59 protein-coding genes and 4 tRNA genes (2 of these 63 only partly in view) are annotated in these 52,462 nt (G+C 65.5%); 32 read left to right on the top strand and 31 right to left on the bottom strand.

From position 1 onward, the window contains the following. The 5 genes in view from KQ693_RS02440 to KQ693_RS02420 are tightly spaced (at most 11 nt apart) and all read right to left on the bottom strand, a layout consistent with a single transcriptional unit that may run on beyond the window. On the bottom strand, positions 1-339 hold the 5' portion of the coding sequence (locus KQ693_RS02440) for a hypothetical protein (RefSeq protein WP_267261816.1). Its footprint begins 174 nt before the window's first position; only the first 339 of its 513 coding nucleotides appear in the window; the start codon lies at positions 337-339; the stop codon falls past the left edge of the window. Then, on the bottom strand, positions 305-493 hold the full coding sequence (locus KQ693_RS02435) for a type II toxin-antitoxin system antitoxin (RefSeq protein WP_267261815.1): 189 nt from the start codon (positions 491-493) through the stop codon (positions 305-307). Before KQ693_RS02435 ends, KQ693_RS02440 begins: the two co-directional genes overlap by 35 nt. Before the next feature lie 9 nt (positions 494-502). Continuing rightward, positions 503-1,366, bottom strand: coding sequence for an SPFH domain-containing protein (locus KQ693_RS02430; protein ID WP_267261814.1), 864 nt, complete (start codon positions 1,364-1,366; stop codon positions 503-505). An 11-nt stretch (positions 1,367-1,377) separates the two neighbouring features. Next, positions 1,378-2,556 carry an ABC transporter permease gene (locus tag KQ693_RS02425; RefSeq protein WP_267261813.1) on the bottom strand — a complete coding sequence of 393 codons (1,179 nt, stop codon included), beginning with the start codon at positions 2,554-2,556 and terminating at the stop codon, positions 1,378-1,380. Then, positions 2,553-3,272: an ATP-binding cassette domain-containing protein gene (locus KQ693_RS02420; RefSeq protein ID WP_267261812.1), complete on the bottom strand. Its 720-nt coding sequence runs from the start codon at positions 3,270-3,272 to the stop codon at positions 2,553-2,555. Before KQ693_RS02420 ends, KQ693_RS02425 begins: the two co-directional genes overlap by 4 nt. Before the next feature lie 55 nt (positions 3,273-3,327). Between KQ693_RS02420 and KQ693_RS02415 the strand changes: the two genes are divergently transcribed. Continuing rightward, on the top strand, positions 3,328-3,612 hold the full coding sequence (locus KQ693_RS02415; protein ID WP_028493682.1) for a hypothetical protein: 285 nt from the start codon (positions 3,328-3,330) through the stop codon (positions 3,610-3,612). On the opposite strand, the gene KQ693_RS02410 is transcribed toward KQ693_RS02415, so the two are convergent. Both KQ693_RS02410 and KQ693_RS02405 read right to left on the bottom strand, forming a co-directional pair. Beyond that, on the bottom strand, positions 3,609-4,172 hold the full coding sequence (locus KQ693_RS02410; RefSeq protein WP_038031627.1) for a cob(I)yrinic acid a,c-diamide adenosyltransferase: 564 nt from the start codon (positions 4,170-4,172) through the stop codon (positions 3,609-3,611). The genes KQ693_RS02415 and KQ693_RS02410 overlap by 4 nt on opposite strands. 55 nt (positions 4,173-4,227) lie before the next feature. Next, positions 4,228-4,304 (bottom strand) — tRNA-Arg (locus KQ693_RS02405). 53 nt (positions 4,305-4,357) lie between these two features. On the opposite strand from KQ693_RS02405, the gene KQ693_RS02400 reads away from it, so the two are divergent. The 5 genes from KQ693_RS02400 (at position 4,358) to leuS (ending at position 10,695) form a co-directional block, all read left to right on the top strand. After that, positions 4,358-4,567 (top strand): hypothetical protein, encoded by a 210-nt coding sequence (locus KQ693_RS02400; protein WP_148228674.1) that lies wholly within the window; start codon positions 4,358-4,360, stop codon positions 4,565-4,567. Between the two features lie 142 nt (positions 4,568-4,709). Further along, entirely contained in the window at positions 4,710-5,822 is a 1,113-nt protein-coding gene (proB, locus tag KQ693_RS02395; RefSeq protein ID WP_267261811.1) for a glutamate 5-kinase, read from the top strand. Further along, a complete protein-coding gene (locus KQ693_RS02390) occupies positions 5,810-7,081 on the top strand; it encodes a glutamate-5-semialdehyde dehydrogenase (protein WP_267261810.1) in 1,272 nt (423 codons plus the stop codon). Before proB ends, KQ693_RS02390 begins: the two co-directional genes overlap by 13 nt. A 63-nt stretch (positions 7,082-7,144) precedes the next feature. Further along, positions 7,145-7,927 (top strand): YhjD/YihY/BrkB family envelope integrity protein, encoded by a 783-nt coding sequence (locus tag KQ693_RS02385; protein WP_267261809.1) that lies wholly within the window; start codon positions 7,145-7,147, stop codon positions 7,925-7,927. A 131-nt stretch (positions 7,928-8,058) separates the two neighbouring features. Continuing rightward, positions 8,059-10,695: a leucine--tRNA ligase gene (gene leuS / locus KQ693_RS02380; RefSeq protein ID WP_267261808.1), complete on the top strand. Its 2,637-nt coding sequence runs from the start codon at positions 8,059-8,061 to the stop codon at positions 10,693-10,695. Here leuS and KQ693_RS02375 read toward each other — a convergent pair. Further along, complete coding sequence (locus KQ693_RS02375; RefSeq protein WP_267261807.1) at positions 10,673-11,395, bottom strand: Clp1/GlmU family protein; 723 nt, start codon at positions 11,393-11,395, stop codon at positions 10,673-10,675. The genes leuS and KQ693_RS02375 overlap by 23 nt on opposite strands. 94 nt (positions 11,396-11,489) lie before the next feature. Here KQ693_RS02375 and KQ693_RS02370 point away from each other — a divergent pair, with 94 nt between their 5' ends. Then, positions 11,490-12,653 carry an acyl-CoA dehydrogenase family protein gene (locus KQ693_RS02370; RefSeq protein WP_267261806.1) on the top strand — a complete coding sequence of 388 codons (1,164 nt, stop codon included), beginning with the start codon at positions 11,490-11,492 and terminating at the stop codon, positions 12,651-12,653. Here KQ693_RS02370 and rlmN read toward each other — a convergent pair. Genes rlmN through KQ693_RS02335 form a run of 7 tightly spaced genes read right to left on the bottom strand, consistent with a single transcriptional unit; the run spans position 12,622 to position 17,739 of the window. Beyond that, entirely contained in the window at positions 12,622-13,671 is a 1,050-nt protein-coding gene (gene rlmN, locus KQ693_RS02365) for a dual-specificity RNA methyltransferase RlmN (RefSeq protein ID WP_267261805.1), read from the bottom strand. The two genes, KQ693_RS02370 and rlmN, sit on opposite strands and share 32 nt — an antisense overlap. Further along, the gene (locus tag KQ693_RS02360) at positions 13,668-14,225 is read right to left on the bottom strand and encodes a Uma2 family endonuclease (RefSeq protein ID WP_267261804.1); all 558 of its coding nucleotides are present in this window, start codon (positions 14,223-14,225) and stop codon (positions 13,668-13,670) included. Before KQ693_RS02360 ends, rlmN begins: the two co-directional genes overlap by 4 nt. 31 nt (positions 14,226-14,256) lie before the next feature. Then, on the bottom strand, positions 14,257-14,481 hold the full coding sequence (locus tag KQ693_RS02355; protein WP_219758886.1) for a hypothetical protein: 225 nt from the start codon (positions 14,479-14,481) through the stop codon (positions 14,257-14,259). An 11-nt stretch (positions 14,482-14,492) separates the two neighbouring features. Then, a complete protein-coding gene (locus KQ693_RS02350; protein ID WP_267261803.1) occupies positions 14,493-15,164 on the bottom strand; it encodes a molybdenum cofactor biosynthesis protein in 672 nt (223 codons plus the stop codon). After that, a complete protein-coding gene (locus tag KQ693_RS02345) occupies positions 15,154-16,059 on the bottom strand; it encodes an HrcA family transcriptional regulator (protein WP_267261802.1) in 906 nt (301 codons plus the stop codon). The genes KQ693_RS02350 and KQ693_RS02345 overlap by 11 nt, the downstream gene beginning before the upstream one ends. A 4-nt stretch (positions 16,060-16,063) precedes the next feature. Beyond that, complete coding sequence (locus tag KQ693_RS02340) at positions 16,064-16,414, bottom strand: P-II family nitrogen regulator (protein ID WP_038029963.1); 351 nt, start codon at positions 16,412-16,414, stop codon at positions 16,064-16,066. Next, positions 16,411-17,739, bottom strand: a complete 1,329-nt coding sequence (locus tag KQ693_RS02335) for an ammonium transporter (protein ID WP_219758883.1) — start codon at positions 17,737-17,739, stop codon at positions 16,411-16,413. Before KQ693_RS02335 ends, KQ693_RS02340 begins: the two co-directional genes overlap by 4 nt. A gap of 221 nt (positions 17,740-17,960) precedes the next feature. Between KQ693_RS02335 and KQ693_RS02330 the strand changes: the two genes are divergently transcribed. From KQ693_RS02330 to KQ693_RS02320, 3 genes are read left to right on the top strand one after another with little or no spacing between them, the layout of a single operon-like run. Beyond that, positions 17,961-19,508: an ATP-binding protein gene (locus tag KQ693_RS02330; RefSeq protein ID WP_267261801.1), complete on the top strand. Its 1,548-nt coding sequence runs from the start codon at positions 17,961-17,963 to the stop codon at positions 19,506-19,508. A 3-nt stretch (positions 19,509-19,511) separates the two neighbouring features. Next, positions 19,512-19,961 (top strand): tRNA (cytidine(34)-2'-O)-methyltransferase, encoded by a 450-nt coding sequence (locus tag KQ693_RS02325; protein WP_267261800.1) that lies wholly within the window; start codon positions 19,512-19,514, stop codon positions 19,959-19,961. Between the two features lie 7 nt (positions 19,962-19,968). Continuing rightward, a complete protein-coding gene (locus tag KQ693_RS02320) occupies positions 19,969-20,850 on the top strand; it encodes a histone deacetylase family protein (protein WP_267261799.1) in 882 nt (293 codons plus the stop codon). On the opposite strand, the gene KQ693_RS02315 is transcribed toward KQ693_RS02320, so the two are convergent. Both KQ693_RS02315 and KQ693_RS02310 read right to left on the bottom strand, forming a co-directional pair. Beyond that, positions 20,820-21,674 carry a GNAT family N-acetyltransferase gene (locus KQ693_RS02315; protein ID WP_219758880.1) on the bottom strand — a complete coding sequence of 285 codons (855 nt, stop codon included), beginning with the start codon at positions 21,672-21,674 and terminating at the stop codon, positions 20,820-20,822. The two genes, KQ693_RS02320 and KQ693_RS02315, sit on opposite strands and share 31 nt — an antisense overlap. A 47-nt stretch (positions 21,675-21,721) precedes the next feature. Beyond that, positions 21,722-22,369, bottom strand: coding sequence for a histidine phosphatase family protein (locus KQ693_RS02310; RefSeq protein ID WP_267261798.1), 648 nt, complete (start codon positions 22,367-22,369; stop codon positions 21,722-21,724). Between the two features lie 17 nt (positions 22,370-22,386). On the opposite strand from KQ693_RS02310, the gene KQ693_RS02305 reads away from it, so the two are divergent. Further along, positions 22,387-23,307 carry a diacylglycerol/lipid kinase family protein gene (locus KQ693_RS02305; RefSeq protein ID WP_267261797.1) on the top strand — a complete coding sequence of 307 codons (921 nt, stop codon included), beginning with the start codon at positions 22,387-22,389 and terminating at the stop codon, positions 23,305-23,307. Positions 23,308-23,581: 274 nt separating this feature from the next. Here KQ693_RS02305 and KQ693_RS02300 read toward each other — a convergent pair whose 3' ends face one another. Next, on the bottom strand, positions 23,582-23,893 hold the full coding sequence (locus KQ693_RS02300) for a nucleotidyltransferase family protein (protein ID WP_028493707.1): 312 nt from the start codon (positions 23,891-23,893) through the stop codon (positions 23,582-23,584). A 29-nt stretch (positions 23,894-23,922) separates the two neighbouring features. On the opposite strand from KQ693_RS02300, the gene aspC reads away from it, so the two are divergent. After that, on the top strand, positions 23,923-25,080 hold the full coding sequence (aspC, locus tag KQ693_RS02295) for an aspartate/prephenate aminotransferase (protein WP_267261796.1): 1,158 nt from the start codon (positions 23,923-23,925) through the stop codon (positions 25,078-25,080). Positions 25,081-25,084: 4 nt separating this feature from the next. On the opposite strand, the gene KQ693_RS02290 is transcribed toward aspC, so the two are convergent. Together KQ693_RS02290 and lspA are read right to left on the bottom strand one after the other, a co-directional pair. Next, a complete protein-coding gene (locus KQ693_RS02290) occupies positions 25,085-25,303 on the bottom strand; it encodes a DUF2283 domain-containing protein (RefSeq protein WP_038029948.1) in 219 nt (72 codons plus the stop codon). A 72-nt stretch (positions 25,304-25,375) separates the two neighbouring features. Continuing rightward, positions 25,376-25,825 carry a signal peptidase II gene (gene lspA, locus KQ693_RS02285; RefSeq protein WP_267261795.1) on the bottom strand — a complete coding sequence of 150 codons (450 nt, stop codon included), beginning with the start codon at positions 25,823-25,825 and terminating at the stop codon, positions 25,376-25,378. Positions 25,826-25,898: 73 nt separating this feature from the next. Here lspA and rpmB point away from each other — a divergent pair, with 73 nt between their 5' ends. Then, positions 25,899-26,195: a 50S ribosomal protein L28 gene (rpmB, locus tag KQ693_RS02280; protein ID WP_015718306.1), complete on the top strand. Its 297-nt coding sequence runs from the start codon at positions 25,899-25,901 to the stop codon at positions 26,193-26,195. 36 nt (positions 26,196-26,231) lie between these two features. Here rpmB and KQ693_RS02275 read toward each other — a convergent pair whose 3' ends face one another. Further along, on the bottom strand, positions 26,232-27,434 hold the full coding sequence (locus KQ693_RS02275) for an RNA-guided endonuclease InsQ/TnpB family protein (protein WP_267261794.1): 1,203 nt from the start codon (positions 27,432-27,434) through the stop codon (positions 26,232-26,234). Continuing rightward, the gene (gene tnpA / locus KQ693_RS02270; protein WP_267261793.1) at positions 27,358-27,774 is read right to left on the bottom strand and encodes an IS200/IS605 family transposase; all 417 of its coding nucleotides are present in this window, start codon (positions 27,772-27,774) and stop codon (positions 27,358-27,360) included. Before tnpA ends, KQ693_RS02275 begins: the two co-directional genes overlap by 77 nt. Positions 27,775-27,957: 183 nt before the next feature. On the opposite strand from tnpA, the gene KQ693_RS02265 reads away from it, so the two are divergent. Next, complete coding sequence (locus KQ693_RS02265) at positions 27,958-28,653, top strand: M23 family metallopeptidase (RefSeq protein WP_267261792.1); 696 nt, start codon at positions 27,958-27,960, stop codon at positions 28,651-28,653. A 4-nt stretch (positions 28,654-28,657) separates the two neighbouring features. Beyond that, positions 28,658-29,755: an AI-2E family transporter gene (locus KQ693_RS02260; protein ID WP_267261791.1), complete on the top strand. Its 1,098-nt coding sequence runs from the start codon at positions 28,658-28,660 to the stop codon at positions 29,753-29,755. 89 nt (positions 29,756-29,844) lie between these two features. On the opposite strand, the gene tgt is transcribed toward KQ693_RS02260, so the two are convergent. The 6 genes from tgt to KQ693_RS02230 all read right to left on the bottom strand — a co-directional run bounded on the left by tgt (position 29,845) and on the right by KQ693_RS02230 (position 34,138). Beyond that, positions 29,845-31,002 (bottom strand): tRNA guanosine(34) transglycosylase Tgt, encoded by a 1,158-nt coding sequence (tgt, locus tag KQ693_RS02255; RefSeq protein WP_038029944.1) that lies wholly within the window; start codon positions 31,000-31,002, stop codon positions 29,845-29,847. After that, entirely contained in the window at positions 31,002-32,210 is a 1,209-nt protein-coding gene (ispG, locus tag KQ693_RS02250) for a flavodoxin-dependent (E)-4-hydroxy-3-methylbut-2-enyl-diphosphate synthase (protein ID WP_015718302.1), read from the bottom strand. The genes tgt and ispG overlap by 1 nt, the downstream gene beginning before the upstream one ends. A 55-nt stretch (positions 32,211-32,265) precedes the next feature. Beyond that, on the bottom strand, positions 32,266-33,045 hold the full coding sequence (locus KQ693_RS02245) for an enoyl-ACP reductase FabI (protein WP_015718301.1): 780 nt from the start codon (positions 33,043-33,045) through the stop codon (positions 32,266-32,268). A 34-nt stretch (positions 33,046-33,079) separates the two neighbouring features. Next, on the bottom strand, positions 33,080-33,523 hold the full coding sequence (locus tag KQ693_RS02240; protein WP_015718300.1) for a PIN domain-containing protein: 444 nt from the start codon (positions 33,521-33,523) through the stop codon (positions 33,080-33,082). Next, a complete protein-coding gene (locus tag KQ693_RS02235; RefSeq protein WP_015718299.1) occupies positions 33,523-33,771 on the bottom strand; it encodes an AbrB/MazE/SpoVT family DNA-binding domain-containing protein in 249 nt (82 codons plus the stop codon). The genes KQ693_RS02240 and KQ693_RS02235 overlap by 1 nt, the downstream gene beginning before the upstream one ends. Before the next feature lie 100 nt (positions 33,772-33,871). Beyond that, positions 33,872-34,138 carry a glutaredoxin family protein gene (locus KQ693_RS02230; RefSeq protein ID WP_219758865.1) on the bottom strand — a complete coding sequence of 89 codons (267 nt, stop codon included), beginning with the start codon at positions 34,136-34,138 and terminating at the stop codon, positions 33,872-33,874. A 50-nt stretch (positions 34,139-34,188) separates the two neighbouring features. On the opposite strand from KQ693_RS02230, the gene KQ693_RS02225 reads away from it, so the two are divergent. From KQ693_RS02225 to fmt, 9 genes are read left to right on the top strand one after another with little or no spacing between them, the layout of a single operon-like run. After that, positions 34,189-34,464 carry an AbrB/MazE/SpoVT family DNA-binding domain-containing protein gene (locus tag KQ693_RS02225; protein WP_015718297.1) on the top strand — a complete coding sequence of 92 codons (276 nt, stop codon included), beginning with the start codon at positions 34,189-34,191 and terminating at the stop codon, positions 34,462-34,464. Continuing rightward, positions 34,461-34,859 (top strand): type II toxin-antitoxin system VapC family toxin, encoded by a 399-nt coding sequence (locus KQ693_RS02220; protein WP_019550407.1) that lies wholly within the window; start codon positions 34,461-34,463, stop codon positions 34,857-34,859. The genes KQ693_RS02225 and KQ693_RS02220 overlap by 4 nt, the downstream gene beginning before the upstream one ends. Before the next feature lie 18 nt (positions 34,860-34,877). After that, entirely contained in the window at positions 34,878-35,849 is a 972-nt protein-coding gene (gene zapE / locus KQ693_RS02215) for a cell division protein ZapE (protein WP_019550406.1), read from the top strand. A 9-nt stretch (positions 35,850-35,858) separates the two neighbouring features. Beyond that, positions 35,859-36,116: a hypothetical protein gene (locus KQ693_RS02210; protein ID WP_019550405.1), complete on the top strand. Its 258-nt coding sequence runs from the start codon at positions 35,859-35,861 to the stop codon at positions 36,114-36,116. Further along, positions 36,116-37,258: a phosphopentomutase gene (locus tag KQ693_RS02205; RefSeq protein ID WP_267261790.1), complete on the top strand. Its 1,143-nt coding sequence runs from the start codon at positions 36,116-36,118 to the stop codon at positions 37,256-37,258. The genes KQ693_RS02210 and KQ693_RS02205 overlap by 1 nt, the downstream gene beginning before the upstream one ends. A 3-nt stretch (positions 37,259-37,261) precedes the next feature. After that, positions 37,262-37,975: a diadenylate cyclase CdaA gene (cdaA, locus tag KQ693_RS02200; RefSeq protein ID WP_028493723.1), complete on the top strand. Its 714-nt coding sequence runs from the start codon at positions 37,262-37,264 to the stop codon at positions 37,973-37,975. Continuing rightward, positions 37,968-38,786, top strand: a complete 819-nt coding sequence (locus KQ693_RS02195) for a CdaR family protein (protein ID WP_038029931.1) — start codon at positions 37,968-37,970, stop codon at positions 38,784-38,786. The genes cdaA and KQ693_RS02195 overlap by 8 nt, the downstream gene beginning before the upstream one ends. Positions 38,787-38,791: 5 nt before the next feature. Beyond that, positions 38,792-39,367 carry a peptide deformylase gene (def, locus tag KQ693_RS02190; protein WP_015718290.1) on the top strand — a complete coding sequence of 192 codons (576 nt, stop codon included), beginning with the start codon at positions 38,792-38,794 and terminating at the stop codon, positions 39,365-39,367. Continuing rightward, positions 39,364-40,278 (top strand): methionyl-tRNA formyltransferase, encoded by a 915-nt coding sequence (fmt, locus tag KQ693_RS02185; protein WP_038029929.1) that lies wholly within the window; start codon positions 39,364-39,366, stop codon positions 40,276-40,278. Before def ends, fmt begins: the two co-directional genes overlap by 4 nt. 36 nt (positions 40,279-40,314) lie before the next feature. On the opposite strand, the gene KQ693_RS02180 is transcribed toward fmt, so the two are convergent. After that, complete coding sequence (locus KQ693_RS02180; protein WP_267261789.1) at positions 40,315-42,051, bottom strand: hypothetical protein; 1,737 nt, start codon at positions 42,049-42,051, stop codon at positions 40,315-40,317. Then, complete coding sequence (locus KQ693_RS02175; protein WP_267261788.1) at positions 42,048-42,659, bottom strand: hypothetical protein; 612 nt, start codon at positions 42,657-42,659, stop codon at positions 42,048-42,050. The genes KQ693_RS02180 and KQ693_RS02175 overlap by 4 nt, the downstream gene beginning before the upstream one ends. A gap of 78 nt (positions 42,660-42,737) precedes the next feature. Between KQ693_RS02175 and KQ693_RS02170 the strand changes: the two genes are divergently transcribed. The 6 genes from KQ693_RS02170 (at position 42,738) to KQ693_RS02145 (ending at position 46,960) form a co-directional block, all read left to right on the top strand. Beyond that, a tRNA-Gln gene (locus KQ693_RS02170) sits at positions 42,738-42,811 on the top strand. A 6-nt stretch (positions 42,812-42,817) separates the two neighbouring features. After that, positions 42,818-42,892 (top strand) — tRNA-Glu (locus tag KQ693_RS02165). Between the two features lie 21 nt (positions 42,893-42,913). After that, positions 42,914-42,989, top strand: a tRNA-Glu gene (locus KQ693_RS02160). 133 nt (positions 42,990-43,122) lie between these two features. Then, positions 43,123-44,097, top strand: a complete 975-nt coding sequence (gene trxB / locus KQ693_RS02155; RefSeq protein WP_267261787.1) for a thioredoxin-disulfide reductase — start codon at positions 43,123-43,125, stop codon at positions 44,095-44,097. A gap of 8 nt (positions 44,098-44,105) precedes the next feature. Further along, positions 44,106-45,341 carry a DUF4127 family protein gene (locus tag KQ693_RS02150; RefSeq protein ID WP_267261786.1) on the top strand — a complete coding sequence of 412 codons (1,236 nt, stop codon included), beginning with the start codon at positions 44,106-44,108 and terminating at the stop codon, positions 45,339-45,341. A gap of 14 nt (positions 45,342-45,355) precedes the next feature. After that, a complete protein-coding gene (locus tag KQ693_RS02145) occupies positions 45,356-46,960 on the top strand; it encodes an HD domain-containing phosphohydrolase (protein ID WP_267261785.1) in 1,605 nt (534 codons plus the stop codon). A 1-nt stretch (position 46,961) separates the two neighbouring features. Here the strand turns inward: KQ693_RS02145 and glmS are convergent, their stop codons facing one another. After that, positions 46,962-48,776, bottom strand: coding sequence for a glutamine--fructose-6-phosphate transaminase (isomerizing) (gene glmS / locus KQ693_RS02140; protein WP_219758852.1), 1,815 nt, complete (start codon positions 48,774-48,776; stop codon positions 46,962-46,964). A gap of 485 nt (positions 48,777-49,261) precedes the next feature. Between glmS and KQ693_RS02135 the strand changes: the two genes are divergently transcribed. Continuing rightward, positions 49,262-51,967: an S-layer homology domain-containing protein gene (locus tag KQ693_RS02135; protein WP_267261784.1), complete on the top strand. Its 2,706-nt coding sequence runs from the start codon at positions 49,262-49,264 to the stop codon at positions 51,965-51,967. Positions 51,968-52,026: 59 nt separating this feature from the next. After that, positions 52,027-52,462 carry the start of an excinuclease ABC subunit UvrB gene (gene uvrB, locus KQ693_RS02130; protein ID WP_267261783.1) on the top strand. The gene runs 1,565 nt beyond the window's last position, so 436 of the gene's 2,001 nt are visible here — the first part of the coding sequence; the start codon lies at positions 52,027-52,029; its stop codon lies off the right edge, out of view.

Genomic DNA, 52,462 nt, shown 5'->3' with positions numbered 1-52,462 from the left:
CTCCCCCTGAAGGGTCCACCAGGGAAGGGCGAAGGTGAGGAGCCTCACCTCCGCCATCTCCGAGCGGTGGATCGTGCGGCGGCCTAGGGGGTGGTGGATGACGAGCACCGGGCCATTTAGCTCGTAGAAAAGCCTCTGGGGAAACCCCATGAGCCAGTAGAGGAGGGCTCCCATCAGAAAAAGGTCCACCAGGAGGATGCCGAGGAGGAGGAGGGGAAGGCTTTCGGGATCCTCCCGGGCGGCCAGGAGGACCACCCCACCCAGGGCCAGGAGGGAAAAGAGGAGCAAGACCAGGAAAAACCGCCTAGGGTTCCCGTCCCTCTTCGGCTGAAGCCTCATCCTTCCACCTCCCCGCCTTCTTGGCGGCTTCCTTGAGGAGGAACTCGATCTGGGCGTTCACGCTCCTCAGCTCGTCCTGGGCCCATTTCTCCAGCACCCGATAGAGCCTTGGGTCAAGCCTTAAAAGGAAGCGCCTCTTCTCCTTTTCTCTCACCCCACCCCCTTAGGTGTACAGGGTACCCACGTTCATCACCGGCTGGGCCTGGGCCTCAGCCACCAGGGCCACCATGAGGTTGTTCACCATGGCTGCCCGGCGCTCCTCGTCCAGGGCGATCCCCTGGGCCTCGAGGCCCAGGAGGGCTTCCTTCACCATGCCCACCGCTGCCTCCACGATGAGCCTCCTGGCCGCCACCACCGCCAGGGCCTGCTGCCGGCGGAGCATGGCCTGGGCGATCTCCGGAGCGTAGGCCAGGTGGGTGAGGCGGGCCTCCAACACCTCCACCCCGGCCACCTTCAGGCGCTCCTGCACCTCGGCCTTGAGCTCCTCGGCGATTTCCTCGGGGTTTCCCCTTAAGGACCTGCCCTCGGCATCGTAGGGGTAGCGGCTCGCCAGCGCCCTAATGGCCGCCTCCGACTGGATGGCCACGAAGCTCTGGTAGTTCTCCACCTGGAAAAGAGCCTTGGCCGTGTCCACCACCCGCCACACCACCACGGCGGCGATCTCTATGGGGTTTCCCTGGGCGTCGTTCACCTTGAGCTTATCGGAGGTGAAGTTGTGGACCCTCAGGGAAACCCGTTTTCGCTGGGCCAGGGGGTTGGTGAAGTGGAAGCCTTCCTCCCGGACGCTACCCACGTACCGCCCCAGGAAGACTATGGCCACCGCCTCGTTGGGTTGCACGGTGAAAAGCCCCGCCGCTAAAAGCCCCGAGGCCAGAAGAGCGGGGATGAGGTGCCAGAGGTAGAAAAGCTCCTTCTCGCTCAGCAACCGATACCCTGCCCAGCCCAGCCAGAGGAGGGCCAGGAGGAGAGCCAAAAGGGCAAGAAAGCCGTTTTGTCGCCACGCCGCAGTTTCCTTTACCTCGCGCATACCGCCTCCTTTTAGTTCCTGAAGACCACCTCTTCCCGGGAGAAGACCCTAACCGCCACCAGGAGGGCAAGCCCGGCGTAGACCAGGGTGGAACCCCAGGTGAGGCCTGCCTGCAGGGGGCTTGCGCTTCCCTTCAGGAGGGCGTCCATGAGGAGGGCCACGTTGAAGAGGGGCACCAGGTGGTGCCAGGTTTGCAGTTCAAAGAAGCCCCGAAACTGGAGGAAGATGAGGGGGAGCAAGACGAGAAGCTGGAGGGGGGCCATGTAGCTCTGGGCTTCCTTGAAGCTTCGGGCGAAAAGCCCCAGGCTCACCATCACCGCCCCCATGAAGAGGGCCAGCAGGAAGGCGGAGAGGAAGAGGGCAAGAAAGCTGGTTCCGTCCAGGGTCAGCTGGCCGCCCAGTTCCAGGGTCTGGCCGGTTTCCCTGAAAAGACGGCCGCCAAACTCCGCCGCTAGGGCCCTGCCCGAGGCCAGGCCCACAAGCCCCGATATCCCGGAAAGAAGGGCCATGGCCACCGTGGCCAGGGTTTTGCCCAAGGTCAGGTGCCAGAGGGGCACCGGGGCCATGAGGAGGGCCTCGAGGGTCCCCTTCTCCTTCTCCCCGGCGGTGGCGTCCACCGCCACCACCTGCCCCCCTGTGAGGACGAAGACCACCAGGAAGAAAGGAAGGAGGAAGCCCAGAAGCCCCCCGGCCTTCTCCCGCTCGGGGGAGGTGTCCACCACCTCCACCTGGAAGGGAGTGAGGACCTGGTGGGGGATTCCCCTCTGGGCCAGGGCCTCGGCCACCTTGGCCTCCTTAAGGGCTTGCAGGGCCCCTTGCACCTTGTTCACCGCCACCTGCCCCTCCGTGAGCCCCCCTGCCAGGCGGCCGTAGACCCGGTACACCCCCTGCTCGTAGCGGACGCCCACGGGATACTTCCCCTCCCGCACGGCTCCCTCGGGGTCGGGGTGGGCTTTGGGGGAGAGTCCGGCCTGCTCCAGGGCGCGGAGGGCTTCTTCGGGCAGGTTCAGGACCGCCACCTCCTGCTTCCTCTCCTGGGCGCCCTGCAGGAGCCTTTGGAGGACCAGGCTGGGCCCGAACATGAAAATGGGCATGAGCAGCACAGGAAGGATCAGGGTGGAGAAGACCAGCTTGCGGTCGCGAAAGACCTGCACAAGTTCCTTCCAGAAGATGCGGTAGATGTCCCTCATGCGGCCTCCTTCACCCTGCGCACGAACGCTTCCTCCAGGCTTCCCTCCCCCAGGGCCAGGGCTTCTTCCTTGCTTCCCTCATAGACCAGCCGGCCCTGGTGCAAAAAGCCCACCCGGTCTGCCACCTCCTCCGCCTCGCTCATCACGTGGGTGGAGTAGATGATGGCGTTGCCCAGCTGGCGGTAGGCCTTGACGAAGTCCAGAAGAGCCCTGCGGGCGAACACGTCCAGCCCGGCCGTGGCCTCGTCCAGAAGGAGGACGGGAGGGCGGTGGAGGATGGCCCGGGCGATGACCACCTTCTGACGCATGCCGGTGGACATCTCCATGACCCTTCGCTCCAGGGTTTCCTCCATCTCCAAAAGGTCCGCTACCCAGTCCAGGGCCTCCTGGAAGGCCTGGCCCTCGAGGCCGTAAAACCCGGCGAAGAACCGGAGTACCTCCCGCCCCGTGAGGCGGTCGTACACCCGCATGCCTCCGTTAACCAGGCCCAGGCGCCGGCGCACCTCGAGGGGGTCTTGGACCACATCGAACCCCGCCACCCTGATCCTGCCCTGGGTGGGGCGGATCAGGGTGGAGAGAACCCGCAAGGTGGTGGTCTTCCCAGCCCCGTTGGGGCCCAGGAGGGCGTAGACCTCCCCGGGGGCTACCTGGAAGGTGAGGTCCCGCACGGCCAGGCGCTGGCCGTAGGCCTTGGTGAGACCGGCGACTTCAATCATATATCTAAGTGATATCATACCACCCTATCCGGGTCAAGGGCCATAATGGATTTGCATGAAGGCCATGACCTTCTGGGTCAAGCCGCAAAGTTCCATTGAGGCCCTGCCCGAGGCCAGGGACCTGGTGCGGGACCTCTTGGAGCTTTTCTACGAGTACTTCCCCGAGTACGAGGGATGCCTGGGGTTTTCCCAGTCCCCGAGAAGGCCCCGCTACCTTTTCCTTTACATGGAGGGTCCTTGCGGAGGGCTTCTGCCCTCTGCCGCCCTTTTCCTAAAGGATCTTCTGGAGACCGCCTTTCCCGGGGCCGAGGTGAGGGTTTACGGTAAGCCCTGGCCCTAACGCCTTTTCTTCACCAGCCACGCCTCTTCCCGCACCCCTTCCCGGGCGTTCACCACCCGGGCCAGGACGAAGAGGAGGTCGGAAAGGCGGTTGAGGTAGCGGATGGCCTCGGGGTTCACGGGTTCCTCCCGGCTTAAGGCCACCACCTTGCGCTCCGCCCGGCGCACCACGGTGCGGGCCAGGTGCAGGGCTGCCGCCGCCGGATGCCCTCCCGGGAGGATAAAGCCCTGGAAGGGAGGGCTTTCCTCCATGTAGCGGTCGATGGCCTGCTCCAGCCCCTCCACGTCCTGGGCGTCCATGCGGGCGATGTTCTTCTCGTAGGGGCTCCCCATGCGGGTGGCCAGGTCGGCCCCCAGGTCAAAGAGGGCGTTTTGGATGCGCTCCAGGAGGTCGTGCAGGTCCAGGTGCTCCTGGGGAAGGAGGCTTCGCGCTAGGCCCAAGGCGGAGTTGGCCTCGTCCACGGTGCCGTAGGCCTCCACCCGGGGATGGGCCTTTGCCACCCGCTCGGCCCCGTAAAGGCCGGTTTCCCCTGCGTCCCCGGTCTTGGTGTAGATCTTCATGGCCCCATTGTAGGGCCTGACCGAAAAAACATTCCCCGGGTTTCCCCGGGGGTTTTGGCGGGCCCGAGAGGATTCGAACCCCTGACCTGCTGATCCGTAGTCAGCCGCTCTATCCAACTGAGCTACGGGCCCAAGCCGACCCTCAAGGTAGCATGGGAAAGCCCCCCTTGTCAATAATGGGGTTGGTGCGGGATAAGCGTCTGGAAGCCTATCTTCTCCATCTTCTTCGGGAGCCCAGGACCCTCGAGGACCTCCACACCCAGCTTCAATCCCTCCGCCCCGGGCTCAGGAAGGCCACCCTTTTCGCCCTCCTGGTGCGGCTCAGGCGGGAGGGAAAGGTGGCCTTTCGCCAGGGACGCTTCGTAGCAGGGAAAGCGGAGGATTCAAACGTTTAGTCCGTTGGAAGGCTGGATTCCAAAGGTACCTCCAGGAACCGGATCCTCCGGGGCAAACCGCGCTTCCCCTGCTCAGCGTCAGAGGCTCAGGGTGGTGCGGGTGCCATCCGCGGCTGCGTGGGGGATGCTATCCTGGGCCTTAATGCGGCCGGGACTCGAGGCCAAGCGGCTGGTCCTCAAGGTGGGAAGCGCCGTGTTGGCGGGGCCCCAAGGGTTAGAGCAGGCGGTGATGCAGGAGATTGCCCGCCAGGTTCTGGCCCTGCGCCAGGAGGGGCGGGAGGTGGTTCTGGTTTCCTCGGGGGCGGTGGCGGCGGGGATGGCGGCCTTGGGCCTGCCCCGCCCCCAGGACATGCCCACCAAGCAGGCCCTGGCCGCCATCGGCCAGCCTCTTCTCATGGCCTATTGGCGGGAAGCCTTCACCCCTACCCCGGTGGCCCAGGTGCTCCTCACCGCCGAGGATCTGGCGAGCCGCGGGCGCTACCTGAACGCCAAGGCCACCCTGCAGGCCCTTTTGCGCCTGAAGGCGGTTCCCATCATCAACGAGAACGATACGGTGGCCTTCCAGGAGATCCGCTTTGGGGACAACGACCAGCTTTCCGCCCGGGTGGCGGCCCTGGTGGAGGCAGGGCTTTTGCTCCTCCTTTCCGACGTGGACGCCCTCTATGAGGATGACCCCAAGAAGAACCCCAGCGCCCGCCCCATCCCGGAGGTGGAGCGGGTGGAGGCCGTGTTGGCCCATGCCGGGGAGGGAAATCCCTTGGGAAGCGGAGGGATGCGTTCCAAGCTCCTTGCCGCCCGCATTGCCGGAAGGGTGGGGATACCCACCCTCCTTCTCCCGGGAAGAAGGCCCGGGGTGATCCTCGAGGCTCTGGCGGGAGCTCCCTTGGGTACGTACTTCCATGCCCGAAGGCGGTACCGGGGGCAGAGGGCCTGGCTCTATGGTCTTCTGAAGCCCAAGGGGGAGCTGGTGCTGGACGCCGGGGCGGTGAGGGCTCTAAGGGAGAGGGGGGCAAGCCTCCTGCCTGCCGGCATCAAGGCGGTGCGGGGGCGGTTCGGTCGGGGAGAGGCGGTGCGCCTCCTCACCGAGGCAGGGGAAGAGGTGGGGGTGGGCCTGGCCAACTACGCCGCCGAGGAGATCGAGCGCATCAAGGGGCACAAAAGCGCCGAGATCGAGGCTTTACTGGGCTATCGCTACACGGAGGAGGTGGTCCACCGGGACCACCTGGCCTTGAAGGAGGAGGCATGGGGGAGTTAGCTGCTTCCCAAAGGGAACATCTAGAGAAAACGCTGAGGGAACTGGCGGAGGGGGCTCGGGCCCGGCTTCCCGAGATCGCCAAGGGGAACCGGGACGGGGCTCTTCTGGCCATGGCCCGCCTTTTGGAGGAAGCCTGGCCGGAGGTGCTAAAGGCCAACCAAGAGGATCTCAAGGAGGCGGAGGAGGCGGGGCTATCCCGGGCCAAGCTGGACCGCCTGGCCCTCAAGGACAAGGACCTTAGGAGCCTCACCGAGGGTCTTCGTCAGATTGCCGCCCTCCCGGATCCCTTGGGGAGGATCGAGGGGCTTAGCAAGAGGCCAAACGGCCTTAGGGTGGGAAGGATGCGGATCCCCTTGGGCCTCATCGGCTTCATCTACGAAGCCCGGCCCGGGGCCACGGTGGAGGCGGTTTCCGTGGCCTTGAAGGCGGGAAACGCCATGCTCCTCAGGGGAGGGAAGGAGGCTTTCCGCTCCAACCAGGCCCTGGTTTCCCTGTGGCATCGGGCCTTGAGGGAGGCCGGGCTTCCTGTGGAGGCGGTGAGCCTGGTGCCCACCACCGACCGGGAGGCCATCCTGGCCATGTGCCGCCTGGAGCTATTGGACCTCCTCATCCCCCGGGGTGGGGAGGAGCTCATCCGTCTGGTGCAACGGGAGGCCCGGGTGCCGGTCCTGGCCCACGCCAAGGGGGTGAATCACCTCTACGTGGACGAGAGGGCGGACCCGGATATGGCCCTCCGCCTGGCCATTAACGGCAAGACCCAGCGGCCTGCCGTGTGCAATGCCCTCGAGGCCGTCCTGGTGCACGAGAGGGTGGCCGAGGTCTTCCTCCCCATGCTGGAAAAAGGCATGCAGGAAAGGGGAGTGGAGCTCAGGGCCTGCCCCAAAGCCCTTCCCCTCCTGAAGGGGGCGGTGCCCGCTCAGGAGGAGGAGTGGGACCGGGAGTATCTGGACTTGATCCTGAGGGTGAAGGTGGTTTCCGGCCTGGAAGAAGCCCTGGAACACATCGCCCGCTACGGCTCCCGCCACACCGAGGCCATCTGCACGGAGGATCCCAAGGCCGCCTGGCGGTTTCTGGAGGAGGTGGACGCCAGCCTGGTCCTGTGGAATGCCTCCACCCGCTTCAACGATGGCTTCCAGCTGGGCCTGGGGGCGGAGATCGGCATCAGCACCTCCAAGCTCCACGCCTACGGCCCCATGGGGCCCATGGAGCTCACCACCACCAAGTGGGTGGCCCTGGGGGAGGGGCAGGAGCGGGAATAGGTGCCCCCTAGGGGAGGTAGGGGAGGATGCCCGCCGGGGGGAGCGGGTAGGGAAGGGGAGCCCGTGCTGCAGAAGGTGTTACGCCTCTACACCCAGGCCCACGTGCCCTTCTTCGCCGCCGCCCTAGCCTACTACGCCCTTCTTTCCCTCATGCCCCTTCTCTTTCTCCTGGTGGGGGTCTTTGGCCTTTTCCTCTCGGGAAGCGAGGCCCTGAGGGAGGGTTTTTTGAGGGGAGTGGAGGCCTTGGCCGAGGGTCTTTTCCCGGCCCGGCCTGAGCTGGCCCAGGACCTTCTCCGCTTCCTCACCCGGGGGGCCTTTCCCCTCACCCTGGTAAGCGCCCTCTTCCTCCTTTGGTCGGGAAGCAATTTCTTCGCCGCCTTGAGCTACGCCCTGGGGCTCATCTTTGGCCGCCCCCCGGGTTTTCGCCACCGCCTTTTGGGCCTCCTCATGCCGGTGGTCTTGGGTCTTGCCCTCATCCTCCTGGCCCTTTTGGGCCTGGCCCTAGGGTTTCTCCTCCGCTTCCTCCCCCCGGAGTGGCGGGGGGCCTTGGGGCCCCTGGAGGCTTTTTTACCCCTCTTCCTGGCCTTTTTGCTCTTTCTCCTCACCTACGCCTTTTTCCGCGGCCTCAAAGGGTTTCGCCACCTGGTGCCCTTGAGCGTGGGGGCAGGGGTGGCGGCCCTTCTCTTCGAGGGGGTGCGGCTTGGGCTTCCCAAGCTCCTCCCCCGTTCCCAGTACGAGCTCCTCTACGGACCCCTGGCGGGGTTTGTCCTGGCGCTACTCGGCCTATATCTCGTGCTTTGGGTCTTCCTCCTGGGGGCGGTGGTGGCGAGGGCGGTGGAGGACTAGGGCGCCCCACGTTTTTTTGCCGGGTTGCAGTATCATGTTCCCATGAGCCCGGCCAGGCTAATCCCCTAAGGCGGGAAGGGGCCTGGCCGTCCCTTCCCCTTGGGGGAAGGGTTTTTTTGAGGGAGGAGCGCATGGAGAAGTACAACCCGCACGCCATAGAGCCCAAGTGGCAACGCTTCTGGAAGGAAAAGGGCTTCATGAAGGCCAAGGAGGTCCCGGGAAGGAAGGGGAAGCAGTACGTGCTGGTCATGTTCCCCTACCCCTCCGGGGACCTGCACATGGGCCACCTGAAGAACTACACCATGGGGGATGTCCTGGCCCGCTTCCGCAAGGTGCAGGGGTATGAGGTTCTCCATCCCATGGGCTGGGATGCCTTCGGCCTGCCCGCGGAAAACGCCGCTTTGAAGTTCGGCCTCCACCCCCGGGACTGGACCTACGAGAACATCCGCCAGGCCAAGGAGAGCCTCGAGCTCATGGGCATCCTCTACGACTGGGACCGGGAGGTGACCACCTGCGAGCCCGACTACTACCGCTTTAACCAGTGGATCTTCCTGAAGATGTGGGAAAAGGGCCTGGCCTACCGGGCCAAGGGCCTGGTGAACTGGTGCCCCAAGTGCCAGACGGTCTTGGCCAACGAGCAGGTGGTGGAGGGCCGCTGCTGGCGGCACGAGGACACCCCGGTGGAGAAGCGGGAGCTGGAGCAGTGGTACCTGCGCATCACCGCCTATGCGGAAAGGCTTCTTGAGGACCTCGAGGGCCTGGACTGGCCGGAAAAGGTGAAGGCCATGCAGCGGGCCTGGATCGGCCGGTCGGAGGGGGCGGAGATCGAGTTCCCCGTGGAGGGCCTGAAAGAGGCCATCACCGTCTTCACCACCCGGCCCGACACCCTTTTTGGAGCCACCTTCATGGTCCTGGCCCCGGAGCACCCCCTCACCTTAAGGCTCGCCTCTCCCGAAAGGCGGGCCGAGGTGGAGGCCTATGTGGAGGCTGCCAAGCGCAAGACCGAGATCGAGCGCCAGGCGGAAGGCCGGGAGAAGACGGGGGTTTTTCTCGGGGCCTACGCCACAAACCCCGCCACCGGGGAGAAAATCCCCATCTGGACTGCGGATTATGTGCTTTACGGCTACGGCACCGGGGCCATCATGGGGGTGCCCGGGCACGACCAGAGGGACTTTGAGTTTGCCCAGAAGTTCGGCCTTCCCATAAGGAAGGTGATCGAGCGCCCGGGTGAGCCCTTGCCCGAGCCCCTCGAGGCCGCCTACGAGGAGCCCGGCATCATGGTGAACTCGGGGCCCTTTGACGGCACCCCCAGCGAGGAGGGCAAGAAGAAGGTGGTGGCCTGGCTGGAGGAGAGGGGCCTGGGAAGGGCTAAGGTTACCTACCGCCTCCGGGACTGGCTCATCAGCCGCCAGCGCTACTGGGGCACCCCCATCCCCATCGTCCACTGCGAAGCCTGCGGGGTGGTGCCGGTTCCCGAGGAGGAGCTTCCCGTCCTCCTCCCCGACCTCAAGGACATCGAGGACATCCGGCCCAAGGGGAAAAGCCCCCTGGAGGCCCACCCCGAGTTCTACGAGACCACCTGCCCCAAATGCGGTGGCCCCGCCAAGCGGGACACCGACACCATGGACACCTTCGTGGACTCCAGCTGGTACTACCTGCGTTACACCGACCCCAGGAACGAAACGCTGCCCTTTGACCCCGCGAAGGCGGACTTCTGGATGCCGGTGGACCAGTACATTGGCGGGGTGGAGCACGCCGTGCTTCACCTCCTCTACAGCCGCTTCTTCACCAAGTTCCTCCACGACCTGGGGATGGTGAAGGTGGAGGAGCCCTTCCAGGGGCTTTTCACCCAGGGCATGGTCCTGGCCTGGACGGACTTCGGCCCCGTGGAGGTGGAGGGGGATAGGGTGCGCCTGCCCGAGCCCACCCGCATCCGCCTGGAGATCCCGGAGAGGGAGCTTTCCCTGGAGGAGGTGCGGAAGATGGGGGCGGAGCTCAGGCCCCACGAGGACGGTACCCTTCACTTCTGGAAGCCCGCGGTGATGAGCAAGTCCAAGGGCAACGGGGTCATGGTGGGGCCCTTCGTGAAGGAGGAAGGGGCGGACATCGCCCGCATCACCATCCTCTTCGCCGCACCCCCCGAAAACGAGATGGTCTGGACCGAGGAGGGGGTACAGGGGGCCTGGCGCTTCCTGAACCGCATATGGCGCCGGGTGGCGGAGGACCGCGAGGCCCTTTTGGCCACCACGGGCCAGTTTGCCGCCGAGAGCCTGGAGGGTCCGGACCGGGAGCTTTACCAGAAGCTCCACGCCACCCTCAAGAAGGTCACGGAGGACCTCGAGGCCCTGCGCTTCAACACCGCCATCGCCGCCCTGATGGAGCTCTTGAACGCCCTCTACGAGTACCGCAAGGTGCGGCTCGTGACCCCCGTCTACCGCACCGCCATCCGCTACTACCTGCAGATGCTCTTCCCCTTTGCCCCCCACATCGCTGAGGAACTTTGGCACTGGTTCTGGCCGGATAGCCTCTTTGAAGCCGGCTGGCCCGAATTGGACGAAAAGGCCCTGGAAAAGGACGTGGTGGAGGTGGCGGTGCAGGTGAACGGGAGGGTGCGGGGAACCATCCGGATTCCCAAGGACGCCCCCCTGGAGGTGGCCAGGGCCGAGGCCCTCAGGGTGAGAAACGTTCAGGCCCACGTGGAGGGCAAGGCCATCGTGAAGGAAATCTACGTCCCCGGCAAGATCCTCAACCTGGTAGTGCGGGGATAGGGAAAAGAAGCCGGGTGGGTACTACCCTGGCCACCTCCTCCCCCACGGGGGTGAGGAAAAGCCCCTCGTCCCCCGCCCAGGCCAGAAGCTGCCCGTAGCCCAGGAGGAACCCTTCCCCGTCCAGGAGCCCGTAAAGCCGCTGGGGCTCGGGGGGCTCCATAGGGTATGCGGGCATGTGACCGAGGGGAAGGGGGCGGGGCCTGGCTTCCTGGAAGTGGGCAAAAAGCCTTTCCAGGCGGTTTTTCCGCCTCTCGGCCGGGGTTTTCCTGCGGACCCCATGAAGGGGCGGGGCCAGGCGCGCCCTTAGGTCCTTGCGCCAGGAAAGGGCTTGGTAAAGTTCCTCCCACCCCAGGACCAGCACCTCGGCGGGCACCAGGGCCTCGATCTGTAAGAGCCGAAACCCAGGGTCCAGGTAGCCATCCGTGTCGGCCACGGCGGGGCTTCCTTTGGGGATGAGGCGGGCTAGGCGCAGGGCTCCCACCACCGCCTGCGCCTCCATCCCTCTGGGGGACAGGGCCCCCAGAAGGTAGCGGCGTAGGGGGGTGAGGGTTCCTTCCCGGTAGTGGAAGAGGGTGAAGGCCCCGGGCAGGGCTCCCTGCCCCGGGTCCAGGTCCAGGAGGTAGGCTTCCTTGGCCTTTTCCAGAAGCCTTAAGGCCAGGGTGGACTTGCCGGTATCCGTGGGGCCAGCCAGGAGGAGCATCCCCCTTGAAACTACCCCATGCCCCGGGATTCCGGGGGCCTGTGGGATAACGTATTTTTGCCATGTCGCAAGAAAGTGTTATACTATGCCCACCATGGGGCTCTGGTTTGAGGAAAGCCAGGAGGAGCGGGCGGTCTTGGGGCCCTTCCGCGAGTTTCTCAAGACGGAGGTGGCCCCGGGGGCGGCGGAGAGGGATCGCACGGGGGCCTTTCCCTTTGAGCTGGTGAGGAAGCTCGCCCAGTTCGGCGTCTTCGGGGCCACGGTGCCCGAGGCCTATGGCGGGGCGGGGCTTAAAAGCCGGCTTTTCGCCCGTATGGTGGAGGAGATCGCCTATTACGACGGGGCCTTGGCCCTCACCGTGGCCAGCCACAACTCCTTGGCCACGGGGCACATCCTCCTTGCGGGGAATGAAAGGCAGAAGGAGACCTTCCTGCCCAAGCTGGCCTCGGGGGAGGCCCTGGGGGCCTGGGGGCTTACGGAGCCGGGGTCGGGTTCGGATGCCGCCGCCCTTAAAACCCGGGCCGAGCCGGTGTCCGGGGGATATGTGCTCAATGGCACCAAGCAGTTCATCACCCAGGGGAGCGTGGCCGGGGTCTACGTGATCGTGGCCCGCACCGACCCGGCTCCAAGCCCGGAGAGGAAGCACCTGGGCATCTCCGCCTTCGTCTTTTTCCGCCCGGAAAAGGGCCTCCGCATCGGCCGCAAGGAGGAGAAGCTGGGCCTGAACGCCTCCGACACCGCCCAGCTGGTCCTCGAGGACCTCTTCGTGCCCGAGGGCAGCCTTTTGGGGGAGAGGGGCAAGGGGTTTTACGACGTGCTCAAGGTGCTGGATGGGGGCAGGATCGGCATCGCCGCCATGGCGGTGGGCCTGGGAAGGGCGGCCTTGGACTACGCCCTCCGCTACGCCAAACAAAGGGAGGCTTTCGGCAGGCCCATTGCCGAGTACCAGGGGGTTTCCTTCAAGCTGGCGGAGGCGGCCACGGAGCTGGAGGCGGCAAGGCTTCTTTACCTGAAGGCGGCGGAGCTTAAGGATGCGGGAAGGTCCTATACCCTCGAGGCCGCCCAGGCCAAGCTCTTCGCCAGCGAGGTGGCGGTGAAGGCCTGCGACGAGGCCATCCAGATCCTGGGGGGGTACGGGTACATCAAGGACTACCCCGTGGAGCGCTACTGGCGCGACGCCCGCCTGACCCGCATTGGGGAGGGCACCAGCGAGATCCTGAAGCTCATTATTGCCCGGCGCCTTCTAGAGTCGGTGTGAAGGTGAGGGCCTTGGGGGCCTTTAAGGCCAGCTGGCCGCAGGCTGCCCCCACGTCCTGCCCTCGGCTGAAGCGGATGGAGGTGGGAATCCCGAGCCGCCTCAGTTCCTCCGCGAAGGCCAGGATGCCCGCCTTAGGGGTGCCTTCCACGGGAGCGCCTTCCCAGGGGTTAAAGGGAATCAGGTTCACGTGGGCGCTTATGCCCTTAAGGAGCTTGGCGAGAAGCCGGGCCTGCCAGGGGTGGTCGTTTAGACCCTTCAGGAGGGTGTACTCAAAGGTGACCCGCCTTTTGGTCCTGGCGTAGTAGTGGCGCACCGCCTCGAGGATCTCCCCCACGGAATAGCGGTGGGCGGTGGGGATGATCTTCCTGCGGGTCTCGTCATCAGGGGCATGAAGGGAAAGGGCGAGGCGCACCCCTAAGTCCTCCTCCGCCAGGCGGTAGATGCCCTTGGGGATGCCTACGGTGGAAAGGGTGATGCGCCTTGGGCTCATGGCCAGGCCCTTGGGATGGAGCATGGTGCGGATGGCCTGAAGCACGTTGCCCAGGTTCAGGAGAGGCTCCCCCATGCCCATGAGGACCACGTTGCGGATATCCCTGGGGGAGATGCCCTGGTGGTGGGCGATGGCCAGGAGCTGGGAGAGGATCTCCGCCGCGGTGAGGTTACGGCCAAAGCCCAAGGCCCCGGTGGCGCAGAAGGTGCACCCTGCAGGGCAGCCCACCATGCTGGAAAGGCAGACGGTCTTGCGGTTCTCGTAGGGCATGTAGACGGCTTCCGTCTTCTTTCCGTCCAGCAGGGTGAAGAGGTACTTGACGCTTCCATCCCGGCTCGGGTAGGCCTCCACCAGGGCAAACTCGGAGATGCGCCACTCCCCGGCCAGGGCTTCCCGGAGGCCCTTGGGCAGGTCGGTCATCTCGGAGAAGTCCATGGCCCCCCGGGCATAGAGCCAGTGGGCGATCTGGGCCTTGCGGTAGCCCTCGCCGGGAAGCTCTTCGGGGAGGAGTTCCAGGATGGGTTTCATGCCACGCCCTCGTAGATCTCCTCAAGCTTCAAGGTCCCCTCCGGGCAGGGCAGGATAAGGAGTTCCTCCACCCTTTCCTCCCGAAAGCCCGAAGGGGTTTTGCGGTAAAGGACGCCTCCCGGCCTGGCTCCCTCCAGGAGGAGATAGGCCTGGAGACTAGGGAGCCCAAGGTAACGGGAAAGCTTTTCAAGATAGCTTCGCTGACCCCGTCGGTCCTGGGCCTCGGTACCGGGGGAGAGAACCTCCACCACCAGGCAAGGGGCGGTTTCGTAGAGGGGATGGGCCTTGGGGCCGCAGACCACCATGACATCTGGGTAGTAGAAGGTGTCCTCGGAAACCTTAAGCCGGGCGGTTTCGCTGTAGACCCGGCATCCTTGGGCCCGGGCCAAGGGTTTTAAGAGGGCCACCAGGTTGGTGACGATGAGGTTGGGGTCCAGGCTGGCCCCGGCCATGGCATAGGGGATGCCCCCTACCAGCTCGTGGCGCACGGGGCTAGCCTCTTCCAGGGCCAGGTATTCCTCTTCCGTTAGCGGGCGCAAGGACCGCTCGGTCATCGTCCTATTGTAAGGCTTTCGCCGGGGTTTTTCAGCGTAGCCGCCCGTAGCCCAGACCTAGCCCCAGAAGGAGAAGGAGAAGCCCCAAGGGCCTGGGCCGGGCAAGGAGCCCCAGGAAGCCCCCGAAGAGGAGAAGGCCCAGGCCCACCCTGGTGCGCCCATGCCGGTAGGCCCGGCCCGAGAGGAAGCCCAGAAGGAGGGGCAAGGCCCAGAGGACCAGAAGGAAGAGGCCCAGGAGGAAGGAAAAGGAGGCCATGGCTGGGGGCCCTAGAGGCGGTGGTCCTCCGGGGCGAAGCCCTCCACCCAGAAGCTGCCGTCCGGCCGGTGCTCCTTCTTCCAGACGGGGAGGATCTGCTTCACCCGGTCAATGGCGTACTGGCAGGCGGCGAAGGCCTCGGGGCGGTGCCGGGCCGAAACCACGATGGCGATGGAGGCCTCCCCGGGGTTCACCCGGCCCAGGCGGTGCCAGAGGGCCACCCGGCCCAGGGGCCAGCGGGAGCGCATCTCCCCGATGATCTCCGCCATCACCTTCTCCGCCATGCCGGGGTAGGCCTCGTACTCCAAGAAGGCCACCTCCTCCCCCCGGTTGGGGCTTCGGGTGGTGCCCAGGAAGCTCACCACTGCCCCGTACTCGGGGGCGGTGGCCCAGTCCACCAGGGCCTTCAGGTCCAAAGGTTCATGGGTGAGGCCGTAGGAGTCCTGCCCTCCCGAGACCGGGGGCAGAAAGGCCACCTCGTCCCCCTCCTTTAGGGGGGTTTCCCCCTGGGCCAGGGCCTGGTTCACCGCCGCCATGCCGCCCTCCAGCCTTAGGCCGGGAAAACGCTTCTCCAGGGCTTCTTTAGCGTGCAGTACCCGGGCTCCTTCGGGAAGCTCCAGGAAGAGGCGGTCCGTGCCCGCCTGTTCCCGGTAAAGGGCGAAGAGCCGCACTTCAACCCGCATGCTGCCCAGTATAGACCCGGCTGAGGCTCGAGGCCACGGAGAGGGCCTCGAGGTAGCGCATGCGCATGGGCCCCAGGAGCACCAGCTCCCCCAGCCACTCTCCCCGGGCGAAGCCCGCCTGCACCTGGGAAAGGCCCTCCACCTCTCCCACCCGCACGTCCACCCGGCCGGGAGGGGTCAGGACTGCCTCATCCCCCCCGGCCTCGTAAAGGGCCACCAGGCGTTCCAGAAAGCCGGGATCCTTGGCCTCCGGTTCCTTTAAGGCCTCGGCCAGCCCCTCGCGGTAGACGAGGGAAAGGCCTGCGGAAAGGGCCCGGGAGAGATGGGCGAAAAGCTCCTCCAGGCCCCTGGGAGCCGGGGGCAAGGCGGCAAAGGGTCCGGAGAGGGCTTCTTCCGCCTTCCTTAGGCGCTCTGTGGGAAGGCTGAGGGGAAGGCGGGCCTCCTTCACCCTTCCCCCTTCCAGGACGAAAACCGCCAGGGTTCCTTCCGGCAGGGGGGAGAGGTGGACCTGGAGCACCTTGGGGGAGTTCCTGGGCCTCAAGCGCAGAAGGGCGGGGTACCCGGAAAGCCCCACCGCCATCTTCACCAAAAAGGCCTCGGGTTCCCTGGCCCCCTCCAGGGCCCGCTGGAGCCGCTCCTGGGTGGCCTCGGGAAGGGGTTTTGGGGGGAGGAGGGAAAGGGAGTACTGGCGGAAGGCCTGCCGGGTGGGGACCCTTCCGGCGGAGGCGTGGGGTTTGGAGAGGTAGCCCATCTCCTCGAGGGCGATGAGCTCGTACCGGGCCAGGGCAGGGGAAAGCCCCAGGCCCTCGGCCAGCCTCGCCGAGGGCACAGGGGCTTTGGTCTTGATGTACACCTCCACCAGGAGGTGAAGGATGGCCCGCTGCCTGGCCGTCACATCCTTATTGTACCGGGGTTACGGCGGCCTGGTCCTCCTCCCCGGTGCGGATCCGGTAGACCTTCTCCACCGGCAGAACGAAGATCTTTCCGTCCCCCACCTCCCCGGTGCGGGCGGCTTTGAGGATGGCCTCCACCGTGGGCCGAACGAAGGGTTCGGACACCCCGATCTCCAGGCGTACCTTTTCGTGCAGGGCCATCTTCACCGTGGTGCCCCGGTAGGTTTCCACCCTTTCCGTTTCCCCCCCGTGCCCCTGGACCCTGCTGATGGATAGCCCCCGCACCTCCGCCCTGAAGAGGGCTTCCAGCACGTCCTGTAGCTTCTCCGGCCGGATGATGGCCACGATGAGCTTCATGCCTTACCTCCAGCGGGCTTGAGGGCAGGGGGGGTGGCCTCGGAGAGCACCAGGATGGCTCCCTCGCCTTCCACGTAGGCTTCTTCCCCGTGCTGGGTCACGTCCAGGCCCAGCCCTTCCTCCTTGGGGCTGGCCCGCAAGGGGGTGAGAAGGCCCACAAGCTTCAGGAGGAGGAAGGTGCCGAGGGCGGAGTAGGCCACCGCCACCCCCACCGCCAGGGCCTGAATGGCGAGCTGCATGGGGTTGCCGAAGAGGAAGCCGTCCGCTACTCCGTTCCAGGCCTTCTCCGCCAGAAGGCCGGTGAGGAGGGCACCGGTGGTGCCCGCGATCCCGTGGGCGCCGAACACGTCCAGGGAGTCGTCCAGCCGGGTCCTGGGCCGCCAGAGCAGGAAGAAATAGCTGGGGAAGGCGCTCACCGCCCCCAGCACCAGGGCGGATAGGGGGGATACGAACCCCGCCGCCGGGGTAATGGCCACCAGGCCCACCACGATGGCGGTGGCCAGGCCCACCGCCGTGACCTTGCCGGTGCGCAGGAGGTCCAGAAGGGCCCAGGCGGTGAGGGTGGCCGCGGGGGCGAGGAGGGTGTTCACAAAGGCCAGGCTCGCCAGGGCTCCGGAGCTCAGGGCGCTTCCCCCGTTGAACCCGAACCAGCCGAACCAGAGAAGGGCGGCCCCCAGAAGCACGAAGGGGACGTTATGGGGAAGGATGGCCTGGCGGCCGTAGTCCTTCCGGGCTCCCAGGACTAAAGCCCCCACCAGGGCAGCCACGCCGGCGTTGATGTGGACCACCGTGCCCCCGGCGAAGTCCAAGGCCCCTAAGGAGCCCAAAAACCCTCCACCCCAGACCCAGTGGGCCAGGGGGGCGTAGACCAAGAGCCCCCAGAGGCTGAGGAAGAGAAGGAGGGCGGGGAAGCGTACCCTTTCCACTATGCCCCCGGTGAGGAGGGCGGCGGTGATGATGGCAAAGGTGCCCTGGAAGGCCATGAAGAGGAGATGGGGGATCTCCCCCTTGGCCTCGAGGCCCACTCCCTTCAGAAGGGCGTGGCCTAGGCTCCCCAGCCAGGGACCGCCCCCGGCAAAGGCTAGGCTGTAGCCGAGAAGGGCCCAGCCCACCCCCACGAAGCCCAAGGCGGCGAAGCTCATCATCATGGTGTTCAAGGCGTTCTTGCTCCGCACCAGGCCGCCGTAGAAGAAGGCCAAAGCCGGGGTCATGAGGAGCACCAGGGCCGTGGAAACCAGCATCCAGGCCGTGGCCGCCCCGTCCACCCCTTCTGCCAAGGCCAGTCCTGAAAGCCCGCTTGCCGCTATAAATAGGGTCTTCCGCATGGTCCGTCACCCCCTTAGGGCTGAGGGTAGCACCGGGTGTGCATAATGTCAAGCAGTAGCTTGACACTTAGCAAAAGCTTTTGGAGCATGCAACGCAAAATAGCCGTATTTATATCGCATGCTGTCGGCCCTAAAGTGTACAGATGTGCACATAAGACTGCACAGCGTTGCGCACAATCCATCCCGGTCGACACCGGGCCTCTCCCCTTAAACTGAGGCCCGTGACGTGGGAAGAACTCTTGGAGCGGCTTTCTTTGGGACAGGACGAGCGCACCCTCTTCCTGCCCCCGGACCTTTCCCCGGAGGAGCTGGCCCGCTACGCCGCAGGTCTAGCCAACCACCGGGGCGGGATCCTCTTCCTGGGGGTGGATGGGGAGGGGCGGGTGGTGGGAGCCTCGGAGATCCATCCCTTGCAGATCACCCATGCCCTTTTCCAACTCACCCAGGGGCTTCTCCTGCCCTATGTGGAGGTGATCGAGGGGCCTATGGGCCGGGTTTTGGCCCTTCATGTACCGCAGAGCCCGGCGGCCATCGCCGTGGGGGCAGGGAGGGTGCCCTTTTGGGACGGCAAAAGGCTCACGGAGCTGAGGATGGGCCAGGCCCTGCCGGAGCCCGACTTCACCGCTCAGGTGCTGCCGGCGGCCAGCCTTTCCGACCTGGACCCGGTGGAGGTTCTGCGCCTTAGGCGCATCCTGGAGGAGCGGGGAAGCAACCTGGCGGCCTTGCCGGACCTGGAACTCCTCTTCGCCCTGGGACTTTTGGAGCGAGTGGAGGGGCAGGACAAGCCCACGGTGGCGGGCCTCCTTCTGGCAGGAACCCCCTTGGCCCTGAAGCGGCTTCTTCCCCAAGCGGAGGTGAGCTACTACTATCACGAGGCCGGCGTGGACCCGGAAGGCTACGCCTTCAGGGAGGACATCCTGCGCTCCATCCCCGCCCTCCTGGAAAGGCTTAGGGACCTGATCCAGGCCAGGAACCGGGTTCGCTACCTCACGGTGGGCCTGTTCCGCCTCGAGGTCTGGGACTTTGACCAGGAAGTCTACCGGGAGGCCCTCTTAAACGCCTTGGTCCACCGGGACTGGCAAAGCCCGGATGCCATCCAGGTGCACCACTACCCGGATCGCCTGGAGGTTTCCAACCCGGGAAGCTTCCCTCCCGGTATCACCCCGGAGAACATCCTCCGCCACCCCCCCAAAAGGCGGAATCCCCGTCTGGCCGAGGCCCTCTACCGGCTTGGCTACGTGGAGCGGGCGGGAAGCGGGGTGGACAAGATGTACCGCCTCCTCCTCAAGTACGGCAAGGAGCCCCCGGAGTACCACCTTTTCCCCGAGGCCCTCACCCTGGTCCTCTACAACCCGGAGCTGGACGAGGCCTTCGTGCGGGAGCTGGCCGAGGCCCAGGAGCGCCTGGGTGGCTTCAGCCTGGACCACCTCATCGCCGTGGGCCACCTGCGGAGGGTGGGGGAGGCCACCCTCGAGGAGCTGGCCCGCGCCCTCCAGCTTCCTTTGGAAGCTACCCGCAAGGTCCTCACCCGGATGGAGCGCATGGGCCTCTTGCGCAAGGAAGGGGGAAGGTACCACCTGGTGCGGCGCGATCCTTTGGGGGAAAGGGCCTTGGGCCTCCTGGCCGATCCCCTTTCCCGGCGGGAGGTGGAAGCCCAGCTGGGGCTTACCCCCAGGGCAACCCTGGCCTTGCTGAACCGGCTTATCCGGGAAGGCAAGGTGGAGCGGACGGGCCGGGGAGCCGCTACCCGTTACCGGAGGCGGGTCTAGGCCATGCTTCACCTGGTCCTTTTCCAGCCGGAGATCCCACAGAATACCGGGAACATCGCCCGCACCGCCGCTGCCTTGGGCTGGCCCCTGCACCTTATCCGCCCCTTGGGCTTCCGCCTGAGCGACCCTCGGCTTAAGCGGGCGGGCCTGGACTACTGGCCCCACGTGGACCTGCACCTTCACGATACCTGGGAGGCCTTCTGGCAAAGCCTGCCCCCGGGTGCCCAGGTCTGGGCCTTTAGCGCCCGGGGGGATACCTGCCTCTATGGGGTGAGCTTCCAGCCCGGGGACTACCTCCTCTTTGGCCCCGAAACCCGGGGGCTTCCCCCGGAGGTCCTGGCCCTTTTCCCCGGGGTGTACATCCCCATGCCGGGGCCGGTACGCTCCTTGAACCTGGCGGTGGCCGTGGGGGTGGCGGCCTATGAGGCCTACCGGCAGCTTCATGGGGCATGATGGAGGCGTGCGGGCCTACACCACCGCCCACCTAAGAGTGGACCTCCCCCAGGGCCATCCCTTCCCCCTCTACAAGTACCAGGGGGTGGCGGAGGCCTTGAGGGAACTCCTTCCCGTCCTGCCTGCCCCCGAGGTGCCCCGGGAAGCCCTTCATTTGGCCCACCGCCCGGAGTATGTGGAAAGGCTTTTCACCGAGGGGCTTTCCCGCCAGGAGTCCTTGCGCCTGGGCCTGCCCTTTAGCCCAAGCCTCCTCAGGCGGGCCCTCTTTGCGGCGGGGGGAACGCTGGCCGCCGCCAGGGATGCCCTGGAGCTGGGCCTCGGCCTGAACCTCTCCGGGGGCACCCACCATGCCTACCCCGACCGGGCCGAGGGGTATAGCCTTTTCAACGATGTGGCGGTGGCCGTGGCCTGGCTCAGGCGGGAGGGCTTCCGGGGCCGGGTCTTGGTGGTGGACCTGGACGCCCATCAGGGCAACGGCACCGCGGTCTTTTTCCAAAAAGACCCCACCGTTTTCACCCTTTCCCTCCACGGGGAGCGGAACTACCCCTTAAGGAAGGAGAGGAGCGACCTGGATGTGGGACTTCCCGACGGCGTGGGGGACGAGGCCTACCTCTACGCCCTGGATGAGGCGTTGGAAACAGCCCAGGCTTTCCGGCCCGAGCTGGTCTTCTACAACGCCGGGGTGGACGTGCTAAAGGGGGATCGGTTTGGCCGGCTGGGCCTGAGCCTCGAGGGGGTACGGAAGCGGGATGAACGGGTTTTTCGCATGGTAAAGGCCTTGGGGGTACCCCTGGTGGTGGTGATGGGTGGGGGGTACAACCGCGACCCCCGGCTCACCGTGGAGGCCCATGCAGGGACCTACCGCCTGGCCCTGAGTTCCTTGGCGTAGGTGGCCACCGCCTCCTCGAGGCTGAAGCCCAGGTTGCGGTAAAGCTCCAGGGCCCCGGTCTCGTGGTCGTGGGCCCGGACCCTCAGGAGGGTGGCGCCTTTCTTCTGCGCCAGCTTTGCCGCTTCCGCCAAGAGGGCCCGCCCGATGCCCTGGCCCCGGGCCTTGGGCACCACGCCGACATAGGCCACGCTGGCCTCCTTATCCTCCAGCTCCACCTCGGCCAGGCCCACGGGTTCGTCTCCCCGGTAGGCCACCAGGAGGTGGACATGGGGATCCTGGAAGTGTTCCCAAAGCTCCTCGTCCGTCCATTTGAGGCGCAGGGCCCAGCCCTCCTCGCTTTCCCGGTAAAGCTCCCGGTAAACCCCGGGGCCCGGGAAACCCCTTCGGATGACCACGCCCTCAGGGGGTGGGTAGTCTAGGCCCTCCGGGTTTTTCACGAAGAAGTAGGTGAGGTGCAAAAGGCCGAAGTCGGCCTCCTCCAGCACCTGGCGCAGGGTGTGGTTTTCCTCCCGGGGGAAGGCGTAAAGCCGGTCCAGGTGAAGCTCACCGGCCCGCTTTTCCGCGGCCTGGAGAAGGGGGAAAAGGTCCTCCTCCCGGTAGGCCAGGGGTCCCTCGAGGGCCGCTCCATCCCAAAAGGCATAAAGGCCCACGTACCCTGCCACCTCCCCGTCCCGCAAGAGGACCAGGCCGTCCTCCAGCTCCTCGGCCAGGCCCTCGAGGTCCCGGGCCTCCGGGGCCAGAACCCCCCGCTTGGGGCTTTCGTCCATCCAGCGGAGGAGCTTTAGGAGCCCAGGAAGGTCCTGGCGGGCCACGGGCCGGATCATGCCTCTAGTCTACTCCCCGTTGCCCGGGACGGAGCCAGGGACAAATGTCAAGCTTGTTCCTCAAGCTGACCCAGGTTGAGGGCCTTCACCACCCCTTCCTCGCCGTAGAACTCCACCACGGAAAGCCGGGCGTAGTCCTGCTCCACCCTGAGGCCTTCTTCCACGGGAAGGGGCAGGGCCAGGCTCAAGGCGGCGCGGTTTAGGGTGCAGTTCCCCACCACCAACAGGGCCTGGCCTTGATGCTTTCCAAGGAGGGTCCTGATCGCTTCCCGCCCTCTTTCCCAGGCCTTCCTCAAGCTTTCCCCACCCGGGGGGGCAAAGCCGGCCTCGTCCTCCAGCCAGGCGGCCACTTCCTGGGGATACCGCTCCCTTACCTCGGCGAAGCTCAGCCCTTCCCATTCCCCCCAGCTTCGCTCCCTCAGCTCCGGGAGAAGGGTAAAAGGCACCCCGAGGGCTTCCGCAAGAAGCCCGGCCGCCTCGGCCTCGGCCAGGCTGTCGGCGGCGTAGACCCAGGCCACGGGGTAGCGCCGGGCTAGCCTGGCCAGGGAGCGGAGGGCCTGCCTGCCCTGTTCCGAAAGGGGAAGGCCCGGATGGCTGTAAAGCACGTGTTCGGGGTTTTCCACCGGCCCGGCCCGGGTGAGGAGCAGGGTGGTTTTGGGGTGGGGTCCCTTAAGGAAGTGGCCGAGAAGACCCATGGCCCTAGAATACGGGGGTGGAAAGGTGGGTCATCGTTAACCCGGCGGCGGGACGGGGAAAGGTGGGGAGGCTTTCCGGGTCCATCCTCAAGGCTGCGCGGGAAAAAGGGGCGAAGGCCTTCCTCACCGAGGGCCCGGGCCACGCCACCGAGCTTTCCCGGGATGCCCCTGAAGGGGCCAGGGTGGTGGCCGTGGGGGGGGATGGCACGGTGCACGAGGTGTTGAGGGGCCTGGCGGGCACGGAAAAGGTCCTGGGGGTGGTGCCCATCGGTAGCGGCAACGACTTCGCCCGCATGCTGGGCCTGAGGGAGCTTCCCTGGAGGGAGGCCCTGGAACTGGCCCTCTTTGCCCAGGAGGAGGCCATAGACCTCTGCTGGGTGAACGGTGAGCCCTTCGGGGCTTCCCTGGGCATTGGCTTCGATGCCCTGGTAGCCAAGAAGGCCCTCACCGCCCCCTCCTTCCTCCGGGGCATGCCCCGCTACCTTTACGCCCTCTTCGGGGTGCTTAAGGAGCTTCGCCTGCCCGAGGGGCGGGTGGTGGTGGAGGGGGAGGAGGTGCACCGGGGGCCTCTTCTCCTGGTGGCGGTGATGAACGGACCCGCCTACGGGGGTGGCATCCCCATCGCCCCCATGGCCGACCCCCGGGATGGCCTCCTCTCCGTGATCCTGGCCCGCTCCTTCACCCGGCCTGGGGTGGTCTTCATCCTTCCCCGGCTCCTTTTGGGCAGGCACCTTTCCCATCCCCAGGTGGTGGCCTTTGCGGGCCGGGAGGTGGTGGTGGAGTTCGCCCATCCTGTCCCCGCCCATGCGGACGGGGAGCTTCTTCCCGAGGCCCGCCTTTACCGGGCCCGGGTGGAGCCTTTGGGCCTTAGGGTGGTGGGAGGCAGGGCGGGGCAGAAGGGGGAAAGGCCCCTTTTAAGCCCGGTGGGGGCAGGTTGAGGCCTGGAGGTGCCGGTTCTTGAACCCGGTGCCCAGTCCTCAAGACCTGGGCGTGGAGGTGTCCAAGGGTTACTCGAAGGCCCATGCCCTCGAGCTTCTCCGTCAGGTGGAGACCAAGGGGAGAGCTTTTGATTTTACCGCTCGGGGCTCGTGGTCCAACCGTACCGGGAGGAAGGGCTTGGGGAGGCTTCGGGGAACCCTGTGGGCCTAGGTGTCTTCCCCTTCCACCTCCTCCAGCCTCAGCAAAAGCCGGCGGAAAAGGTGCAGGCGCTCCCTAAACCTCTCCTTCTGCAATCAGGATCCCCTCCTCCTCCACGGTTTTCTTAAGCCCTGGGGCCCAGGAGAGCTCCACCAGGTCTATCCTTTGCAGGATGGGAAGCTCTTCCAAAGCCTCCCGGATGCGGGCCAGGGTGGCCAGGTCCAGGGGCGGGTCGGCCCACAGGGCCAGGTCGTAATCCGAGCGGGGGCTGGCCTCTTTCCGGGCCCGGGAGCCGAAAAGGTAAAGGCGGTAGCGCCTTCCCTTGAGGAGCTCTGCCACCCGCCTCGAGGCCTCCCTTAGCACTTCCTCGCGGGCTCCTTCCCCCACCCACGCATTGTAGCCCGTATACTTAGGCCATGCGCGGCCTTTCGCAAAGGGTTAGGGCCATGAAACCCTCGGCCACGGTGGCGGTGAACGCCAGGGCTCTGGAGCTTAGGCGCCAGGGGGTGGACCTGGTGGCCTTGACAGCCGGGGAGCCGGATTTTGACACTCCCGAGCATGTGAAGGAGGCAGCCCGGCGCGCCCTGGCCCAGGGGAAGACCAAGTATGCGCCCCCGGCGGGGATTCCCGAGCTTCGGGAGGCCCTGGCGGAGAAGTTCCGCAAGGAGAATGGCCTTGCCATCGCCCCGGACCAGACCATCGTCACCGTGGGGGGGAAGCAGGCTCTGTTTAACCTCTTCCAGGCCATCCTGGACCCCGGGGATGAGGTGATCGTCCTGGCTCCTTACTGGGTGAGCTACCCGGAGATGGTGCGCTTTGCCGGCGGGGTGCCGGTGGAGGTGGAAACCCTTCCCGAGGAAGGCTTCGTGCCCGACCCCGAGCGGGTGAAAAGGGCCATCACGGCCCGCACCAAGGCCTTGGTGGTGAACTCCCCCAACAACCCCACGGGGGCGGTCTATCCCCGGGAGGTCCTCGAGGCCCTGGCCCGGCTTGCCCTGGAGCACGACTTCTACCTGGTTTCCGACGAGATCTACGAGCACCTCATCTACGAGGGGGAACACTTCTCCCCGGGGCAGCTGGCTCCTGAGCACACCATCACCGTGAACGGGGCGGCCAAGGCCTTCGCCATGACCGGCTGGCGCATCGGCTACGCCTGTGGCCCCAAGGCGGTCATCAAGGCCATGGCGGACGTTTCCAGCCAGTCCACCACCAGCCCCGACACCATCGCTCAGTGGGCCACCCTCGAGGCCCTCACCAACCAGGAGGCCTCGAGGGCCTTTATCGAAATGGCCCGGGAGGCCTACAGGAGGCGGCGGGACCTTCTCCTTAAGGGGCTTTCCGAGATCGGGTTGAAGGCGGTGCGCCCGAACGGGGCCTTCTACGTCCTCCTGGACACCTCCCCCTTCGCCGAGGATGAGGTGAAGGCGGCGGAGAGGCTCCTTGAAGGGGGGGTGGCGGTGGTGCCGGGCACGGATTTCGCCGCCTTTGGGCACGTGCGCCTCTCCTACGCCACCAGCGAGGAAAACCTGAAGAAAGCCCTGGAGCGTTTTGCGCGGGTTTTGCAAAGGGTCTAAGCTCTTAGGTTCCATCCCAGACCGGGAGGGCCTCCAGGGAGAAGCGCCTTAGGGCCTTGGGGTCGGAAAGCCGCTTGCTGGCATCCAGGATTTCGATGCCCAAGAGTTTTCCCTCGGCATCCCAGTCCAGGGCAATGCCTTCTCCCACCTCTTCCACGGTGGCCGGCCCCTCGCCGAAGGCGATGTACAGGGCATCGGCCTCGAGGTCATAGGTAATCCGCATGGCTTTCCTCCGCTGTGGCCCCCCGAGTATGCGGGGTAAGTTGGATGGGTTTCTTGGGCATGCCCCTGGGCTCTAAAAGCGGCGCTTCCGCCTGGGAGCCAGGAGGAGCAGGGCCGCCCCCACCGTCACGCACACATCCGCCAGGTTGAAGACGGGGAAGGTGGCGATAAGGGGGATGGAGGTTCCCAAGTCCAGGTAGTCCACCACCCAGCCGCGGCCCAGGCGGTCTATCCCGTTACCCAGAGCCCCCACGGTGATGAGGGAGAGGGCCAGGGTTTGCCAGAAGACATAGCGCCTTCGGGCCAGAAGGTAAAGGAGGAGGGCCCCCACCCCCAGGCTGAGCCACCCCAGGAGGAAGGCCCGGCCCTCGAAAAGGCCAAAGCCCGCCCCCGTGTTCTTGACCAGGGTGAGGTAGAGGAGGTCTCCCAGAAAGGGCCTCGGCACCGGGGAAAGGTTTTCCAGGGCCCAGAGCTTGAGAATCTGGTCAAAGGCGAGGAGGAGGGGCACCAGGATCGTGGGCATCCCCTAGAGTCTACCCAATGCCCCCCTTTGTGCTATACTCCATAGGGTTTGCCTTCGGGCACGGGAGGGTCTTATGTCCAAGGTGTGCGAGATTAGCGGAAAGAGGCCCATCGTGGCCAATAGCATCCAAAGGCGGGGTAAGGCCAAGCGGGAAGGGGGCGTGGGTAAGAAGACCACCGGCATTTCCAAGCGTCGGCAGTACCCCAACCTGCAGAAGATCCGCGTCCAGGTGGCGGGCCAGGAGATCACCTTCCGGGTGGCGGCGAGCCATATTCCCAAGGTTTACGAGCTTCTGGACCGGGCCAAGGGGCTTAAACTGGAGGGCCTTTCCGCCAAGGAGATCAAAGAGAGGCTCTTGAAGCTACTGTGACGACTCCCCGCTCTGAAGAGCGGGGCTTCGCGGTTCTCACGGGACGGCCCATGCCGTACCCATCCCCGCAGGCTCCGCCCGAGCCCTAGCCAGGATGTTCTGCGCCGCCGCTATGTCCCGGTGTAGGTGAGCCCCGCACTGGGGGCAGGTGTACTCCCGCACCCACAGGGGACGCTTCTCCCGGTACCCACACACCGGGCAATCCTGGCTCGTGTACCTGGGGTCTACCCCTATCACTTGCCTACCAGCCTCCGCCGCTTTGTAGGCAAGGATTTGCAGAAACTGGGCCCAACCCGCATCCAGCACCCCTTTGGCGGTGCGGGAACGGGCCAAGCCGAGGATGTTCAGGTCTTCATGGACTATCACCCCGTATCGTTCGACAAGCTTTCTGGCAGTCTTGTGGTGGAAGTCCCTGCGCTGATTGGCTATCTTGCGGTGGAGCTTAGCTACCTGCTTCTTAGCCTGCTTGTGACGATAACTACCCTTTTTCTTGCGGGAAAGTTCCCTCTGGGCTTTAGCCAGTCTTTCCTCTGCCTTCTGGAAGTACCGGGGAGCCTCCACTGTTTCCCCATCCGAGGTGATGAGGAAGTGGGGGTTGGTGCCCAGGTCTATGCCTACGGCCCGGTCGGTTGGAGGAAGAGGCTTGGGTTCAACTTCACAGGTGAAGACGATGTACCAATGGTCCCCCTCCCGCTTCACGGTGGCGGTCTTTATCCTGCCCTCAAGGGGTCGGTGCAGTTTGACCTTTACCGAGCCTATCCCGTGGATAAATACTCGTTTTCCGTCCTTCTGGAGCTTAACTCCCGTCTTTTCGGCCTGAGGGAAGGTAAAGGAATCATAGCGTCCCCTCCCTTTGAAGCGAGGGTATCCGGCTTTCCTTTTCTCCTTGACCCTACGGAAGAAGCCCTGGAAGGCCTTGTCTACCCGCTCGATGACGTTTTGCAAGACCTGGGAGTGGACGCCCCTGTACTCCGGCAACCCGGCCCGTATCTCGGGCAGCCACCGTTTTTGCTCGTAGAAGCCCACCGTTTTGCCCACCTTCCTGTGGGCATCCCTGCGCTCTTGCAGGGCGGCGTTGTACAACTGGCGGCAGAGTTCAAGGGTGTGTTCCAGGTCCCTCTGCTGGGGCCGGGTGGGGTACAGGCGGTACTTGAACGCCTTTTTAATCATCGTCCACCTGATGCTTGCGTTGCAACTCGATGTATCGCTGAATAGTCTGGGCTGAGATATTCCCAGCACTACCCACGTAAAAGGAAGGCGTCCACAAATGACCCCCGCCCTTGCCCCGCCGTAGCCTGGGAAACTCTTGCAGGATGCGCCGAGCTGACACGCCCTTCAGTATCTTCGCCACATCCGAGGGTGCCCACTTGGGCGGTACAGAAAGAAAAAGGTGCACGTGGTCGGGCATAACCTCCATGCCTAGCACAACCCAATCCCTCATCAAGCAAGCTTCCCGGAATACCTGCATGAGCCTTTCGCGCACCTCGCCAACGAAGACCTGCCCGCGATACTTGGGGGTGAACACCAGATGGTAGTTCAGATTGTAATGGGAATGGCGCGTGGCGCGTTCTTCGGGCATGTGCCTATGCTAGCACATCCGCTGCCCACTATGCCATGTGCTCCTTCGGAGCACGTGGGGGAGTCCATGTATCCCCGGTTTAAAAACCGGGGGATTATAGCTCCCCCACTCCCCCTCTTTTCTCTAAGGTCTTCCTCCCTTGGGAAAGCCCCCCTTGGGGGGCTTTTTTTGTAGCATGGGTTCATGGTCTGGAAGCCGGGGCATTATCTCCTTCTGGCCCTGGCCCTCTACAGCCTGGTGGTCACCCTGGGGTTTTCCCTAAGGGGAAGGCAGCTTGCCGGCCTGCGCCAGGAGGTGGGGATTCTAAGCCAGAAGGCGACCCTGGCGCCCGAGGGGTATGTTCTTCCCCTACCTGGGGCCTGCCTGCCCACCAGGCCCGAAAACCTCCCGGGTGCGCCCCGTCCCTACCGCAAGGGGGTGAGCGCGGGCTTCGTGTTCATCCAAGGGGATGCCTGCGTGCCCGTGGTGCGGGGGATGGGGGTGGTGGCCGCTTTTGGGGGAGAGGTGGTGAAGGTGGAAGGGGATTACAAGGAGCCCTCTGCTGAGGAGTACCAGAGGCTTCTGGAGGCGGTGCGAAACGGGGCTTCCCCGGAGCAGATGGACCTCTTGCGGGGCCTCGAGGTCTGGATCCGCCACCCGGATGGCCGCACCAGCGTCTACGCCCACCTCGAGGGGCCCTACCCTGGCCTTAAGGTGGGGCAGAGGGTATACCGGGGGGATCCCATCGGCTATGTGGGTAGCACCGGGCTTATGGGCGGGGCTCCCAGGCTTCTTTTTGAGATCTGGGAAGGGGAGCCCGACCGGGGGAGGTTCCTCTTTCAGGGCCTGTCCCGGGAGGGGCTCCTCAAGGAGGCCAAGGCCTTCTTCCGCTTAGAATAGCCCCATGCGCGAGGCTTTCGCCCGGGTCTGGGAGAACCCGTATGTGCGGGTTCTCGTTTACCTCCTTCTCTTCTTCCTCCTCTACCGCTTTCTCCTCCGGGCCTGGCCTGCCCTTTCCATCCTCCTCACCGCCTTTGCCATCGCTTATCTCACCCATCCCGTGGTGCGCTTCTTTGAAGGCAAAAGGCTTCCCCGGCTCCTGGGGGTGGTCCTGGTCTACCTGGGACTGGGCCTTTTTCTGGGCCTCGCCTCCTTCCTCACCGCCCAGACGGTGCTGGAGCTCTCCCGCCTGGCCCAGGAGCTTCCTGCGCTCCTGGATCCCTTTCTTTCGTGGCTGCTGGACCTGCCCAATCGCGTTCGGACCATACCCATTCCCGAGACCCTAAGGCCTGTGCTGGCCGAGGCCAGCCGTAACCTCCAGGGCCTTTTGCAGGGATTTTTGGAAACCCTGGTTCGCTGGCTTCAGGGGCTTCTCTCCCAGGGGGGCAACCTCCTGGGCTTTTTCACCTCCTTGCTGGGCGGCATCTTCCAGCTCCTCACCGCCCTCACCCTTTCCATCTACTTCCTCTACGACCTGCCGCGCCTGGCCCAGGCGGCCTTGAAGGTGTTCCCGGAACCCTACCAGCCCCTGGTGGCCGAGCTGGCCCATAAGCTGGACCAAAGCGTGGGGGGGTATGTGCGGGGGCAGCTTTTGGTGGCCTTTCTGGTGGGGCTTCTTGTGGGGGTGGGGCTATGGCTGGTGGGGGTTCCCCTGGCCGCCAGCCTGGGTTTTCTGGCCGGGGTCTTTAACCTGATCCCCTTCGTGGGGGTGATTGTCTCCGGGGTGCCCGCCCTGCTCCTGGCGGCCACCGGGGGGTGGGGCAAGGTGCTTTTGGCCCTTTTGGTCCTCTGGCTGGCCAACCAGCTGGAGGGGAACCTCCTCGGGCCTTTCATCGTGGGCCGCTCCACCCGGCTTCATCCGGTGACCGCCATCGCCGCCATCTTGGTGGGGGCCACCCTTTTTGGCCTCTGGGGAGCGCTTTTAGGGGTCCCTACGGCTGCCTTCCTCAAGGTGCTTTTGGAGGAGTACTACAAGAAAAGCCGGTTCTACCGGGAGGGCTAGGTTATAGCCGGGGTCCCCGCCTTGGCGAAGCCAAGGTGGGGTGGCCTCACCGGGGTCCCCGCCCTGGCGCAAGCCAGGGCGGGGTGGCTTTACCAGTGCCCCCCCGCCGCCATGGCCTCCCGGAACCAGGGGGGTATCTCCTTGCCAAAACGCCTTTCGGCAAACTCCCGGGCAAAGGCCCCGTAGCTTCCTTGGCGGATGGCCTCCCGGGCCCTTTCCGTGAGGCGGTGCAGGAAGCGGAGGTTGTGCAGGGAAAGGAGGATGCCTCCAAGCATCTCCCCGGCGCGCACCAGGTGGGCGATGTAGGCCCGGCTGAAGGTTTGGCAGGCGTAGCAATCGCAGCCTTCTTCCAGAGGCCGTTTGTCCTCCAGGTACTGGGCGTTTTTCAGGTTTATTCGCCCTTCCGGGACCAAGGCCGAGCCGAAGCGGCCCGTGCGGGTGGGGTAGACGCTGTCAAAGAGGTCTACCCCTAGGCCCATGGCCGCCACCAGGTCCTCGGGGTGCCCCACCCCCATGAGGTAGCGGGGCTTTGCCTCGGGAAGGATCTCCGTGGAGAGGGCCACCATAGGGAACATCTCCTCCTTGGTCTCCCCCACGGCTAGGCCCCCGATGGCGTAGCCGGGAAGATCAAAGCGCAGGGTTTCCCGGGTGGCAAGGGCCCTAAGCCCGGCATCCGTCCCTCCCTGGGCGATGCCGAAGAGGGCCTGGTCGGGCCGGGTTTTGGCCTTCAGGCTCCGCTCCAGCCAGCGCAGGGTGCGCTCTAGGGAAGCCTTCAGGTATTCGGGGGAGGACGGGTAAGGAGGACACTCGTCAAAGGCCATGATGAAGTCTGCCCCCAGGGCTTCCTGGATAGCGATGCTTCGTTCCGGGGTGAGACGGATCAGGCTTCCATCCAGGTGGCTTTGGAAGACCACCCCTTCCTCGTCAATGCGCCGCAGGTGCCCCAGGCTCATCACCTGGAACCCCCCGGAGTCCGTAAGCCAAGGGCCATCCCAGCCGGCAAAGCGGTGCAGTCCTCCCAGGGCCCTCACCCGCTCGGGCCCCGGACGGAGGAGGAGGTGGTAGGTGTTGGCCAGGAGCACCTGGCTGCCGATGGCCTTCAGGTCCTTGGGCAAAAGCCCCTTCACCGAGCCCTGGGTGCCCACGGGCATGAAAAGAGGGGTTTCCACCCTTCCGTGGGGGGTGGTGAGAAGGCCTACCCGGGCCCGGCCAGAGCGGGCTTGGATGGCGAAGCAAAAGGGATCCATCAGGCTTTGGAAAAGCGCCGCTCCACGTAGTCTTCCAAAAGGGCCAGGAAGTCCTGGGCCAGGTTCTCCCCCTTGAGGATGGTGAGGAGCTTCCCATCCGCGTAAACCGGGGCCTTGGGCTCTTCCCCGCTTCCCGGCAAGGAGATGCCGATATGGGCGTGGCGGCTCTCCCCGGGGCCGTTCACCACGCACCCCATCACCGCCACCTTGAGCTCCTCCACCCCCGGGTACTTCGCCCGCCATTCGGGGAGCCTGGCCCTCAGGTGGGCGTTTACGGTTTCCGCCAGTTCCTGGAAGAAGGTGCTGGTGGTGCGGCCGCACCCCGGGCAGCTGGTGACCTCCGGGGCGAAGCTTCTAAGGCCCAGGGCCTGGAGGATCTCCTGGGCCACCTCCACCTCCTTGGTGCGGGGCTCCCCGGGGGCCGGGGTGAGGGAGATGCGGATGGTGTCCCCGATGCCTTCCAGAAGCAGGGGAGCAAGGGCTGCGGTGCTGGCCACGATCCCCTTCACCCCCATTCCCGCCTCGGTAAGGCCCAGGTGAAGGGGGGCTGGGGTGCGGCGGGCCAGCTCCCGGTAGACCCATACCAGGTCCGGGGCCTTGGACACCTTGGCGGAAAGGACGATCTTATCCTCCCCTAGACCCAGCTCCCGGGCAGCCTCATAGGCCCGCACGGCGCTTTCCACCAGGGCTTCCAGGAGGACCTCGTGGGAGCTTTTGGGCTCAGGGCGGCGGGCGTTTGCCTCCATGAGCTCGGTGAGGAGGGCAGGGTCCAGGCTTCCCCAGTTGGCCCCGATGCGCACGGGCTTGCCCAGGTCCAGGGCGATCCTTACCATCTCGGCGAAGTTCTCGTCCTTATGCCGCCCCCGGCCCAAGGTGCCCGGGTTGATGCGGAACTTGTCCAGGGCCTCGGCCATTTTAGGGTACTTCCTGAGGAGCAGGTGGCCGTTGAAGTGGAAATCCCCCACCAGGGGCACCTCCACCCCCTCCACGAGGAGCCTTTTCCTGATCTCCGGGACGGCCCGGGCCGCCTCCTCGTCGTTCACCGTGAGGCGCACGATCTCGCTTCCCGCCCGGTAGAGGGCCAGGATCTGCGCCGTGGTGGCCTCCACATCCTGGGTGGGAGTGTTGGTCATGGACTGCACGGCCACGGGGTGGGCGCCCCCTAAGGGAACGCGTCCCACCCAGACCGTAGGGGTAGGTCGCCTCATCCTTCCTATGGTAGCGGAAGGGAAGCCTACGGGCTAAGCCCTGGCGACGGGGGCTTCATTCCAGCTCCATCCCCATGATGTGGTACCCGGCGTCCACGTAGACCACTTCTCCGGTGATGCCGCTGGCAAGGGGCGAGAGGAGGAAAAGCCCCAGGTTCCCCACCTCCTCCTGGGTGATGTTGCGCTTTAGGGGGGCCACCTGGGCCACCCGGTCGTACATCTTCATGAAGCCCGGGATGCTCCTTGCGGCCACGGTGCGCACGGGCCCGGCGGAGATGGCGTTCACCCGCACCCCCCTGGGGCCAAGTTCGTAGGCCAGATAGCGGACGCTGGCCTCGAGGGCCGCCTTGGCGATGGCCATCACGTTGTACTTGGGCACCACCTTCTCGCTGGCGTAGTAGGTGAGGGTGACGAGGCTTCCCCCTTCCCTTAGGAGGGGTTCTGCCCGCTGGGCCACGGCCACCAGGGAGTAGGCGGAGACCTCGAGGGCCAGAAGCCAGTCCTGGCGTTTCGTGTCCAGGTACCGCCCCTCCATGGCCTCCCGGGGGGCGAAGGCGATGGCGTGGACCAGGTAGTCCAGCTCCCCCCAGGCCCCCTTGATCCCGGCGAAAAGCCGGTCCAGCTCTTCGTCCTTGGTGACGTCCGCCTGGAAGGTGAGGGCGTTAAGGGGAGCGGCCAGCTTCTCCACCTCCTCTTTGAGCCTTTCCCCCTGGTAGCTAAAGGCCAGCTCCGCCCCTGCCTGGTGGAGCTTCTCGGCGATGGCGTAACCCAGGCTCCGCTGGTTGGTGACGCCCATGATGAGGGCTTTTTTGCCGGAAAGGTCCAGGGTGAGCATGGGGGGATTATACCCAAGGGTTAAGGGACCCTGCTTAGGGTGAAGGGGAGCTTTGTTGTTCCACGTTTTCCAGAAGAAGAGTCCACGCTTCCTTCAGGGACAGGACCCATACCCCCCGTATCTTCCGCCCCATGAGGGAACCGAAATGCTTGCGGTCGCCGGTGACGAGAAGGTCCGCCTTGGCTGCCCAGGCGGCTGCCAGAATGGGAGCGTCCTTCGGGGGCAACCCCTCCCTCAGGGCCTGGCGTACCAGGCGGATGGGCGCCTCAGGAACCCGTTCTACCCTGAGGGATAGTTCCTCAAGGACCTTGAGGGTTTCCGGCCGCTTTAGGCTTAGGTTTCTTCGGGCTTCCTCCAGGGCGTGTGAGGAGGTTAGGAGGTGGACTCCTGCCCTTTGCGCCAGGAGGAAGAGGCTTCTGGCCCTTCCCTCCTGCCAGGCTGCGGCGAAGAGGACATTGGCATCCAAGAAGAGGCGCATTAGCGCTCGCCCAGGGCTTTGGCCAAGCGTTCCCTTTCCTCCTGAGTAAGCTGGTCCTCCTCCAGAAACTCTCGGATGCGGGCCTGGGAATAGATCTCCACGGGATAAACCCCGGCGGGCCGAAGCACGATGGCTCCCTCAGGGGAAACCTCCACCAGGAGGTAGGCTTCCCCCTCGAGGCCCAAGGCCTTGAGGAGGCGCTTGGGAATGGAAACCTGTCCCTTGCGGCTGAGCTTGGCGAGCTCCATACCTTTAGCTTACCCGATTTCCTTGAAGTTTGGTTTCCTTACTTTCGGTGAACCGAGGTCTGGGGCTCGGCAATTTTTGGATAGGCCGACGGCCCCGGTTTCAACTGGAGGCCAGGGTTTGCTCGGCCTGGTACCTGGCCAGCCAGGCGTTGAGGGTGGCCGGGGAAACCCCGCGGATGGCCTCCACCTTGCCGTTCCACTCCAGGACCACCCCGGCGGTGGGGCTTCCCACCAGCTCGCTGATCTTCCTAGCCGCTTCCGGGTCCTGCCGGGCGTTGACGAACTCAAAGGGCACGCCCTTTTGCGCCAGGAACATCTTCACGATCTCGCAAGGACCGCAGCCGGGGATGCCGTAAAGCCGCACCATACCCCACCATGGTACCATAAGGGCTCCTTCTAGGGAGGTACAATAAAAGCATGGGGGAGGTTTCGGATAAGACCCACTATGTGGTGCAGGTGGGCTCTAAGGGTCGGGTGGTACTCCCGGCGGAGGTGCGGGAAGCCCTGGGGCTTAGGGAGGGAGATCGCCTCCTCTTGCGCTGGCGGGAGGAGGGCACCCTCGAGCTGGTGAGCTTCCGCGAGGTGGCCCATCGGGCCAGGGGCCTTCTCAAAGGCCTGGCGCCAGGGGTGAACCTGGTGGACGAACTCATCCGGGACCGGCGGGAGGAGGCCCGGAAGGAGGACCTGGAGTGAGGGCGGTGCTGGACGCCTCGGCCTTGTTGGCCCTGCTTTTGGATGAACCCGGAGCCCAGCGGGTGGAGGAGGCCCTAGCCGAGGGAGCGGCGATAAGCGCTGTCAACCTGGCGGAGGCGCTTTCCAAACTTGCCGAACGGGGAGGGGATCCCAAGGGGGTTCGGGATCGGTTGAAGCGGGAAGGGATTCTGGGCGAGGTCCTGGTGGTCTTCCCCTTTACCGAGGAGGATGCCCTTGGGGTGGCCCGCCTTCGCCCCCTCACCCGCTCCTTGGGGCTTTCCCTGGGGGATAGGGCCTGCTTGGCCTTGGCCCAGCGCCTGAACCTGCCGGCCCTTACCGCCGACGCTTCCTGGGGTGCCCTTTCCCTGGGGGTGGCCGTGGAGGTGGTGCGCTAGCCGGCTAGAATGTAGGCCATGCGCCTGGTGGACCGCTACCCCGAGGTGGATCTGGAAAGACTCCTGCAAAGCTTTGTGCCCCCACCCCGCTTCCAATCCGCCACCTTCGCCACCTATCGGCCCGATCCCCGCTATCCTTCCCAGACCCTGGCCAAGGAGCGCCTGCGACGATGGATCAAGGACCGCCCCCGGGGCTTCCTCCGGCCCCGGCTTCCCGGCCCCCAAGGGATCTACCTGGACGGGGGCTTTGGCGTGGGGAAGACCCACCTCCTGGTGGCTGCCTACTGGGAGGCTCCGGGCCCTAAGGCCTTCCTCACCTTTGAGGAGCTCACCTACACCCTGGGCCTCATGGGCCTAAGGGAAGGGGCCAGGCGCTTTGCCGCCTTGCGCTACCTTTTCCTGGACGAGTTTGAGCTGGACGACCCCGGCAACGCCCAGATGATCACCCACTTCCTGGCCCTCACCATGGATAGGGGCCTGCGGGTGGCCACCACCTCCAACACCCCGCCCGGGGCCTTGGGGGAAGGGCGGTTTAACGCCGAGCAGTTCAAGCACCAGATCCAAAGCCTCGCCCGGCGCTTCGCTGTGGAGCGCATAGAAGGGGAGGATTTCCGCCACCGCGACCCGGACCGGTTTCCCGAACCCCTTTCCGATTGCAGGCTCCTTCCCCTCTACCGGGAGGACCCCCGCCGGAAGACCCTGGACGCCTTTCCCGAGCTTCTCGCCCACCTGCGCGCCTTACACCCCATCCGCTACCGCTACCTGCTGGATGGGGTGGAGGCCGTCTACCTTAAGGGCCTCGAGGCCATCCCCGACCAGAACGACGCCCTACGCTTCGTGCACTTCGTGGACCAGGTGTACAACCTGGGGGTGGACCTCCGGGCCTCCGGGGTGCCTCTCAAGGAGGTGTTTCCCGAGACCTACCGGCACGGGGCCTTTGCCAAGAAGTACGGCCGGGCCCTTTCCCGGTTGGCGGAGCTTTTGGGGTAGCATGGAGGCATGGAACTAGCGGAAAGGCTTTCGGAACTGGCCCAGGCCCTATCCCAGGCCAGCGCCGCGGTGGGGATCCTCGAGGCCATAGAGGAAGTGTTGGACGAGTACCAGGACGGGGAGCTTTCCCTGGAAGAGGCCATGGAGGAGATCCAGGGCCTGGTGGAGGAGTTCCAGGCGGTCCGGGCCCTTTCCGAGATGACCCCGGAGGAGCTCATGGCCCTGGCGGAGGAAGAGGAAGAGGAGGAGGGGGGCTTAAGGTCGTAATGAAGGTCACGGCCATCGTCCTGGACTCGGTGGGCCTGGGGTATCTGCCGGATGCCCCCTTGTTCGGGGACGAGGGGGCGGACACCCTGGACCACACGGTGCTGAAAACGGGGGTGGAGCTTCCCCACCTGGCCGCCCTGGGCCTGGGGTGGGTTCCCGGGGTCCACACCCTTCCCCGGCCTGAGCCCCAAGGGGCCTTTGGCCGCATGCGGGAGGTGAACCCCGGCAAGGACACCACCACCGGGCACTGGGAGTTCGTGGGGGTGTACCTGGAAAAGCCCTTCCGCACCTACCCTGAGGGCTTCCCCGAGGAACTCCTTAGGGCCTGGGCCGAGGCCATCGGGGTGAAGGGATGGCTTTTGAACCGGCCCTATTCGGGCACCGAGGCCATACGGGACTACGGCGAGACCCACCTGAAGACGGGTTTCCCCATCGTCTACACCTCGGCCGATAGCGTCTTCCAGGTGGCCGCCCACCTGGAGGTGGTGCCCCTGGAGGAGCTTTACCGATGGTGCCAGGTGGCCCGGGAGATGCTGGTGGGCGAGCACCAGGTGGCCCGGGTCATCGCCCGGCCCTTCGCCGGGGAACCCGGGAACTTCTACCGGCGGGAGGATTTGCGGAAGGATTTCGCCCTGGAGCCCCCCAGGAATGTCCTGGATCTTCTCAAGGAGGCGGGCCTCGAGGTGGTGGGGGTGGGGAAGATCCCCGACATCTACGCCCATAGGGGCTTCACCCGGGAGGTGAAGACCAAGGACAATACCGACGGCCTGGAGAAGACCCTGGCCCTCATGCAAGAGCCTTTTTCCGGTCTCCTCTTCGCCAACCTGGTGGACTTTGACGCCAAGTACGGGCACCGGAGGAACCCGGAGGGGTACGCCCGGGCCCTTAAGGAGGTGGACGATTTCCTTCCCAGGCTTATGGAGGCCCTGGGCCCGGAGGATCACCTCTTTCTGGTCTCCGACCACGGCAACGACCCCACCTTCTTCGGCACCGACCACACCCGGGAGTACGGGATGCTCCTCTGGGTGGGCCCGGGGGTGAAGGGGGACCTGGGTACCCGGGAGAGCTTTGCGGATCTGGGGGCCACCTGGGCCAGGCTGTTTGGCCTCACCTGGGAGGGCCCTGGGAAAAGCTTGGTGTAGGCCATGCCCCTCACCTGGCGCGACGTCCTGGATATCCTTCTCGTTGGCATCCTCTTTTATTACCTCTGGCGCCTCATGGCGGGAACCCGGGCCCTGAACCTGGTGCGGGGGGTCTTGGTCTACCTGGTGGTCTGGTTTCTGGCCAGCCTCCTTGGGCTTTCCACCCTTTCCTGGCTCTTGGGGAACGCCGCCACCCTAGGGGCCTTCGCCCTGATCGTGGTCTTCCAGCCCGAACTCAGGGGGCTTTTGGAGCGCATCGGCCGGCCTCAGGGGCCCAGGGCTCCTTCTTTGGCCCTGGAGGAGCTCCTCTTGGGTCTGGCCCGGCTTTCCGAACGGCGCTACGGGGCCATCCTGGCCCTGGAAAGGCGCACCCCCCTGGGGGAGTATGCGGCCACGGGGGAGATCCTCGAGGCCAGGCTTTCCGCCCGGCTACTCCAGACGGTGTTCTACCCCGGCACGCCCTTGCACGACGGCGGGGCCATCCTGAGGGGGGATCGGCTTTTCGCCGCGGGGTGCGTCTTTCCCCTCTCTGAGGCCCGTATGGGCCTGGGCACCCGGCACCGGGCGGCCTTGGGGCTTTCCGAGGTTTCCGATGCCCTGGTGATCGTGGTGAGCGAGGAAACAGGGGCCATAAGGCTGGCGGAGGGGGGAAGGCTTTCCCCGCCCATGAGCCTCGAGGCCCTGCGGGAGAAGCTCAAGGAGGTGCTCCGTGCGTGACTGGGGGAGCTTCCTCATCGCCCTTTTGGCGGCTTTTGCCGTCTGGTACTCCTTAAAGGAAAGGGCCCCGGTGGTGGAGCGGGCGGTGAGCGTGCCCCTCCAAGTGGTGGGCCTTGGGGGGGAGCGCACCGCAGAGGGAGTGCCCAAGGAGGTCATGCTACGCCTGAGGGGGCCAGCTCCCCTGGTGGAGGGGGCCAGGCTTCCCGTGTCCGCCTACCTGGACCTCTCCGGGGCCGAGGGGGCCTTTTCCCGGGAGGTGCGGGTGGCCGTGCCCCAGGGGGTGGAGGTTTTGGAGATCCGCCCTGCCCGGGTGGAGGGCCGGGTGGAGGCCCTCCTCACCCGCACCCTGCCGGTGGAGGTCCTTTCCCAGGGGGCGTGGGTGGAAACCCAGCCCGCCTTCGTGGAGGCTAAGGGGCCGAGAAGCCGGGTGGAGGAGGCGGTGGTGGCCTTGGGCCTGGACCTTGGAGGGGATACGGTGGCCCTTACCGCCTTTGGCCCCCAGGGGCCCCTTCCCGGGGTGGAGCTTCTTCCCGCCCAGGTGCAGGTGGTGTCCCGGGAGGCCCCCCTCTTCCGCAAGCAGGTCCCCCTGGTCCTGAAGCCCCCGGCGGGCTTAAGGGTGGTGGACTATGCCCCCAGGGCCGTGGAGGTGGTGGGACCCAAGGAGGCTTTGGCGGGCTTGACCCAGGTGGAGGCGAGGCTGGAAGGAAGCTTCCGCCCGGGAGAGGTTTCGGCTCCCTTGATCCTTAACCTGCCTCCGGGGGTGAGGGTCTTGGGGGAGGTTTTGGGTAGGGTGCGGCTTGCGCTAGAATAGGTGGGATGATTTACCCCATCCGCCTTTACGGGGACCCGGTGTTGCGCAAAAAAGCCCGGCCCGTCCAGGATTTTCAGGGCCTCAAGAAGCTTGCCGAGGACATGCTGGAGACCATGTTTGAGGCCCGGGGAGTGGGCCTGGCCGCACCCCAGATTGGGCTTTCCCAGCGCTTCTTTGTGGCGGTGGAGTACGCCGATGAGCCCGAGGGGGAGGAGAGGCCCCTCCGCGACCTGGCGCGCCGGATTTACGTGGTGGCCAACCCGGTGATCACCCACCGGGAGGGGGAGGTGGAGGGGCTGGAAGGGTGCCTCTCCCTCCCTGGCCTCTACGCCGAGGAGGTACCCCGGGCGGAGCGGATCCGGGTGGAATACCAGGACGAGGAGGGAAGGCCCCGCGCCCTGGAGCTGGAGGGGTATATGGCCAGGGTCTTCCAGCACGAGATTGACCACCTGGACGGTATCCTCTTCTTCGAACGCCTGCCCAAGGCCAAGCGGGAGGCCTTCCTGGAGGAAAACCGGGCGGAGCTGGCCCGGATGCAGAAGGAGGCCAGGGCGCTTTTGAAGGAGCTTTCCCAGGGATGAGGGTGGCCTTTTTCGGCACGCCTGCCTGGGCGGTGCCGGTTTTGGATGCCCTAAACCGCCACCACCAGGTGGTCCTGGTGGTCACCCAGCCGGATAAGCCCAAGGGCCGGGGCCTCAAGCCCGCTCCCAGTCCGGTGGAGGAGTACGCCTTGGCCCACGGGCTTCCCCTTTTGAAGCCCGAACGCCTCAAGGGGAACCGGGAGTTTCTGGAGGCCTTTAAGGCCGTGGCCCCGGAGGTGGCGGTCACCGCCGCTTACGGCAAGATCCTTCCCAAGGAGGTCCTCGAGGTTCCCCCCTTGGGATTTTTGAACCTCCATCCCTCCCTTCTTCCCAAGTACCGCGGCCCGGCCCCGGTGCCCTGGGCCCTCATCCACGGGGAAAGGGAAACCGGGGTGGCCATCATGAAGACCGAGGAGGGCCTGGACACCGGCCCCCTTTACGCCCTCTGGCGCACGGAGATAGGCCCCGAGGAGGATGCGGTGGCCCTTTCCGAGCGCCTCAGGGACAAGGGCATAGAGCTTCTTCTTTGGGTCTTGGAAAACCTTCCCCACCTCACCCCCACGCCCCAGGAGGGCGAGCCCTCCTATGCCCCTCTCCTCACCAAGGAGGAAGGGCGTATCCGCTTTGCGGATAGCGCCCAGGCCATCTACAACCGCCACCGGGGGGTGCAGCCCTGGCCGGGAAGCTACTTCTTCCACGGGGGCAGGCGGGTGAAGGTCCTGAGGATGCGCCCCGAGCCGGGGGCGGGGGAGCCTGGGGTGGTGCTGGGGGTGGACCGGGAAGGGGTCTTGGTGGGTACCGGGGAGGGAGCCATCCGGCTTTTGGAGGTCCAGCCCGAGGGAAAACGCCCCATGCCCGCCGCCGACTGGGCGCGGGGGTATGGGGTAGGGCCGGGTACCCGCTTGGAATGAGGGGCTTCCCCAACCTGGTTTAGCCGGGTTGGGGCCTTAAAACTCCTCGTCCCACTCCACGATGGTTTCGCTGGTGAGGGTGGTGGCGGATGGCCTTTGGTCTTGGGTGGCGATTACCTCCCGCCCCCGCTCTTTGAGAAGGCCGAACTGGGCGGCGATGCCCCTGAGGCCGGCCGCGGCGAAGGCCACCACCAGGAAGATGGCGTTCCCCCAGGCCAGGTAGGGCACCAGGCCTTGGCCGATGGAGAGGTTGCTCAGGAAGGCCAGGAAGGGTGCGCCCCCGTAGTCGGCCATGATGGCGCCGAAGTAGGAGAGCCCCTCCACCACGATGGGCAGGAAGAGGAAGAGAAAGGCCAGGGCCAGCAGGTTCCAGTAGACGTTTCGCCCCCCAAAGGTGAGGCGGATCAGGTAGAGGGGAAAAAGGCTTAAGGCCGCGGCCAACAGAAAGAGGACGGCCCGGGGGATGCCTGCGCTAAGGGTGAGCCAGAGTTTGAAGTAAAGCCAGGGGGTGGAGGCTGGGCCTTGGGCGAACTGCCTCTTCAGTTCCTCGAGGCCTTCGTATACGGCGAACACATCCAGGGTGCGAAGGCCCGTTGCCGTGGAGAGGTGGATTAGGCTGGAGCTTATCCGCTGGGTAAGCTCGGGGTTGATCAAGGAGAAGAGGGGTTCCAGCTGCACCTGAAACCGCCAGAGAGTCCTCTGCAGGTGCTCCCTGGCCAGGTCGGGATTGACCCTACCCAGGGCGTTGGCGGCAAGCCCTACCTCCAACAAGACCTGGTCTACGGCGTCAAGGAGTTCAAAGTTGTAGTTGTATCCCAGGTCGTGGGCTTGCTGGCGGAACTGCCTGGCGGTTTCGGGGTCCATCCAAGGGGGCGTGCGGAAAGTTTCCACCGTGGCCACCGCGTCCTGCGAAGGGGAAGGCGCAGGGGAGGCTTGGGGAGCGGAAGGCGAAGGGGCAGGGGGGGAGGGCGGGGAAGCAGCCGGAGGCGTGGTGGAGGGTTTCCCCGCAGAGGAACCCGTAGGGGATGGGGCTGGTGCGGGCGAAGGGGTGGAGGTAGCCGTGGGGGGAGGTGCCGCCAGGGTTTGCAAATGCTTCCGCCAGGCCTGGGTCTTTTCCTGCAAATCCCTTACCGAGGGTCGGAAGTCCTCCCCGCTGGAGACCTTGCCCAGGGCCTGGATGAAGTCCTGGGCTTTAAGGGTGCTTTGGGGGCTATCCTGGATCACCAAAAAGCGGGCGTAGGCCCGGGCCAAGGCCAGGTAGGCCTGGGGTCGGGAGCCGGCGGAAAGAGCCTGGCCCAGGTCCTCGGTCAGGAGTTGCAGGTAGGCGGCTTCCAGCCTGCGCCGGGCTTCTTCGGGCGCCAGGTTTTCCGCCCCCTGGGCCAGGGGCTGGGATAAACCGGTGGCCCGGACCAGGCGGGTGAGGTAGGGGGCCTTTTGGCCAGCGGGGGCCTGGAAGAAACCATCGTAAAGCGCCTTGCCCAGGAGGTGGTGCACCAGGAGGAGGCGGGCCTCGAGGTCCACCCGGCTTTGCCTAAGCACCGCCTGCCGGGCATCCTGCAGGTGCAAGAGGGTGGCGTCGCGCAACACGGGAGGAAGCCCCTCGCTTTCCTGGCGCAGAAGGCTTTGCGCCCGGTCCAGGGCGGCCAGGGCCTGGGTGGGGTTTTCCAGGCGCACCTGCCTTAAGGCTTCCTCCAGGCGGTCGTAAACCTGGGGTAGGGGGGCGGCCAAGGCCAAAAGGCCGAGGAACCAGGCTGGGGCTAACCATCGTTTCATCCGCTGACCTCCGCTAGGGATATGAGCCGCCTCAAGGCGTGGAGGAGGCGGCCGATGTTGGCTTCCTTTCTGGCGAGAAGGCCGATGTATCCCTGGGCCAGGGGTCTTAGGGCCACGATTTCCCTCTCCAAAATGGCATAGAAGACCCCATATCCCTGGCGCCTGAGGAGGGGGTAGGCCAGGTCCAAGGGGACGGGCTCCCCGGAAAAAAGCTCCTCCTTGCCGTTTTTACCCGCCACCACCACCCCCGTCACCCCCTCCAGGCGGGCGAGCCTCTTGGCCAGGTGCTGGCGGGCCAAGGGGTCCTCGAGGTCCACGGCCTCCAAGGGCAGTTCTTCTTCCCCGGTTTCGGTGGCCTCGGCTTCCGCCACCTGGGAAGAGGCCAGATCCCTCCACTCCCGGGCCAGGGCCTTAAGCTCGGGAGGCATTTCCCGGAAGGGCAGGAGGCGGCGGAGCTCAGGCCAGAGGGTTTCCTCTAGAAGGTGCGCCCACTCCCCTGGCGAGGTGGGCATCCTCTGGGCCAAGGCCCGCCTCACCAGGTTCTCCGCAGCCCGGGGGGAAACATACCGGCTTAGAACTTCCAAAAGGCTTTCCTCGTTCACCGCCATAGAGAGCACCCTGGGGCTTGCCAATCTGCCCTTCAGAGTGTACCATAACCTCTGCCCGAGGGATCGGGCAAAAGCCGCTGGGGTGTCGTCTAACGGCAGGACAGCGGACTCTGGATCCGCCGGTCGTGGTTCGAGTCCACGCACCCCAGCCAAAACCTGGCCCCATCGACTAGTGGTTAGGTCACCGCCCTTTCAAGGCGGCGGCGGGGGTTCGAGTCCCCCTGGGGTCACCAGAAGCAGTCCGAGCCGCGCGCGGCCCCATCGTCTAGAGGCCTAGGACACGGCCCTCTCAAGGCCGAGACGGGGGTTCGAATCCCCCTGGGGTCACCAGATGCGGCTCGGATTGCCTTTATGCTTGGGCCGGATTTCCCTTGACGGATGCCCCGGGCCTGGGGGAAACTGGATGGGCTATACCCCCACTAGGTATGTGGGGGGTGTAACCTGGACGAAGGAGGAGGGATCCATGGAGTTCACCCTCACGGGGCTTGCGGGAAGCGGCGAAAAGGAGGAGCGGTACGACGTGGTCATCATCGGCGGCGGGCCTGCGGGCCTCACCGCGGGGATTTACGCCGGGCGGGCCCAGCTCAAGACCGTCATCCTGGAAAAGGGCCTTCCCGGAGGGCAGATCGCCCAGACCGACGAGGTGGAGAACTACCCGGGTTTCCCCGAGGGCATCTCCGGGCCGGAGCTGGCCAGCCGCATGGTCCAGCAGGCGGAGAAGTTCGGGGCCAGGATCGTCATGGACGAGGTGCTGGGCCTCGAGGCCCAGGACGGGGGTTTCCTGGTGCGGGGGTTTGAGCGCTCCTACTTCGGGCGTGTGGTCATCATCGCCACCGGGGCCAATCCCAGGAAGCTCGGGGTGCCCGGGGAGGAGAAGTTCTATGGCCGGGGGGTATCCACCTGCGCCACCTGCGACGGTTTCTTCTACCGCGACAAGGAGGTGGTGGTGGTAGGGGGTGGGGATGCGGCGGTGGAGGAAGGGCTTTTCCTCACCAAGTTCGCCCGCAAGGTAACCCTCATCCACCGCCGGGACGAGCTGAGGGCCAACAAGGTGGCCCAGGCCCGGGCCTTCCAGAACCCCAAGATGCACTTCCTCTTCTCCCATATCGTCACAGAGGTCCTGGGGGAGGACCAGGTTACAGGGGTTAGGCTCAAAAACCTGAAGACGGGGGAGGAGTACGTCTACCCCACGGATGGGGTCTTCGTCTTCATCGGCCACGAGCCCAACACCGCCTTCCTCAAGGGGGTGGTGGAGCTCAGGCCCGACGGCTACGTATTGGTGCGGGACGAGGTGTTCACCTCGGTGCCCGGCATCTTCGCCGCCGGGGATGTGGCCGACCCCATCTACCGCCAGCTCACCACCAGCGTGGGGGCGGGCACCCGGGCGGCCATGATGGCGGAGCGCTACCTGGCGGAGGCCCACGAGAAGGTGAGTTAGGGCTTGGGGTGTGGGGCCTGGGGCTTTTGGGGCTTTTCCTTTGGGGTTTGGGTCTGGCCCAAGCCCCCATCCTTTACCTGCCCCTGGACAACCGCCCTCCCAACTGGGGCCCATGCGCCTGGGAGCGGGTGGCCTGCCCTCCCCGGGAGGTCTACCGGGGGCCTGAGGGGGCCGATCTTGCCGCCCTAAGGGCCTGGCTTTTGGCGAGCCCAGGGGAAAGGCTGGTGGCCAGCCTGGATGCCCTGGCCTACGGCGGGCTCCTCCAAAGCCGCCACCTGGCCCTGCCGGCGGAGGATGCCTTGGCCCGGCTTGCACCCTTGCTGGCCTGGAGGGTTCGTTACGGGGGGGAGCTTCTCCTTTTCGGGGTGGTGCCCCGTTGGGACGCCACCCAGCGGCAGAGAAACCGGGCGGTCCTGGAGACCTTGGCCTCCTGGCCAGGGCTTCCCGGGGTTTATCTGGAGGCGGTTTGGGATGATGCCCTGCGCAACTCCCCCGCCCCCAGAGAGGCCCGGACCCTGTCCTACCCCAGCCGGCCCGGGGCGGACGAGGCAGGGCAGGTGCTTCTCCTGAGGGCCTTCAGGCCAGGTTTGAAGGTGACCGTGGTCTACGAGGAGGAGGCCCTGGCGGAGCGCACCACCCCTTATGAGGGGGTTCCCCTGCGGGACACGGTGAGGGGGATGTTGCAGAGTGCTCTGGCCACGGAGGTTTCCCTGGAAGGGAGGCCGGACCTGGTCCTTTACGTCTACGGGGGTGGGAATCCCAGGAGGGCTGCCCACGACCTCCTTGGCCTCATGTCCCGCTTCCCCGTGGCCCTGGCGGATCTTTCCCGGGTGAACCGGGGGGATCCCGGCCTCATGGCCTACCTGCTGGGCCTTGGGCTTTACCCTCGCCTTGCCTCCTACGCCTCCTGGGGTACCCCGGCCAACAACCTGGGAAGCGCCCTGGCTCAGGGAGGGCTCTTCCTGAGGGACCAGGAGGGGCGGCTTAGGCGCCTGGCCGAGGCCTACTTCGCCTACTGGTGGGGGGAGGTGGGCCGCCCTTGGGTGCGGGCCCGTTTCCCGGAGCCCTTGCCCGTGGAGGCCCAGGGGGTGGCGGCCCTTTGGCCGTACCTGGAGCTGGAAGGGTACCGGGTGGACCTCGAGGGCCTGCGCTTCCCCTGGGATCGGTCCTTTGAGGCCGAGCCCCGTTTGGGTTTGGTTGCCCTTTCCCTTGGGTTTGGGGGTAGGGCCGGGCCCACCTGGTAGAGTGAAGGGGTGTTATGACCCCTGGCCAGCCCGAAGGGCTCGATGGCGCAAGCCTCCAGGTGCGGGAGCTAAGGCGCCTCCAGGCCTTGGCTGAGGCCTGGCGTCTTTTGGCTCCCCTGGAGCGGCCGGAGGAGGTCTACCGGACCGTGGTGGAAACCGCCAAGAGGGCTACCCGGGCGGTTTCCGTTCTCCTCTTCCTCCATCGCCCAAAGGAGGATGCCCTCGAGCTGGTGGCGGCCGCGGGCCTAAGCCAGGACAAGGTGGGCCTCAGGCTTCCCCGGGGAAAGGGCATCTCCTGGGTGGTGCTGGAGAAGGGGAAGCCCCTCTACCTGGCGGACGTGACCCAGGACCCTCGGGTCATCTTTCTTTCCGGCAGGCCCCAGCCCGGGGTCTATTTGGGCGTACCCTTGCGGAATGCCGCGGGACAACCATTTGGAGTGCTCTCCATGGACACCGCCGGCGGAGCCGGAGAGATCCTCCCCGAGGAGGAGTTCTGGATCCAGGCCCTGGCGGAGGCGGCGGGTTTGGTATTGGGCCGCATAGAGGCCTTGGAGCGGGCTAAGGCCGAGGCCTCCCGGGCCCAGGCGCTTCTTGAGCTTTCGTTGGCCCTGGAGGCAGCCCGCGATCCCCTGGTCATGGCCAAGGAAGCCCTGGAAACCCTTCTTCGCCTCACCCCTTACCACGCGGGGGCCCTTTATCTGTTCCAGGAGGGAATGGTGCGGCCTGGGGTGATGGCGGGGCGGTATCCTAAGGGCCTTCCCCGGCTTTATCAGGAGCATCCCATTCATTTTGGCGAGGGGCTTCTAGGCCACCCCGGGTTGTGGGAGGGGCCGGTGTATGTGGAGGACTACGCCCGCTTTCCCAAGGCCCTGAGGCCCTATGCGGAAAGCGGGCTTCGCTCCGCCCTCCTGGTGCCCCTTAAGCCCGAGGGCAGGCGGTATGGGGTTTTGGCCCTGGGTTCCTTTGGGAAGCCGGTTCCCTACCGCCTTGAGGACGAGGGGGTGTTGCGGATGGTGGCGGGCAGGCTGGAGGAAGCCTTAGAGCGCCTTTCCCACCTGGACACCCTGAGCCGGACCCGGGAAGCAGCCTTAAGGGCCTTGGCCCGGGCCCTCGAGTACCGGGACCTGGAAACCAAGGGGCACACGGAGCGGGTGGCGGAACTCTCCTTGCGGCTGGGAAGGGCCGTGGGGTTTCCCGACCTCGAGGGCCTTCGCTTGGGGGCCTACTTCCACGATCTGGGCAAGCTGGCTTTGCCCGACAGGATCCTCCGCAAGCCGGCAATCTTGCAGGCCGAGGAGTGGCGGGTGGTGAGGACCCATCCCGAGGTGGGCCTGGACATCCTCAAGAACCTGCCGTTTCTCTCAAAAACTGCCTTAAACGTGGTCTTCTACCACCATGAGCACTGGGACGGTTCGGGATACCCGAAGGGGCTAAAGGGGGAGGAAATCCCCCTCGAGGCCCGCATCTTCGCGGTGGCGGATGTGTACGACGCCCTCCTTTCCGAGCGGCCCTACAAGCGGTCCTGGACCCCTGAGGAAGCCCAGAAGGAACTTGGAGCCCAGGCTGGAAGGAGCCTGGACCCCAAGCTGGTGGCGGTGTTTTTGGAGCTGGTCCGCTAGGTTACTCCACGGTGACGCTCTTGGCCAGGTTCCGGGGCTGGTCCACGTCCCGCCCCAGGAGGACGGCGATCTCGTAGGCCAGAAGCTGCAGGGGTACCACGCTCACGATGGGGGCCAGAAGGGGGTGGACCTCCGGCACGGGGAACACATCCTGGGCCAGTTTCCCGATCTCCCCATCCCCCTCGGTGGCGATGGCGATCACCTTGCCGCCCCGGGCCCGCACCTCCTGGATGTTGGACAGGGTCTTCTCGTAAAGGGGCCCCCGGGTGGCCAGGACCACCACCGGCAGGTGCTCGTCGATCAGGGCGATGGGCCCGTGCTTCATCTCCCCGGCGGGGTAGGCCTCCGCGTGGATGTAGCTGATCTCCTTGAGCTTCAAGGCTCCCTCATAGGCGGTGGGGGCCTGCACGTGCCGGCCCAGGAAGAGGAAGTCCTGGGCCTGGTGGTACTTCTCCGCCAGGTGGGCGATGAGGGGGCGTTTTTCCAGGACTTCCTCCACCAACCGGGGAAGCTTGCGCATCTCCTTTAGAAGGCCCTGGGCTTCTTCCTTGCCGAGGATTCTCCTCCTTCGGCCAAAGTGGATGGCCAGCATGGCCATGGCGGAAAGCATGGCGATGTAGGCCTTGGTGGAGGCCACCCCGATCTCGGGGCCCGCATGGATGTAGAGCACGTCCTCCACCTCCCGGGTGATGCTGGAGCCCTTGGCGTTGATGACCCCCAGGGTCCTGGCCCCCTTGGCCTTGGCCTCCCGGATGCCCTCCAGGGTATCTATGGTTTCCCCCGACTGGCTGATGGCGATGGCCAGGGTCCTTTCGTCCACCACGGGGTCCCGGTAGCGGTACTCGCTGGCCACATCCCACTCCGTGGGGATGCGGGCCAGGGCTTCCAGGAGGTACTTGCCGTACCAGCCAGCGTAGGCGGCGGTGCCGCAGGCGATCACGTGGATGCGGTCTATGGCCAGAGGGTCCAGGCCAAGGCCGAGCTCCACATCCCCTTCCTCCTCCTTAAGCCGTCCCCCCAGGGTGTTTTCCAGCACCCAGGGTTGCTCGTAGATCTCCTTGAGCATGTAGTGGGGGAAGCCCCCCTTCTCGGCGGCCTCGAGGGTCCAGTCAATCTCCACCACCTCCCGGGGCAGGGGATGGCCCTCGAGGTCCGTGACCACCACCTCCTCCCGGGTGATGCGGGCCAGGTCCCCGTCGTGGAGGAAGATGACCCGGCGGGTGTAGGGAAGGAGGGCGGGCACGTCCGAGGCCAAAAAGTTCTCCCCCTCCCCCAGGCCGATCACCAGGGGGCTCACCGTGCGGGCGGCCACGATCTCCTGGTGGTCCTCGTGCGCCACCACCACCGCATAGGCTCCCCGCACCTCCTTCAGGGCTTCCCTCAGGGCCTGGAAAAGGTCCCCCTGGTACTTCTCCTCTATGAGGTGCGCCAGGACCTCGCTGTCGGTTTCCGAGGCGAAGCGGTGCCCCCGCGCCCTTAGGGCCTCTTTAAGCTCCAGGTAGTTCTCGATGATCCCGTTGTGGATGACGGCGATCCTGCCGTCCTCCGTGGTGTGGGGATGGGCGTTGGGGTCGGTGGGGGCTCCATGGGTGGCCCAGCGGGTATGGCCGATGCCCAAAGGCCCCTCCAAGTGCTCCTCCTTCAGGGCGCTTTCCAGGGCGGAAAGCTTCCCCGAGCGCTTCACCACCCTAAGCCCTTCCGGCGTCCTCACCGCCACCCCGGCGGAGTCGTATCCCCGGTACTCCAGCCTCCTAAGGCCATCTATGAGCACATCCGTGGCGTTCCGAAAACCGATATAGCCTACGATCCCACACATATACCGTCCTTGGGGGTGGCCAGGCCTTTGGCCACCCAGAACCTCCCATCCTTTCGCCCTGCCCCGCGGTTGTCCCTAAAGAGGGCTTTCCCTTGGGGCTTTTCTCAGGCGGGCGGGGCGGGCACACCCCGGGCGGCATCCGCGGATTCCTCGACCTTTCCCGGCCTTGGCCGGTTATCCCCATTCTCGGGGTCCGCCACCTCGTCAGGCCTTTTCGGCCCCCTGCGCTTCCCGCCTTCCTCCTGCCTTTGGCTTGCCGGTTTTCTGCTTCCTCCCACCCCCCTCCTTCGGCGGAGTATAGCAAAACCTTAAGGCCAAAAGGCTTGACAAGGCTCGGGTGAGGCTTTTATGATACCAGCGGACGCAAGGCGAAAGTTCTTTCTTGGAAGCCAGGTCTTGCGTCCCGGAAGGCACCCTTTGGGGAGGAAACGCGGCAACTCGCCCAAAGCGGAGCTTCCGAAACCCTAAAGGGGGTGTAAGGAAGTATGAAGAAAAGGCTAGTCATGCTACTGGCGGGGCTTTTGACCGTGCTCTCCATGGGCTTCGGTCTGGCCCAGTTCTCCGACGTGCCCGCAGGGCACTGGGCCAAGGAGGCGGTGGAGGCCCTGGCGGCTAAGGGAATTATTGTAGGCTTCCCCGACGGCACCTACCGGGGCAACGAGACCCTCACCCGCTACCAGGCGGCCCTCCTCATCTACCGCCTCCTGCAGCAGATCGAGGAGGAGATGAAGGCCAAGGGTGAGTCCCCCACCATGGAGGCCATGTCCTCCGAGGACATCGAGGCCCTGAAGAACGCCGTCCAGGAGCTGGCCGCTGAGCTGGCTGCCCTGGGCGTGCGGGTATCGGCCCTCGAGGACAGCGCTGCCACCAAGGAGGACATCGCCCGCCTCGAGGCCATGATCCAGGAGCTCAAGGCCCAGCCTGCCCCTGAGCCCGGCATGGACCAGGCAGCCCTTCAGGACTTGGCTGACCGGGTGGAGGCTGCCTCCATCGCCGCCGACACCGCCCTGGCCCAGGCCCAGCAGCTGGCCGAGCAGCTCGATGCCTTGGCCCAGGATGTGGAAGGGGTGAAGGGCGACCTGGCTTCCCTCCAGACCCAGGTGGAGGCCAACGCCCAGGCCATCCAGGCCCTTAATGAGCTCGCCGTGCTCCTCAACCAGGATGTCCTCTCCCTGCAGGACCGGGTGACCGCCCTGGAGAAGGGCCTGGCGGACCTCCAGGGGGTGGACCTTGAGCAGTTCGCCTCCAAGGAGGACGTAGCCGCGGTGCAGGAGTTCGCCGCTGCCCTCCGCTCCGACCTGGTGGGCCTCTCCGAGAAGGTTTCCAAGCTCGAGGGCACCGTGGGTGATCTCTCCGGCAAGGTGTCCAAGCTGGAGCGGAACGCCTTCACCATCAGCGGGAGCCTGAGCTTGGGCTTCGGGGCCTTTGCCGGTTCGGGTGGCGCAAACAACAATTTCGATATCGACAGGGTGTTCTCCTCCAACTTCTCCACGGGTGATGGCAACGGTAACGGGCTCGTGGTGGATGAAGCAGATCTGGGTAAGAACGCCGAGGGCGAAACCACAGCTACCCTCAGCCTCACCCTTAAGAGCAATGCCCTGGATGCCAAGTCCAGCCCCGGTGGGTATAACACTTACCCTGGGCTGGTGGGCTTCAGCCTGACTGGGTCTATTGCCAACCCTGTAAAGGGTACTACATATGCTCCGCTTAACGTTACTGTGGACGAAGTGTCCACGACCCTAGCTGTAGCCAAGGACCAGTCCTTGTCCTTTACTTTCGGCCGCTCTGTCAAAACCAAGTTCAGCGAGTACGTCTTTGACAATGACGGCGTAAGCTACGGCCACGGTTTGGTGGCCACCTACAAGCCCGGTGTTCTGGGCGCTACCCTCACGGCCGTGTACGCTTCTAAGCTTGGGGCCAACGGGGATAATCTTTATGCCCGGGGTGCGGGCCTACTGCTTTCTCCCGTGCAGGGCTTCTCCCTCAGGGGTGCTGTGGTGCAGCAGGGCACCGACATTTTGGGCGGGGGTACAGGTGCCACTACCGTCTACGGGGTAGGGGGCGATCTAGCCCTGGGCCCGGTGGCCCTTTCCGGTGAGTACTTCTCCTCTGATGCGGCAGCCAACGCCAACGGCTACTACGCAAAGGCCAAGGCTGGTGTGGGCCCGATTACGGTGGAGGGGAACTACCGGAGCATCGGGGCTGGCGTGACCTTCGCCAACATGCTCTCTTACGATGCCGATCCCGCCAACAGTGCCAACGCCGCTCCCTTCCATGCCGACCAGCAGGGCTATGGGGCCAAGGCTACCGTGTCCCTGGGCGCCATTACCCTGGGTGGCTTCTACGACACCTACACCGGTACAGGAGCCCGTACCGCGTATGGGGCGGAGGCTGGCTTGAAGTTCGCTGCCTTCAGCCTGAGCGGCTACTACCGGGTGGCCGATGCGGGTAACGACGGTACCCCGGATGACAGTGCCGCTAAGGAAACCGCTGCCAACAACAGCTACGTTTCCTCCGGTAGCGACTATACCCAGTACGGCGCCAACCTGAGCCATGACGGCAAGGCCGAAGGCGCTCTGATCAAGGGCTTGAACCTCACCGCTTCTTACGATGTACGGCCGCAGTTTGCCCCTGGGGCCAGGACGGATATCGCCGTTTATGGGGACTTCTCCCTTCCCTTGGGCATCCTGAAGGCCACGCTCCTTGGGCGTTACCACAGCCAGGATGTGGCCGGTGCTCCGGCGAACAGCTACACCACCGTCAAGTACGGGGTGAAGGCTGAGACCGAGGCCCTGGCCATCCCCTTGAAGCCCAGCCTTCTCGGCGAGTACGTAACGCGCGCCACCACGGGTGGTACGGCCAACAACGCTGAAACCAAGTATGCGGTGGGCCTCAAGCTCAACGAGTTCCTCTTCCCCAACTCCAGCTTTGAGGCTAAGTACGGCTCCTACACCGCCAGCAACGTGAGCGCTATCCTCGTGGGTAACGCGGAGAAAGCCTGGGATGCCAGCGTGGACCACCTCTACGACGCTGCGACAAACGTTTCCGGCGTGAATGGTAGCCTTACCGGCTTCTATCTGAGCTGGAGCTACTGGGATCTGGTCCTTTCCTACGCGGACTTCGTGGTGGATAACAACGGCAACCCCGAGTACGGCCGCGGCTTCAAGATCAGCTACAAGGTGAACTTCTAGCTCCCCCTGGGTCCTAGGGCCCCCGCCCTTGGGGCGGGGGCCTTTGCTATGGTGGAGGTATGCCCTTCCGCTACCAGGGGCCCAACCCCAAAGGGGACCAGCCCAAGGCCATCCGGGAGCTGGTGGAGGCCTTGAGGGATGGGGAGCGCTTCGTCACCCTCCTCGGGGCCACGGGGACGGGGAAGACGGTGACCATGGCCAAGGTGATCGAGGCCATGGGGAGGCCTGCCTTGGTGCTGGCTCCCAACAAGATCCTGGCGGCCCAGCTCGCCGCGGAGTTCCGGGAGCTTTTCCCGGAGAACGCCGTGGAGTACTTCATCAGCTACTACGACTACTACCAGCCCGAGGCCTACGTGCCGGGAAAGGACCTCTACATCGAGAAGGACGCTAGCATCAACCCCGAGATCGAGCGCCTGAGGCACTCCACCACCCGTAGCCTCCTCACCCGCAGGGACGTGGTGGTGGTGGCCTCGGTTTCCGCCATCTACGGCCTCG

The organism is Thermus brevis (genome assembly GCF_026427635.1).
In the GTDB taxonomy this organism is placed as follows: domain Bacteria; phylum Deinococcota; class Deinococci; order Deinococcales; family Thermaceae; genus Thermus; species Thermus antranikianii.
The sequence above is the reverse complement of the archived record's forward strand: the minus strand, read 5'-3'. Positions and strand labels throughout refer to the sequence as shown.

Excerpts from the sequence above, each read along its gene's own strand:
- tgt (WP_038029944.1), bottom strand. The coding sequence starts at position 31,002 with ATGGATCCCTTTTGCTTCGCCATCCAAGCCCGCTCTGGCCGGGCCCGG.
- KQ693_RS02420 (WP_267261812.1), bottom strand. The coding sequence starts at position 3,272 with ATGATTGAAGTCGCCGGTCTCACCAAGGCCTACGGCCAGCGCCTGGCC.
- cdaA (WP_028493723.1), top strand. The coding sequence starts at position 37,262 with ATGCCCCTCACCTGGCGCGACGTCCTGGATATCCTTCTCGTTGGCATC.
- KQ693_RS02240 (WP_015718300.1), bottom strand. The coding sequence starts at position 33,523 with ATGCGCCTCTTCTTGGATGCCAATGTCCTCTTCGCCGCAGCCTGGCAG.
- KQ693_RS02290 (WP_038029948.1), bottom strand. The coding sequence starts at position 25,303 with ATGCGGATTACCTATGACCTCGAGGCCGATGCCCTGTACATCGCCTTC.
- aspC (WP_267261796.1), top strand. The coding sequence starts at position 23,923 with ATGCGCGGCCTTTCGCAAAGGGTTAGGGCCATGAAACCCTCGGCCACG.
- leuS (WP_267261808.1), top strand. The coding sequence starts at position 8,059 with ATGGAGAAGTACAACCCGCACGCCATAGAGCCCAAGTGGCAACGCTTC.
- proB (WP_267261811.1), top strand. The coding sequence starts at position 4,710 with ATGCGGCCGGGACTCGAGGCCAAGCGGCTGGTCCTCAAGGTGGGAAGC.
- KQ693_RS02415 (WP_028493682.1), top strand. The coding sequence starts at position 3,328 with ATGAAGGCCATGACCTTCTGGGTCAAGCCGCAAAGTTCCATTGAGGCC.
- KQ693_RS02260 (WP_267261791.1), top strand. The coding sequence starts at position 28,658 with ATGCGCGAGGCTTTCGCCCGGGTCTGGGAGAACCCGTATGTGCGGGTT.
- rpmB (WP_015718306.1), top strand. The coding sequence starts at position 25,899 with ATGTCCAAGGTGTGCGAGATTAGCGGAAAGAGGCCCATCGTGGCCAAT.
- KQ693_RS02410 (WP_038031627.1), bottom strand. The coding sequence starts at position 4,172 with ATGAAGATCTACACCAAGACCGGGGACGCAGGGGAAACCGGCCTTTAC.
- KQ693_RS02325 (WP_267261800.1), top strand. The coding sequence starts at position 19,512 with ATGCTTCACCTGGTCCTTTTCCAGCCGGAGATCCCACAGAATACCGGG.
- KQ693_RS02210 (WP_019550405.1), top strand. The coding sequence starts at position 35,859 with ATGGAACTAGCGGAAAGGCTTTCGGAACTGGCCCAGGCCCTATCCCAG.
- KQ693_RS02370 (WP_267261806.1), top strand. The coding sequence starts at position 11,490 with ATGGGGCTCTGGTTTGAGGAAAGCCAGGAGGAGCGGGCGGTCTTGGGG.
- KQ693_RS02310 (WP_267261798.1), bottom strand. The coding sequence starts at position 22,369 with ATGGGTCTTCTCGGCCACTTCCTTAAGGGACCCCACCCCAAAACCACC.
- KQ693_RS02245 (WP_015718301.1), bottom strand. The coding sequence starts at position 33,045 with ATGCTCACCCTGGACCTTTCCGGCAAAAAAGCCCTCATCATGGGCGTC.
- KQ693_RS02180 (WP_267261789.1), bottom strand. The coding sequence starts at position 42,051 with ATGAAACGATGGTTAGCCCCAGCCTGGTTCCTCGGCCTTTTGGCCTTG.
- KQ693_RS02235 (WP_015718299.1), bottom strand. The coding sequence starts at position 33,771 with ATGGAGCTCGCCAAGCTCAGCCGCAAGGGACAGGTTTCCATTCCCAAG.
- KQ693_RS02205 (WP_267261790.1), top strand. The coding sequence starts at position 36,116 with ATGAAGGTCACGGCCATCGTCCTGGACTCGGTGGGCCTGGGGTATCTG.
- glmS (WP_219758852.1), bottom strand. The coding sequence starts at position 48,776 with ATGTGTGGGATCGTAGGCTATATCGGTTTTCGGAACGCCACGGATGTG.
- ispG (WP_015718302.1), bottom strand. The coding sequence starts at position 32,210 with ATGAGGCGACCTACCCCTACGGTCTGGGTGGGACGCGTTCCCTTAGGG.
- KQ693_RS02145 (WP_267261785.1), top strand. The coding sequence starts at position 45,356 with ATGACCCCTGGCCAGCCCGAAGGGCTCGATGGCGCAAGCCTCCAGGTG.
- def (WP_015718290.1), top strand. The coding sequence starts at position 38,792 with ATGATTTACCCCATCCGCCTTTACGGGGACCCGGTGTTGCGCAAAAAA.
- KQ693_RS02135 (WP_267261784.1), top strand. The coding sequence starts at position 49,262 with ATGAAGAAAAGGCTAGTCATGCTACTGGCGGGGCTTTTGACCGTGCTC.
- lspA (WP_267261795.1), bottom strand. The coding sequence starts at position 25,825 with ATGCCCACGATCCTGGTGCCCCTCCTCCTCGCCTTTGACCAGATTCTC.
- KQ693_RS02355 (WP_219758886.1), bottom strand. The coding sequence starts at position 14,481 with ATGGCCTCCTTTTCCTTCCTCCTGGGCCTCTTCCTTCTGGTCCTCTGG.
- zapE (WP_019550406.1), top strand. The coding sequence starts at position 34,878 with ATGCGCCTGGTGGACCGCTACCCCGAGGTGGATCTGGAAAGACTCCTG.
- KQ693_RS02175 (WP_267261788.1), bottom strand. The coding sequence starts at position 42,659 with ATGGCGGTGAACGAGGAAAGCCTTTTGGAAGTTCTAAGCCGGTATGTT.
- fmt (WP_038029929.1), top strand. The coding sequence starts at position 39,364 with ATGAGGGTGGCCTTTTTCGGCACGCCTGCCTGGGCGGTGCCGGTTTTG.
- KQ693_RS02340 (WP_038029963.1), bottom strand. The coding sequence starts at position 16,414 with ATGAAGCTCATCGTGGCCATCATCCGGCCGGAGAAGCTACAGGACGTG.
- KQ693_RS02335 (WP_219758883.1), bottom strand. The coding sequence starts at position 17,739 with ATGCGGAAGACCCTATTTATAGCGGCAAGCGGGCTTTCAGGACTGGCC.
- KQ693_RS02430 (WP_267261814.1), bottom strand. The coding sequence starts at position 1,366 with ATGCGCGAGGTAAAGGAAACTGCGGCGTGGCGACAAAACGGCTTTCTT.
- KQ693_RS02315 (WP_219758880.1), bottom strand. The coding sequence starts at position 21,674 with ATGATCCGGCCCGTGGCCCGCCAGGACCTTCCTGGGCTCCTAAAGCTC.
- tnpA (WP_267261793.1), bottom strand. The coding sequence starts at position 27,774 with ATGCCCGAAGAACGCGCCACGCGCCATTCCCATTACAATCTGAACTAC.
- KQ693_RS02390 (WP_267261810.1), top strand. The coding sequence starts at position 5,810 with ATGGGGGAGTTAGCTGCTTCCCAAAGGGAACATCTAGAGAAAACGCTG.
- trxB (WP_267261787.1), top strand. The coding sequence starts at position 43,123 with ATGGAGTTCACCCTCACGGGGCTTGCGGGAAGCGGCGAAAAGGAGGAG.
- KQ693_RS02265 (WP_267261792.1), top strand. The coding sequence starts at position 27,958 with ATGGTCTGGAAGCCGGGGCATTATCTCCTTCTGGCCCTGGCCCTCTAC.
- KQ693_RS02350 (WP_267261803.1), bottom strand. The coding sequence starts at position 15,164 with ATGCGGGTTGAAGTGCGGCTCTTCGCCCTTTACCGGGAACAGGCGGGC.
- rlmN (WP_267261805.1), bottom strand. The coding sequence starts at position 13,671 with ATGAAACCCATCCTGGAACTCCTCCCCGAAGAGCTTCCCGGCGAGGGC.
- KQ693_RS02360 (WP_267261804.1), bottom strand. The coding sequence starts at position 14,225 with ATGACCGAGCGGTCCTTGCGCCCGCTAACGGAAGAGGAATACCTGGCC.
- KQ693_RS02425 (WP_267261813.1), bottom strand. The coding sequence starts at position 2,556 with ATGAGGGACATCTACCGCATCTTCTGGAAGGAACTTGTGCAGGTCTTT.
- KQ693_RS02230 (WP_219758865.1), bottom strand. The coding sequence starts at position 34,138 with ATGGTGCGGCTTTACGGCATCCCCGGCTGCGGTCCTTGCGAGATCGTG.
- KQ693_RS02375 (WP_267261807.1), bottom strand. The coding sequence starts at position 11,395 with ATGCTCCTCCTGGCTGGCCCCACGGATACCGGCAAGTCCACCCTGGCC.
- KQ693_RS02225 (WP_015718297.1), top strand. The coding sequence starts at position 34,189 with ATGGGGGAGGTTTCGGATAAGACCCACTATGTGGTGCAGGTGGGCTCT.